Raw genomic sequence first — 56,198 nt, 5'->3', positions numbered from 1 at the left:
CACGGTTCTCGGCACGATCGCGCGCAACAGGTCCGTTATCGTCGCCCCGACCGCGGCGGTGTTCGGCGACGCCGTCGTCCCGGCCCTCGAGGCACTGGCGGGCAACGGAATCGTCGCGCTCGGCTTCACCGGCTCCAACGCGATCAACTTCGCCAACGGCCTGGCGTTACGGAGTCCGGCCCTGCGCGCCGTCACCGAAGCCGAGATCGACCTGATGTGGAGAGCCATCGATGCCGCCGTGCGAGTTCTGTGAACCCCCGCACGACCTCTCGCGGCCGCGCCACGGCAGCTCCGGCGTCGGCCTACCGCGCCCCTCTGCTCGCCGCGCGTTCGATCGCGTCCATCGACTGCTGGAGCGCGAACGCCGGATTGAGTTCGAACGCTTCGGTGGCCTCCTCGTAGATCAGCACATGTCCCGCGGGAAAGAAGTAGGCCTCGCCGGCGGTCGCGACCTCATCCGGCAGATCCGTATTCGGGTAGGTGGCCCGAATCGTGCCGGCGAAAATGTATCCGTAGTGCGGACACTGGCACACGCCTCCCGGCAGACCCGCCGCTTTGTAGAGTTCGGTACAGTCACGCGCTCCCGCTGTGGTGGTGTATCCGACCTCCATATCGCCCCACTGCTCGGAGCGGAATCCCGCCCCGCAGGCGGGCCAGCGTCCACCGCCACCCGCAGGCAGCTCGTCCAGTTTCGAATGTGGCACGGCATCTCTCCATTTCGTGAAAATCAGACGTCCAGCGGGTCGCGGCCGTCGTGCTCGCCGATACCGTCTTCGTGCACCATCCAGTGCACGAATCGATGCAGCGGATACATGGCGTCGTGCGGGTTTCCTATCGTGCTCGGGCCGGCCTCCCCGAGCCGGACGATTCGCTGCGCGCCGTGGCCGGCGAGCCGGTCCCGGAACTGCGCCATCCGGTCGAAGGGATAGAACCCGACGGTCTGGGTCGCCACATTCACGTATCGGACGGCGTCGTCGAGCGAATCCACCCGGACCACGTTGGCGGTCTTGCCGGCCGGATGGAAGTCGACCGGCTCGTCGGAGCGGATCACCACACCGGTGCCGTCGGTTCTGCCCCAGACCCGGAATTCGTCGTCGAGCATCGCCAGGGTTTCGACCTGCTCCCGGAGTTCCATATCGAGTGGACGCACATCACCCGAGGCGGTGGCTTTCTCCGATATCCGGGTATACAGCCGCGCACAGAACCGGTCCGCGTCATCCTGATCTGCTTCGAGGAAGACGAAACGGCTCGCGACACAGGCATCCTGATTCAGCACCATGATGTCGTCGGCGGCCAGACCGACGGCACGATCGAGAGTCTCATCGGAGTCGAATGCCTGCCGGCCCACCATCGAGATCGAGGTCTTCGGGTCGAAGGACACCAGCTGCAATCCCGGGCCCAGGTACTTGATCACGTTGTCGATGGCGTCGCCACCGCCCCAGGCAACGATCTTGTCGAAATATTGCGGACGGAAGAGCACTCGCTCCACAGTCTCGTCACCGCCCCGCCAATACACGGCCGACATCGACTTCACCACCGGATGGGTGGGGTCGATATCGGCGAGCGTCCGCAGAATGGCGACGGTCGTGAAGGGATCGCTCGACGACATCTTGAACAGATTGACCGCCTTGACCAGCGCACCCTGCGCGATGGATTTCACCGCGACGCCGGGAGAGTTTCCCGGCAACACGTGGAGCAGCCGTGGCGCGAAGGCCCGCACATAACTCTTCCGGCCGGTGAAGTCCTGCTTCGGGATCCACTCGTCCAGGGCCCGGGGATCGGGAAAATTCTGTTCGACGACGGTACGCAACAGTTTCTCGTCGAGGTATGCGGCCGCGCCCGCCACCTGCGACGCCAGCACCGCCCGTGGCAGCACATGGGTGGCCGACATCCGGTCGATACAGTCCTCGACGAACGGGTTACGGGGATCCCGGATCCGCCGGCCGGCCTCGGCCAGGAAATCGATGATCTCCCGCAGCGGCACATTCAGCAGCGGCGGCACCTCACCGCGTGGGAACACCGCCCGGTCCAGGTCGATATCGGGAGTCGTGAACGCGACACCCAGGTCGCGGGAGCGGTGGGTGTTCCCGGCGCCTGCGACGAGCTCGCCCCGGAAGAAGAAAGGAGCGGAGAGGGCGGCGGGGTCGCGGAGTGTGCCGGTCATCAGGCGAGTCCTCGAACATAGGCGTCGACGGTTCCGGCACAACCGATCTTGTCGTCGCCGGCCAGATCCGCGTAGCGGACGATGGAATCCGCTACCGACGGACCCCGGTTTCCACAGGCGCACGGAGAGAAATCCATCGAGACCTTGTCGCCGGTGACGACCCCGCCCCAGCGTCCGTCGAGCGAGAGGTCGAAGAACGCGGCCCGGCCCTCGACCTCGCCGGTGGTCCGGGACAGCAGAGTTTCGCCCGCCTCGTCCAGGACGAAGGGCACCACCCACGGCGGCACATGATAGCGACCGCCGGTCCGGCACTTCGGCATTCCCGAATTCAGCTCTTGCATGGAATAGTTCTGGAACTCCCGGTTCGGCGGGATGTTGAATGTCTCGTGCACGAACTGCTGGTAGTTCGCCGGCAGCTGGGCCCGTTTGAGACCGCCGCCCACGTAGAGGCAGTTGTCGGGATGGAAATCGGCGGCCGCGAATCCGCGGTCCCGGACGAGCACGGCGACCTGGTGCAGGATATTCCACATACCCGCGATGTAGAGCTTCTCGTGGCGGTGTTCGATCATCGCCTCGGCGCCCGCGACCAGGGCCCGGTCCAGCGCTTCCTGCCGTTGCGCCGAAGTGCGTTCGAAATCGGCGATTTCCGCGGGCGTGGCGGTACCGTCGGCGATCCGCTTGCGCAGCACGACCTGTCCGGTGAGGGCGCCGACGGTGAGCGGCGGGATCGGCAGGGCGAATCGGTCCTTGTCCGGATCGCCATAAGCCTGCTGCTGCGCCGTGCCGATGATGAGGTTCTTGGGCACCGCCGCCGTCAATCCGAGGCCCATCATGCGCCGGTCCCGGGCGGGACGGACCCCCGATCCCCAGGCGAAGACGTTGACGGTATCCCGGCGCGACCAGGCCATATCCTGTTCCGACGCACGCAGCATGGCGGATTTGCCAGTGGTCCCGCTCGAGCAGGACACATAGTGCCCGGCCTCTTGCAGCCGCTCGATCCAGTGATCGATATCGGTGAGATCCGCCGTGTCGATCGGCCCGACCGGTACGGGTGCGAGTGTGCCGAGCCAGGTTCCCAGGCGGTCCCAGCGCTGCTCGATCAGGAATTTCTCCGGGTAGCTCTTGTACACCGAATGCGGGAACAGCAGCGAGATCGCGTCCTCGAATCGCCCGACCTCGGTGACGCCCGCCTCCCCGGCGCGGTGTTCCAGCAGTTTGATCCGGTGTTTGCGTTCCCGGAACCGTTCGTCGATCGCGGCCGTCTGCGTGGCGCGCAACTCGGCCGCGGAGTGATCGAACCGATCGGGATCATCGATGAGACCTGTCAGTCGCCCCAGTGCGGAACTCATGGGCGGCTCCCTTCGCGAAGCGTCTTCGCTTTCTAAATTAATAGCACCTCGTAGGTGCTATTAAGCTAGCACCCGGCGACCACTCCCGGGACGGAATACGGTGAACTCGACAGTTGTGAACTCGACCCACGCAGACTCCGGACGCCCGCGGGGCGCCGGCCGCCCGACCGCGGCACAGGCGCAGGCACGCCGGCAGGAGTTGCTGGACACCGCCCTGGACCTGTTCCTGGAGCACGGCTACGAGCACACCACCGTCGAGATGATCGCCACCCGGGTACATATGGCCAAACGAACGGTGTACGGCCTCTACACCGACAAGGCCGCCCTGTTCCTCGCAGCCGTGCGGCGGGCGATCGAGGCGCAGGCCGTCCCCCGCGATGTCCTCGAAGGCCTCGACACCGGCGACCTCGCGCAGACCCTCACCGCCGTCGCACGACTGCGGATCGACCAGGCCATGACACCCAGCGGGCTCCGGTTGCACCGGATCCTCAATATCGAGGGCCTGCGTTTCCCGGAGATCTTCACCCTCAGCAACACCCTGCGCGCGGGGCCGGTCATCGAGTTCGTCGCCGAGGTCATGGACCGTGCCGTGGCGGCCGGGCAGATCGCCGCGACCGATACCGATCTCGCCGCGCGCGCGTTCATGAGCATGGTTGTCGGCGCGCAGGTCCGCAGTATCGAGTCGGGCCGGATCCCGAGCAGCGACAAGATCGATCAACGGGTCGGGTTCATGGTGCGCCTACTGCTCGACGGGTTGCGGCCGCGGTGAAAGCGTGGCCGGTGCGATTGCCCGGAACCGCGATGCGCACGTGTCGTCACCTCGGGCACGCGCTATCGCGCACACAGTCGCTCGGAGCGCTCCCACAGTTCGGCGGCCCGGCCGGGCGAGATCGCGTAGGGTTCCACATCCGCCCTGACCGCACAGTCCGCGTAGTAGATCCCGGCGGGGCCGGCCGGTTCCGGGCGGACGGCGGCCCACACCTGGGTCGCCGCGCCCTGTTGCGGAGTCAGCACCTCCCGGGCCGGTGCGGGCGACCCGGAACGCGCGGACGACGTCGCCGAGGCCATATCCGGAACGTGCCGGAACAACGCCGTGGCGACCCGTCCGGGGTGGACCGCGCAGGCGTGGACACCCTCGCCGCCCAGCCGCCGGTTCAGTTCGACGGCGTGCAGGATATTGGCGGTCTTGGAGGCCCCGTAGGCGCGGAATTTGTCGTACTCGCGGCGCTCCCACTGCATATCGTCGAAATCGACATCGGCGATCCGGTGCGCCTCGGAGGAGAGGTTCACGACCCTGGCGCCCTGCGCCGCGCACAACCGCGGGACGAGTAGCCGGGTGAGTTCGAAATGACCGAGATGATTGGTGCCGAACTGCCATTCGAAACCCTGCGCCGTGCGGGCGAAGGGGGTGAACATCACCCCGGCATTGTTCATGAGTACATGCACGGCGGGGGCGATCTCGGCGATCCGGTCCGCCGCGTCGCGGATCGCGGGCAACGAGGTCAGGTCCAGGGCGACGACCGACAGTCGCGCCCCGGGCATCTCGTCGCGGATCGCGGCGGCCGTCTCGTCGAGCGCATCCGGCCGCCGGGCGGCCAATACGAGGTGGGCGCCGGTGCGGGCGAGGCCGCGGGCGGATTCCCGGCCGAGACCCGATGACGCGCCGGTGATCACGCAGACCCGATCGGTCAGGTCGACTCCGGCCACGATATCGAGGACCGTGGGACGCGGGGTACCGAGTTCTGCCCGGCCGGCGCGAGGCGAGATCGTCATCACTGCTCCGGATTCGATGGTGCGGAAGAGATGACCGGCCGTCAGAATCGGCCGGCTACCCGAATAAGTATACTCAGCGGAATACTTTCCGCGCGGTATTCGGTAGGTTGAACACATGTCGACGACAAGGCGTGGCCGCCCCACCCGGGCCGAGGCGAAAGCCCTCGATCACACCGTGCGCGAGGCCGCTGTCGCGACCTTCCTGGAATTCGGGTACGACGGGGCGACCATGGAGGCCATCGCCCGGGCCGCCGGCATCACGAAACGCTCGCTCTACGCCCGTTACCCGGACAAGCGCGCGGTCTTCGCCGAGGTGATCCCCTGGGCGCTGTCGAAGTACGAGGCTCTCGACGGGGCCGCGATGCTCGAGGACGACGACCTCGAGGCGACGCTGCTCGAGATGGGCCGGGCGGCCCTCGAACGGACCGTCGATCCACAGAATTCCCGCTTGCGGCGGATCGCGATGAACGAGTCGGCCCGGTTTCCCGAGTTCGCGGTGACCGCGGATTCGATGATGTGGTCGGGTCGGCAGCGTGCCGTGGTGGCGGTGCTGCGGCGCGCCGTCACCCGGGGCACGGCCCGGATCGACGATATCGAACTGGCGGCCGAACATTTCCTCGCCATGGTGGAGCTGATCCCCGGCAGACTCGCGGATTTCGGTGTCTTCCGGACCCGGCAGGAAGAGGAGCGGCATCTCCGGCACGCCGTGGCCCTCTTCCTGCACGGCGTCTCGCCACGCTGAACAACTCTCTCGCCGGCGCCGGTCGCGCCGGATCACGACCTCTCCTCGGGAGATTTCGCCGAAACGGCCACCACGACCCGCCTCCACCCTTATCGTAAGTACACGGAAACGGATACTTAACTCGGCAGCGTGTTGTACCGCTTCGCCGACCCTGGGCACCCGTGGTTCGGACGGCCATCGGAGAGAGGGTTATGACCACATCGGACTTTTCGTCGTCGCCACGATTCCGGGCAAGGAGAGACCTCACGGAGATCACCTCGGCCCGCCGCCGCGCGCGCGGCGGGCCGCGCCTGCGGCTCGCCGTCCTCGGTACGAGCATCGACGACGCGGTGAACGCGGCGGGTGGGCTCATCTTCGACCGGGTGATGGCGGGCTGGTCGGTCACCGTACTGACCGGCGACCTCACCGATCCACGACCCGCCACGATCCTGGGCGCGGACGCACTGCCCCTGGAACAGGCCTTGTCCCGCGGACCGTACGGGCCCCGGCCACATGCCTTGGCGATTTCGGCGGTACTGGTCACCGCCCACCCGGACCTGCGCGGCGGAGTGCGCGAGTGTCTCGATTCCGCCGGCACCGAGATCTCGATCTGGGGCGAGCCGAGTTCGGGGGAATTCGGCGACCGGACCGAATCCACCACCTACCGGCTCAGCCTCGCCGCCCGGGCCTTCAAACGCCAGGCCCTCCGGGCCGCGGGCGCACGGACCGGCATCGTGCCGGCCACCGAGAACTTCCGCACCGGAACACGGGCGTGGCGCGCGCCGCACCGGGATGCCACGGCCGTGGCGTACCTCGCGCCCACGCACGCCGGTCTCGCGAGGTAGGTCCCCCTGTCAACACCTACAGCGCGGCGGCGGTATCGAACTGCCGTTCGGCGGATTCCGGAAATCCGGTTACGGAAGAGAGAAAAGCGTCGAGGCGCACGACGCGGCAACGGCCACGAAAACCGTGGTGGTGAAGCTGTGACAGCAGCACAGGCGCCCGAGCACCGAATGGGCCGGTACGAACTCGGCGCATCGAACAGCGAGGAGAGACTCCCATGACAGAAACCATCGCACTGAGCCCCGAAATAGGCGCCGAACTGGTCGATTTCGACGACCTCCTGAGTCCCGACACCGTCGCCCGCATCCGCGAGGCGGTCAGATGGCGCGGAGTGCTGCTGATCCGGGGTGCGAACCTGGACGACGCGGCCCAGCTCGCTCTGAGCCGGACTCTCGGTACCGTCCTGGCTCCGGGCGGCAAGGAGATCTTCACCGTCTCGCTGGACCCCGCCAAGAACCCCACCGCCGATTACCTCCGCGGGACCTTCGGCTGGCATATCGACGACACCACCAGCCGGGTACCGGCCAAGGCCACCATGCTCACCGCCCGCCATGTGGCGATGGTGGGCGGCGGAACGGAATTCGCCAGCACCTACGCGGCCTACGAGAACCTTCCGGAGCACGAACGCAAACGCTATGCGGACCTCCGGGTGGTCCACAGTCTCGAGGCCACGCAGCGAGCCGTGAATCCCGATCCCACCGAACAGCAGCTCGCCCGCTGGCGGCGGATGCCTCCACACGAGAGCGCGCTGGTGTGGCAGCGCCGCGACGGCCGGCGGTCGCTGGTCCTGGGCACCACCGCGGACCATATCGTCGGCATGGACCCGGACCGGAGCCGCGAACTGCTCGACGAACTCATGGCCTGGTCCACCCAGGAGCGGTTCCGCTACACCCACGAATGGTCGGTCGGTGACCTGGTGATCTGGGACAACACCGGCATGCTGCATCGCGCGCTGCCCTACGATCCCGCCTCCGAACGCACCATGCATCGCACCACGATCGCCGGCGACGAGCCGTGGCTGTGAATACCGGCGGAGCCGGCCGAGAGGAGAACCGATGAACGCGGACACCTACGAGTTGGGGCGGCGAATCCGGACCCGGGTGCTGGGGGCGGACCATGTCCGCAACGCGGCCGGCGACGATTTCGCCGAACCGCTGCAAGATCTCGTCACCGAGTACTGCTGGGGCGCGGTGTGGGGTCGTGAGGGCCTGACGCCGGCAACGCGTTCGATGCTCACTGTCGCGATGCTCGCGGTGCTCAACCGCCCGCACGAATTACGCACCCATATCAGGGCGGCGCTCGGCAACGGTGTCACCCGCGCGGAGATCCGTGAGGTCCTGCTCCAGGTCGCGGTGTACGCCGGTGTACCGGCCGCCGTCGACGGCTTCCGGATCGCCCGCGAGGTTCTCGCCGAATCGGACGACGAGTAGGCGGGCAACGTGGATATCGGATTCATCGGTTTGGGCAACATGGGATTCCCGATGGCCGCGCGCCTCCTGGAGGCCGGCCACCGGGTCGTGGTGTTCGACACCGGCGCCGCGGCCCTGAACAGGGCGGTGGCGCTGGGCGCCCGGGCCGCCCGCTCCCCCAGAGAGGTGGCCGACCGCGCCGAGACGGTGCTGGCCAGCCTCCCCTCGTTGGCGGCCTCGCGGGAAGTCGCCACCGGACCCGACGGCGTCGTGCACGGTACGCGGATACGGTTGTTCATCGAACTGTCCACCATCGGCGCGCAACTGGCCGGGCAGCTGGCGACCTCCCTCGCCGAACGCGGTATCGCCCTACTGGACTGTCCGGTCAGCGGCGGGGTCGCCGGCGCCCGTAACGGCACCCTCGCCATGATGGCCGCCGGCCCCGCCGCGGAGTTCGCCCGGGCCACACCGGTTCTCGAGACCCTCGGCCGCCCGTTCCCGGTAGGCGCCGAACCGGGCGCGGGCCAGACGATGAAACTGGTCAACAACCTGATGGCCGCGGCCACCCTCGCCGCGACCGCCGAGGTGATGGTCATGGGCGTCAAAGCGGGCCTGGATCCCACCGTCATGATCGACGTACTCAACGCGGGGTCGGGCGCGACCCACGCCAGTCGCGACAAGTTCCCGCGCGCCGTGCTCCCCCGCACCTTCGATTTCGGTTTCAGCACGGGTCTCATGTCCAAAGATATCCACCTCTACCTGCAGGAGGCCGCTGCTATCGGCGCTCCGGCCGGGCTCGCGGGCGCGGTGGCGCGCCTCTGGGAGGCCACCCTGGCCGACCAGGGGCCCGACTCGGACTTCACCGCGATCGTCAAACCGATCGAGACCGCAGCCGGCGTGATCGTCGACGGGCGCACCGGCCGCCGGCCGTAGCCCGGCAACCGACCCACCGAATCCCGCACAGACGAACAGCTTTACTTCCCCGGTGTCCGGCGAACGGTATTTCTCCGGTCCGGACGATTCCGCCACCAAAACGAGAATCAGGTTCTACGCTTATGTAGATTCCAATTCTACCTACGCGGAGGTGCGCGATGGACAGCGACGCGTTCAGCGGAGTCCGCGTGGTAGAGCTTGCTCAATGGGTCTTCGTCCCGGTCGCGGGCGCGCTGCTCGCCGACTGGGGCGCCGACGTCATCCGGGTCGAACGCCCCGACGGCGACCCGTACCGCAACCTCGCCACGCAAGGTATCGGCACCGACAGCGGCGGCGTGAATCTCTCGGTGGCCCTGGCCAATCGGGGCAAACGCTCGGTGTCACTCGATCTGCGGACCGCCCGGGGACGGGAACTGCTCGACGAACTCCTGGCCACCGCCGATGTCTTCCTGACCAATTTCCGGCCCGCGGCGCTACACCGGCTGGGTCTGGACGCCGAGGAACTCACCCGCCGATTCCCCCGGCTCGTCTACGCCCGTGGCCACGGGTACGGAGTGCGGGGGCCGGAAGCCGATAAACCGGGCTACGACTCCTCGGCCTTCTGGGCGCAGGGCGGACCCGCCCATACCCTGACTCCGCTCGACCGCGAGTATCCGATCGGTCAGCGCGGCGCGATGGGTGATCGCAACGGCGCCATGGCGCTCGGGTTCGCGATGGCCGCCGCGCTGCTGCGCCGGCACCGGACCGGACGCGGGTCGGTGGTCGATGTCTCGTTGCTGGCGACGGCGATGTGGATGCTCTCCTCCGATGTGCTCGCGGCCGCGGCGGGTAGGCCGCCGGTTCCGGTGGCCGGTCGTAGCGGGTCGGCCAATCCGCTCGTCGGGGCCTATCGCACCGCGGACGGCCGCCATATCCAACTGGTCTTCCTGCAGGCCGACCGGTACTGGGCACCGTTCTGCGAGTTGGTGCAGCGCCCCGATCTGCGCGACGATCCGCGCTTCGCGGATATGGCTTCGCGCGCCGCGCACCGGGACGCGTGCGTGGCCGCGTTGGACGCGGAATTCGCCCGCCGGACATTCGACGAGTGGAAACAACTGCTGTCCCGGCTGGACGCGCCGTGGGCACCGGTGCAATCGGTCGCGGAACTACTCGACGACCCCCAGGTCCTGGCCAACGATTACCTCGGCGTCGTCGAGACCGACGCCGGCGGAACGTATCGGCTCCCGACCGGTCCCGTCCAATTCGATCTCCGGCCCCCGGTGCTGCGACGGGCGCCGGAGCACGGCGAGCACACCGAGACCGTGCTCCTGGAACTCGGCTACTCCTGGGCCGATATCGCGGAGTTCAAGGACGCCGGGGTGCTCCCGTGACCACCGCGCGCCCGGTCCCGGTTCCCGACGCTTCCTCGGCTCCGTATTGGGCCGCGGCGGCCCGGCATATGCTCGCGCTCGCCCGCTGTAGCCGCTGCGGCCGCTTCGAACTGCCACCCGGCCATATCTGCTCGCACTGCGGGAGCACCGATCCCGCGTTCCGCTTCGAACCCGTCGAGGGGTCGGGGATCGTACGGTCCTGGACGGTGGTCCGGCGGGCCTCGCTACTCGGTTTCACCGATCAGGTGCCGTACTTGCTCGTCGATGTCGAACTCGACGTACAACCCGGGCTGCGGATGATCGGGCGACTCCTCGATGGGCCGGATACCGTGCTACGCCACGGTGTTCCGGTGTACCTCGCGTTCGAGGACATCTCGGAGGACACCGCGATCCCGGCCTTCACGGTGGTCCCCGGGAGTTCGTCGTGACCGGGCGGTTCCGCGGGCGCGGGCGGGTCGCGCTGGCCGGATACGCACACAGCGATATCCGCCGCCACCACGATCGGCCGCTCGGGACACTCGCGGTCGAGGTCGCGCGGGCGGCGGTGGCCGACGCCGGACTGCGGCCGGACCAGATCGACGGATTCGTCACCTCGGCCCTGTTCCCGACCGCCGGCGCTCACGCCGTGACCGACGGCGTGAGTACGGTATCGGCGGACTGGCTGGCCGCCCGGATGGGTGGCACACCACGCTATGTCGCCGGGTTCGGCGGTATCGGTCAGATGCCCGGCGCGGTGGCGCTGGCCGTCAACGCGATCGTGTCCGGGGCCGCCGATCACGTCGTCCTCCATCGCGCCCTGCACAACCCGGCCGGTGGGTACCACGACAATCCCATGACGGCGGCGGCCGGCCCACGGCAGTGGACGGCACCGCAGGGTTTCGCCGGGCCGCTGCCGATGATCGCCCTGCCCTGTACCGAGTACTTCGAGCGGTACCGCGCCGATCCCGCCGCCTTGGCGGACGTCGTGGTGGAAGCGCGGAAGAACGGCGCGCGCATCCCCTGGTCGTACTGGTCGGGGAAACCACTGACGCCCGCCGAGTACCTGGCGGCGCCGATGGTCAGTGATCCGGTCCGGCGCCTGGATTGTGACCTTCCGGTGGACGGTGTGGCCGCGTTCGTCCTCACCTCCGCCGAGCGCGCCCGGGATCTCCCCCACCGGCCGGTGTACGTGGCCGGCTTCGCGCAGAGCCCGCCGCCGAGGCACCGGGCCGGACTGCACTGGCCGCTGGACGACATCATGGCCGGTGGCGAGGTCACGACCCGGCGCCTCTGGGAGGCAACGGGTTTGCGCCCGGAGGAGGTCGACCTACCCCAGCTCTACGACGGATTCTCGCCGTTGGTGTACTTCTGGCTGGAAGCCCTGGGCTTCTGCCCTCGTGGCGAGGCGCATCGTTTCGTCCGCGACGGCGGTATCGACAGCGATATCCCCGGCCGGTTACCGGCGCTCTCGGGTGGCGGAGCGCTGGGTAACGGACGGATGCACGGCGTTCCGCAGATGCTCGAGTGCTATCTCCAGCTGTCCGGCCGCGCCGGGGAACGCGGCCGCCCCGGAGTATCCGTCGGACTCGCCTGCCAATCCTCCCCGCATTACGGCGGCGTCGTCGCCTATACCTCCGAGCCCGGATAACGCAACCAGACCCATGCCGCCTCGCGGCAGCTAGGAGACCGAGTACATGTCACGTGTTCTCGCAGATCACCGCTCGTATATCGCCGGCGACCGGGTGACCGGACCGGATCGGATCGCCGTGGAGAACCCGGCCGACGAGTCGCGGGTGGCCGATATCCCGGCGACCCCGCTCCCCGAGATCGAACGCGCGATAGCGGCGGCGCGATCCACCTTCGACAGCGGTACCTGGGCCGACCTTCCGGTCGCGGAACGAGCCGCCGTGGTCCGGGCCCTGCTCACGTACCTCGAATCGCAACGGGAGACCCTGGTCGCGACCATGGTCGCCGAGGCCGGACAGCCCACGACCTTCGCCGAACGCTCACAGTTCCACTCGGGCCTGGCGATGGCCCGCGGCATGGTCGACCTGTTCCTGGCCATGTCCCACGAGGAGACCAACCCGGTCCCGGTCGACGAATTGACCCACGGGCGAGTGGCGCTCAGCATCCGCCGGTACGAACCGGTCGGCGTGGTCGCGGCGATCACCCCGTACAACGCGGCGTTCATGATGGCCCTGCAGAAGCTCGTCCCCGCGCTCCTGGCGGGCAATTCGGTGATCCTGCGACCCAGTCCGCTGACACCGATATCGTCGCTGATCTTCGGGGCCGCCGCCGAAGCGGCGGGGTTACCCCGCGGGGTGCTCAGCGTCGTCGTCGAATCCGGTAGCGCCGGAGCCGAACTGCTGAGCACGCACCCCGCGGTGGATATGGTGTCGTTCACGGGGTCGACAACGGTCGGCCGGATGATCGCGGCGCAGGCGGCGCCCACCGTGAAACGGGTCGGGCTCGAACTCGGCGGGAAATCGGCCCAGATCTATCTCGGCGACGCGGTGGGCAAAGTCGCGGCCGGTGCGGCCGCCGTGGTCGGGGGCACCGCCGGCCAGGCCTGCGTCGCCGCGACCCGGATGCTGGTACCCCGGGAACACAAGGACCAAGTGCTCGAGACGGTGTCCCGGGTGTACGCGGGCCTGGTGGTGGGCGCACCGGCCGATCCCGCGACCACACTCGGCCCGCTGATCAGCGCCGCGCAGCGGGAGCGCTGCGAACGGATCGTCGAACGGGCCGTCGACAAGGGCGCGAGTGTGGCCCAGGGCGGCGGACGGCCGGCGATACCGCGCGGCTACTACTTCGAGCCGACGGTGCTCGATATCCCCGACAACGGTAATCCGGCGGCCCAGGAGGAAATCTTCGGACCGGTCCTGTCGGTCCTGGGTTACCGGGATATCGACGACGCCGTCCGCATCGCCAACGACAGCCCCTACGGCCTGTCCGCGCAGGTATACGGCGCCGACCCGGCCGCCGCGACCGCGATCGCGCGGCGCCTGCGCACCGGCGCCGTGAATATCAACACCGCGCTGTTCAGCGCCTACGCCCCGAGCGGCGGTTACAAGCAGAGCGGCCTCGGCCGTGAACGCGGCCCGGACGGCATCCGGGCCTTTCAGGAAGTCAAACATCTGGTCATCGGCGAGTTGCGGTGACCGGGAGCACGATCCGAAGGAGTAGTCATGTCCGCTGATATCTCGCTCGATTGGCTGATCTCGGTCGACGACCATATTCTCGAACCTCCGAATCTGTGGCTGGATCGCGTGCCGCGCGCCGACCGTGACCGCGCGCCCCATATGGAATTCGACGACAACGGCGTGGACTGCTGGGTCTACGACGGCAAACGCTTCCCCAGCTCGGGACTCAGCGCGGTGGCAGGCAAGGAGAAGGAGGAGTTCAGCCCGAAACCGCTGTCCTACAGCGAGATGCGCCCCGGCTGCTACGATCCCCTCGCCCGGATCGAGGATATGGATCGCGCCGGCATTCTCGCCTCCCTCTGTTTCCCGACGATCACCCGTTTCTGCGGCCAGTTGTTCATGGAGGCCGGTGATCGCGATTTCGGCCTGGTCTGTTTGAAGGCCTACAACGACTGGGTGATCGAGGACTGGTGCGGCGCGGCGCCGGGCCGCTACATCCCCCTGGTGCTCATCCCGCTGTGGGATCCGCGACTGGCCGTGAAAGAGCTGGAACGCTGCGCCGCCAAGGGCGCCACCACATTCGCGTTCTCGGAGAACCCCGAACCACTGGGCCTGCCGACGATCCACGATCCCGGCGGCTACTGGGATCCGGTGATGGCGGCGGCCAATGATCTCGGGATGGTCGTCTCGATGCATGTCGGTTCCTCGTCGACGGTGCCGCGCATCGCGAAGGATTCGCCCTTCCTCGCGAATCTGGCGTGGGGTGCGACCCGGACTTCCGGCGCGATGCTGTCCTGGTTGTTCAGCGGGATGTTCCAGCGCTATCCCGATCTGAAGATCGCCCTGTCCGAGGGTGAGATCGGGTGGATCCCCTACTTCCTGGAGCGGGCCGAACAGGTCCTGGACAAACAGCGCCACTGGGTGAAGCAGGGCATGAACTGGGGCGATCACGCCGGTAGCCGCGGCGTCGATCTCGACAACCTCGATCTGCGCCGGACCTTCCGCGATCACGTTTTCGGCTGCTTCATCGAGGACACGCACGGTATCGCGAGTATCGCCGAGATCGGCGAGGACAACATCATGTGCGAAACCGACTACCCACATTCGGATTCCACCTGGCCGAACTGCCTCGACGCGGTCAAGAAACAGATCGGCCACCTCCCGGCACAGACCCAGTACAAGATCCTGCGCGGCAACGCCGAACGGCTCTACCGGTTCACCCCCGCCGAACCGCCGGCCCGGGCAGCCGGCTGATGCCGGGCTGGAGCATCCACGTCGACCGGGAGCGCTGCCTCGGCTGCGGGGTCTGCGTCAGTTACGCCCCGGACAGTTTCACGCAGGACAGCGACGGCCAAGCGCTCCTGGTCGCATCGCCGGCGGATTCGCTGGACCGGATCCGCACGGCCGTGGACAGCTGCCCCACCGGGGCATTGGAGCTGACGACCGGCGACGCGGTCGTCATCGAACGAGAAGGGTGAGCCACGTGCTGCTCGAAGGAAAAACCGCGGTGGTCACCGGCGCCGGGTCCGGTGTCGGCGCCGCGTCGGCACAGCGATTCGCCGCGGAAGGCGCCCGGGTGGTGTGCGCCGATATCCGCCTGGACCAGGCGAAGGACACCGTGGGCCGCATCGAGGCCGCCGGCGGGGTGGCCGTCGCGGTCGAAACGGATGTCACGCGGGAGCGCGATGTGGCCGAGATGATCGCCACCGCCGCCGGGCAGTTCGGCCGCGTGGATATCGTCTTCAACAATGTGGGGATTCCGACGCCGCGCCTGGGCGCCGCCCTCGAGGACCACACCTATCAGGATTTCCAGCGCCTGGTATCGGTGAATCTCGGTGGTGTCTTTCTCGGGTGCACCTACGCCGTACTGCAGTTCAAACGGCAGGGCGGTGGCGGCGTCATCCTCAATACCGGGTCGGTCGCGGGACTGGTCGCCTGGGGCGGCGCCGTGTACGCCGCGACCAAAGGCGCCGTGCACCAGCTCACCAAGGCCGTGGCGATCGAGGGTGCGCCGTTCGGGATCCGCGCCAACGCGCTCTGCCCGGCCGGTATGCCCTACACCGGGTTCATGGCCGCGGGTGGCCTGCCGGGAGACGACGCGACGGTCGAGAAAATGGCCGAGCGCACCGCCGCCAACCACCCGCTGGGCCGGCCGATCACCGCGCGGGACTGCGCGGAAGCGGCCGTATTCCTGGTATCCGACCGAGCCGCCAACGTCACGGGAGTGCTCTTCCCGGTCGACGGCGGCTATGTGGCGAGGTGACCGAATGAATTCCGCGCGCACACTGGACCGCGACCGCGTCCGCGAGTTGTTCGACCTGCGGGGCGCCTACCTCGCGCAGACCGGAGGCGGCTATCGCGACGATCCCTATCCGCGGTGGCATCGGCTGCGCGAGGAGGCCGAGGTCCACCCCGGCACGGTGCACGAACTGACCGGATATCCCGGCCCGGCCGTGTTCAGCGGGCTTCCGCACGCCGATCGCCCGCATTTCTCGGCATTCGGTTTCGCCGCCTGCGATACCGCCTACCGCAACCCGGAGCTGTTCGCCTCCTCGCCGGTACCGGTCGATCCGAACGACGGCCGGCTCGACGCCCTCAACAGCATGATCTCGATGAACGGCGCGCAGCACCGGCGCTATCGGTCCTTGGTGCAACCGTCCTTCGTGCCGGCGAAAGCCCAGTGGTGGATCCGCAACTGGATCGAACACACCGTGCATCAGCTGATCGACGGATTCGCCGCCGACGGCCGGGCGGAGCTGAATGTCGATTTCTGCGCCGCCATCCCGGTACTGACGATCACCGGCAGTTTCGGGGTCCCGATCGAGCAGGCGCTCGAGTTCCGCGCGGCGCTGGGCCGGCCCGAAATCGTGGTCGAGCTGATCCGGCCGATCCTGGCGCGGCGCCGCGCGGAACCCGGCGACGACCTCCTCGGTGTCCTGGTCGAGGCCGAACTGAAGACCGACGACGGCGTGACGCAACGACTCACCGATGCCGAGATCTACTCCTTCGTGGTGCTTTTGCTGGCCGCCGGATCCGGCACCACCTGGAAGCAGATGGGAATCACCCTGACCGCGCTGCTGCAACGGCCCGATGTCCTCGCGGCGGTCGCCGCGGACCGGGCACTGCTGCGGCCCGCCATCGATGAAGCCCTGCGCTGGACGCCCACCGACCCGATGTTCTCCCGCTATGTCACTCGGGATACCGAACTACAGGGTGTGCCGCTGCCCGCGGGGTCGGTCCTGCACCTGTGCCTGGGCGCGGCCAACCGCGACCCGGCCCGCTGGGACAACCCCGACGACTACGACATCTTCCGGCGCGTGCGACCGTCCTTCGCCTTCGGCGGCGGCGCCCACGCCTGCCTCGGTATGCATGTGGCGAAGGCGGAAATGATCACCGGGATCGGCGCCCTGCTCGACCGGCTGCCCGGCCTGCGGCTCGATCCGGCCGCCGAGCCGCCGCGGATCATCGGAATGTACGAACGCGGCGCCACCGAGATACCCGTCGTATTCGGCTGACACCCGGCCGCCCCGGAGAAGGACACAGCTCATGAACGAACCCGGTTACCGGCCGCCGGACCTCGGCCTGGTCGGCGCCGCCCATGTCGCGCGCTATCGGGAAACAGACGGCGAAGTCGGGTACGCGTGGAACGGCGCCCGGATACTCCTGCTCACGACCACCGGCCGCAGATCCGGCCGGGCCCGCACCTCGGCCCTGATCTTCGGGCGCGACGGTGCGGACTACCTGGTCGTGGCCTCGGCCGGCGGCTCCGCGCAGCATCCGGCGTGGTACCTGAACCTGCGGGCGAACCCGGCGGCGCAGATCCAGGTCAAGGCCGAGCGGCTGCGGGTGACCGCGTCTACGGCCACCCCGGAGCAGCGACCGCGCCTGTGGGAGATCGTCACGGAATACTGGCCGAATTACGACGTGTACCAGACCCGTACCAGCAGGGTTATCCCTCTCGTTGTGCTGAGGCCGTCGTGATAGGACTTCATTCGTGCCCACTCAGAAGAGGTCCACCCCGCCCGCCGACACCCCGGACGTCGCGCCGCCGCCGTGGGCCGATCGCGCCGCGGATCAGTCGCATTCGGTACGCCGGTCCCGGGCCCGCAGTATCGAACAGGCGAAAATGATCGTGGCGGCCGCCGAGCGGTTGATCGCGGAAAAAGGATCCGCTTTCACGACGCAGGAGCTGGCCAAGGAGGCGGGGATCGCCCTGCAGACCTTCTACCGGCACTTCCCCGGAAAAGACCATCTGCTGCTCGCCGTTCTCGAGGAAGTGATTTCCGCACGTGTCGCGGAAATGGCGGCCGCCGTGCGGGATGAACCGGACCCGGTGGCACGGCTACGTTTCTATATCGTCGCGGCGTTGCGATCACTGCGCAGCGACGACGGCGGTGTCGCGCGGAAGTTCATCACCGCCGAGCACTGGCGTCTCTACCAGATATTTCCCGAAGAAATGGCACAGGCCAACCGCCCGTTCGCCGATCTCATCGAACGGGACCTGCGGGAAGCCGCCGACGCGGGACTCCTGCACCCGAACGATCCGGCCGCCGACGCGTGGCTGGCGATGAATCTGGTGATGTCGGTGTTCCATCAGTTCGCCTTCGCGCCGCATGTGGACAGCGCGGCCGTCACCGAACAACTGTGGTCATTCTGTTCTACCGCCTTCGGCGGTCATCCACCCGATAAGTAACGGGGCACAAGCAATGAAGCAAGCGCCTGCCTTTCCCAAGGGCCGTGATCTCGACGCCACCGCCACCACCTTGTATTCGTGGCTGAAATCGCGACACGATATCACCGCCGTCGAAATAGACGATCCCGCCTACCCGCGCGGCGCGGGGGTTTCCAACGAAACGATTTTTCTCCGGGTGCGTACGGGGCGGGAGGTGCAACGTCTCGTCCTGCGGGTCGCCCCCGCCCCCGAACATCAGATGTTCCTCGACCCGAGGTTCCGGATCCAGTACGACATCCTCGTGGCCCTGCGGCAACTCGGCACGGTCCGCGTTCCGGAACCCCTGTGGCTGGAAACGGACACGTCGGTACTGGGACGGGAGTTCTACCTGATGCGCCGCGCGGACGGCCTGGTACCCGTGAGCATGCCGGTCTACAACGCGTCCGGGTTCCTCGTCGAAGCGACCCCGGCCCAGCGACGGACCCTCTGGGAGGACGCGATGGGTCAGCTGGCCGCGATCCACCGGGTCCCGGTCGGCGCCGTCTCGTTCGTCGACCGGCCCGAGCACGGCGAAACCGGTAATCGGCAACAGCTGTCCTACTGGCACGACTACGCCCGCTGGACACTGGCCGACGACTACCCCGACACCGTGCGCATGCTTCTGCGGTGGCTCACCGACAACCGGCCCGCCGACTCGGCTCCCGGGCTCTCGTGGGGCGACGCCCGCATCGGCAACATCATTTTCGGCGACGACTTCCGCGTCTCCGCTGTCATGGACTGGGAACAGGCGTCCATGGCCGGCCCGATCGCCGACCTCGCCTGGTGGCTGGTCTTCGACGACGCCCACAGCACCGGCCGCGGTGTCCCCCGCCTGGACGGGCTCGGCACCCGCGACGAAACGGTCGCACTCTGGCGGGAACTGACGGGGCTCCCCGCCGACAACCTGTTGTGGCACGAGGTATTCGCCTGTCTCAAGGCCGGACTGCTCAGCCTGCACACCCGGCGCATGCTGCGGCTACCGCCGGTCGCCGACGGACCGCGGTACTCGTTCCTGGTGCGCGCCTGCGAGTTGCTCGGGGCCGACCCGGGTGATGTCTCGTGAACGCCCCGGGCGGACCGGCGCCCTGTGACGAGGCGGTCGTGCTGTCACCGGGCTGGCTCGCCGCGGCGCTGAACCCGGGCCATCCCGATGCCGAACCGGCCGGGACCGCGGTGGTCGAACGAATCGAGACGGTGGCCACGAAACTGCGCTTCCGGGTGTCCTACGCCCACCCGACCGATGCCCCGCCCGCCCTGTGCGCCAAGGGATATTTCGGCTCGCAACGGCGACGCGTGAGCCGGGCGGAGGTCGATTTCTACCGGCGGGTCGCCTCCGGGATCCCCGTTCGCACACCGCCGTACGTGCACGCCGCCGTCGACGAGGACACCGGGCATCCGCTGATCCTCATGCACGACCTCGTCGAGACCGGGGCCCGGTTCCTCGATCCGCTCGTCGGCTACGACGCGGGCCGGGCCGCCCACACCCTGGATCAGCTCGCCGCCCTGCACGCCGCGACCTGGGAGACCGCCGAGTTCGGCGATCTCTTTCCGCCGCGGCTGATATCGCTGACCCGGCACTTGACCGAAGAACAACTGCAGTCGCTGATGGACGACGGCCGCGCACCCGGTATCCCTGCCCGGGTACGTCGTGCGGACCGGCTCACCGCGGCCATGGCCGCCCTGCGAACACTCGGCGCCGCGGAACCGCGGTGCCTCGTCCACGGTGATCTGCATACCGGCAATATCTACGAAATGCCCGACGGCAGCCCGGGACTCATCGACTGGCAGGTTGTTCAGTACGGCAATTGGGCCCTCGATGTCGCCTACCACCTCGCGACGGTTCTGCCGCCCGAGGAACTCGCTACCGCAGAGCGGGATCTGCTCGATCACTACCTGCACCGACTGGCCGCGCGAGGAGTCGAGCCACCCGGCCGGGACCACGCCTGGTGGCTCTACCGCGCGCATCTGCCGTACGGCTTCTTCCTGTGGTCGATGACCCGCGCCGTGGATCGCCCGATCGTCGAACACCTCACGAGCCGGCTCTCCGCCGCGGTGGCCCGGCACGCGAGCCTCGACCTGCTCGGGGTCTGATCCACGGGGAGCGGCGGGGTGCCGGCAACTCTCGGCATCCCCGCCGCTCCCGTACTCGCGGTGTCGCGGCGCTACGACCGGGGCGCGTCGGAACCGCGCCGACCGGGGCCCTCGGCCAGACTCTGCCGAATCTTGTACTTCTGCACCTTCCCGCTCGGCCCGCGCGGGAAATCGTCGACCACGTGGACCTCCTGCGGCCACTTCTGTTTCGCCAGCCCCGCTTCGGCGAAGTGCGCGCACAGATCGTCGAGCAGGGGCGGAGCCGTATCGGATTGCCACCGCAGCACCGCCGCCACATGTTCGCCCAGCCGGGCATCCGGCGCGGCGACCGCTACGGCCTCGAGCACACCCGGCACGGTGAGCAGCACTTCCTCCACCTCGAGCGCGCTGATGTTCTCCCCACCGCGGATGATCAGGTCGGTGGCACGATCGGCGATGGTGAGATACCCGTCGGCATCGAGTGTGCCGATATCGCCGGTGTGGTACCAGCCCTCGTCGTCGAACGCCGCCGCGGTGAGTTCCGCGTCGAGATAGCCGAGACACAGATCCGGCCCCCGGCTGAGAATTTCGCCGTCCGCGGTGAGCCGGAGTTCCACACCCGGCTGGGCGGTACCGTCGGTGTAGAGCCGCTTGGCGCGCGGGGCGTTCCAGCGGGAGGCGGTCATGGACGGGTGTTCGGTACTGCCGTAGGAGCGGTAGACGGTCAGGCCCAGCCCGGTCAGCCGCTCCGATACCGTCGTGGGGACCGGGGCCCCACCCATACCGAGATATTTCAGCCGCGCCAGATGTTCACGGGTGCAGTCCGGATGATCGATCAGGCTGGTCGCGTAGTAGGGCACACCGCCGCCGAGACTCACACCGTAGGCCGTCATCAGGTTCAGGATGCGGCCGGGATTCCAGACATCGGTGAGGTCGATCGAGACACCGTCGCGCACCGGGACCAGCAGCGCCGAGAGCATCCCGATGAAATGCCCGACGGGCGCGGCGTTGATCAGCGGCCCCAGATCGCCGGGGTAGCGCTGCGACATCAGCCGGGTCTCACACCCCAGCGTCTGATGACTGTGCACGACCCCCTTGGGCAACCGTGTCGTGCCCGAGGTGAACGCGATCACCGCCGGGCCGGCGGGATCCACCTCCGCCACCCCGGTGAAGGGGGCGTCGGCGAGCAGCGCGCCGAAGCTGCGCGCGGGATCGGCGCCACCGACGACTCCGACGATCGGCACACCCGAATACACCACGGGGTCGTACACCAGGTTCCCGAAGCGCTCGGCGGCGAAAAATGCCCTCGGCCGCACCGTTTCCACGATATGGCCGACCTCGCGCGGACCGTAGGTGTGCACGATCGGCACCACGATCGTGCCCAGCAGCGACGCCGCCCAGAACGCGGCCGCCGCCTCCATCCAGTTCGGCAACTGCAGTACGACGACATCCCCCGGTTCGACACCCCGGTTCCGCAGGCCCGCGGCCAGCCGGCGGGCGACGAGTTCGACCTCCCGGAAGGTTCCCGAGTACGGCCGGGATTCCGAATGAACACGAAAGGTGGTGTCCGGTGCGGCCGCCAGGCCCCGGGCCACCAGATCGCCCAGGCTGTCGCGCGTCCACCATCCCTCCGCTATGTACCGTCGGGCCAGATCCGGGGGAATTGTGCGCATGGTGAGCTCCAAACACCCGGCACGGATACGCCGCAATCGTCGGGCCGCGTTACCGGGTGGACAGGTTGTCGGAGGCCGGGACGAGCGCCCGGCCGCGAGCGCGATATTCGGCTCTACCACATAGTAGAATGTGATTCTACATCCGGGTCCGGTTTCACGCTTTCGACCGACTCCACCGCCACGCGACCCGGATTCGGCAGTACCGGCCCCACCGAGCGGGCACTCTCCGCGACTTCCAAGCACTTTCGCCGTTTCCCCACCCCGCCACCACTGAGTAGAATACGATTCTACCCAGAACGCGAACGCGAATCTAAGTGAGGAAATCGCATTCTCACAGCGGCCGCGTCGGCCCGCATCAGACCGAGTAATTCACCCCCTCCCAACCGGCCGGGGCGAACGGTCGCGCGCTCCGGAAAGGCGAGGTGGATCATGCTCTCCATCGTCAGACGTCTGGGCAGAGGATTGCTGGTGGTCCTGCTGGTCACCCTGGCGGTCGTGGTACTCCTCGGTTTCGCGCCGGGCTCGGTGGCGCAGGCCATCCTCGGCGACGCCGCCACCCCGGAAGCTGTCGCGGCCCTCAACAGCAAGCTCGGCCTCGACCAGCCGATCTGGAGCCGGTATCTGCACTGGGCCGGTAACGCCGCGCAGGGCGATCTGGGCACCTCACCGCTCACCGGCCAATCGGTGTCCACGGCGATAGTCGAGCGATTGCCGGTGACGTTCCAATTGGCCGGGATGGCACTGGTCATCGCGTTGGCCTGCGCGGTCCTGCTCGCGGTGGTGTCGGCGATGCGGCCGGGAAGCCCGGTCGACCGCGCGACCGCCGGAGTCTCCTCCGTCTTCCTCTCCGTGCCCGCGTTCGTCGCCGGCCCGGTTCTCATCTACGTCTTCGCCGTCGGCCTCGGCTGGCTTCCGGTGACGGGGTGGAGCCGCATCGAAGACGGCATCGGCGAGAACCTCCTGTCCGCGCTGCTACCCGCCCTGGCGATGGCGTTGATGGAGATCGCGGCATTCCATCGTCTCCTGCGAACGGACCTGATCACCACCCTGCGTGAGGATTTCATCGGCGCGGCCCGGGCCAAAGGCATGAACGACTGGTATCTGATGTTCCGGCACGCACTCCGGCCGTCGTCGTTCTCATTGATCACCCTGGCCGGCATCAATCTCGGCCGATTGATCGGAGGGACGGTGATCGTCGAAACCCTGTTCTCGCTACCGGGACTCGGCCAGTTGCTCGCGTCCTCGATCGTTTCCCGTGACCTCGTCATGGTGCAGGGCATCGTGGCCTTCCTGGCCGTCGTCTACGTCGTCATCAACATCACGGTCGATGCGAGTTATGAGCTGATCGACCCGCGGGTCCGGAAGGTGGCCACGGTATGACCCGAGCCGAAGTACAGATCGAGCGTGGGCAGAAGCTCGCGACATCCGAGAAGCCGCGGGTCCCCCGGGTACGGAAATCTCGCTCGATCCTGGTGTACCTGTCCTATATCTGGTTGATCGTGATGATCGCGGCGGCGATCCTCGCCGACCTCCTTCCGTTGACCCCGTATTCCATCCCCGTCGGCCCGCCACGGCAACCGCCGCACTTCGGATCACCGGATCTGCTGGCCGGCACCGACAATCTGGGACGATCGCTGCTGTCCCGCTGTATCCACGGCGCCCGGGTCTCGTTGCTGGTCGGCACGGTGGCGACCCTGATCGGGGCGGCGCTCGGATCGAGTATCGGAATGCTGGGCGGCTATTTCCAGAAGCGGACGGACTCGGTGGTCCGGCTGCTCAGCGATACCACACTCGCATTCCCACCCCTGATCCTGCTGATGGCGCTGACCGCTGTTCTCGCCCCGGGACTCGGCACCCTCCTGATCGGGCTGTCGCTGGTGATCGTCCCCTCGTTCATCAGGCTGGCCCGCGCGAACACACTCACCTGGACGGCACGGGAATTCGTACTCGCCGCCCGGAACCTGGGCGCCGGACACGGCCGGATCCTGGCCAAGGAAATCCTGCCCAATGTGGTGCCGCCGCTGCTGGCCTATCTCCCGATCATCATGGCCGCGCTCATCGTCGCCGAAGGATCGCTGAGTTTTCTCGGCCTCGGTATCCCGCCCCCGACGCCGAGCTGGGGCGGCATGATCTCCGACGGCAAGGACAGTCTCGCCTCCGCACCCCATATGGTTTTCGTTCCCGCCCTGGTCATCTTCTGCACCGTCTTCGCACTGAACCAGGCCGGCGACCACCTCCGTGGCCGATTCGATCGCGCCCTGCGGGACTGACCGCGATACCTGCTCCCGCACCCCCGCTCTTCCGTACAACGAGGTACCGAATGATGATCCGACGCGGCAGTCTGCTCGCCGCAGCCCTTCTCTGCCTGACCTCGCTGCTGACGGCGTGCGGTGGAACCGGCACCGAACGAACGGCCGGCGATATCTCGGTACCGGGCGGTACCGCACACATCATCCAGATCAGCGAACCACGCACCCTCGACCCGGTGGCCCTGGGAAACCAGTGGGTGATCAACGCGGCCCTCGGCAACGCCCTGTTCGGGACGTTGATGGTCAACGATCCGGACAGCGGCACCATCGAATACACGATGGCTACGGGATTCGCCACCCGCGACGGCGGCGCCACGTTCGAGCTGACGTTGCGGCCGGGACTCCGGTTCTCCGACGGAAACCCGCTCGACGCGGCGGCCGTGAAATTCAACTGGGACCGCTTCCAGGATCCGGCCAACGGGTCGACCTACCGCGAGGACGCGGCGGCGATCGCGTCGACCGAGGTCGTGAACCCGACCACGCTGCGCGCGATCATGCGTGATCCCACACCCTATTTCCCCTACACCCTCGTCGAGAGTTCGATGAACTGGATCGCCTCCCCCGAGGCCCTGCGGGCCGGACGCGCGTCCTTCGACAGCAACCCGGTCGGCGCGGGCCCGTTCACCCTCGACCGGTGGTCCCGGCAGGATGTGATCGAACTGGCGAAGAACCCGGATTACTGGGACGCGCCCAAGCCGTACCTCGACCGTATCGAGCTGCGTACCTCCGGCGACTCCGTCCAGGGCTACAACACGCTGATCAGTGAGGGCGCCGATGTGGTCATCAGCTCCAACTGGGGAAGTATCGAAAAACTGAGGAATCAAGGCTTTCCCACCGCGGTATCTCCCCTGCACGGCGGGCAGCACCTGTCGATGAATATGCGGCGCGCGCCGTTCGACGATATCCGAGCGCGGCGGGCCGTGGCCGCCGCAGTCGACGTGAACGCGCTCAACCTGACCATCTACAACGGAAGCGGGGAATTGCCGACCACGCTGTTCCGCGAATCCTCTCCGTTCCACACACCGGATCTCCCGTTGCACACCCACGATCCGGCAACGGCGCAACGGCTGTTCGACGAGCTGGCGGCCGAGGGCACACCCGTATCGTTCACCTTCACGACCACCCAGCAGACGGAGAACCGGCTGCTGGCGGAGAGTGTGCAAGCGCAGCTCAGCGCGTTCGACAATGTCGACGTCGAGGTGAAGGTCATCGATATCATCGACCTGATCGAACTGCGCTATACACACGATTTCGACATGATGACCGGCGGCGCCTTCTTCGACGATCCCGAACCGCGGCTGCGAACGGCCTTCCACGGGAGTTCGAGCCGCAATACCGCGGGCATCGACGACGACGCCCTGAACGAGGCACTGGACGCCGGCCGGCGGGCGATCGACCCGCACCAGCGCGTCGCCGCCTACCGGACCGTCCAGGAGCGCCTGATCGCACTGATGCCCGCCGTCTTCTACATACGCACCGTCGCGGGAGCAGCCACCGGAAAGAACGTCGGCGGCCTCACCATGTACGGCTCCGGCTCGGTCCGGCCCGAGGAACTGTGGATCGTCGAATAACGGCTCGGATCACGAGGAGTAGCTGAGATCATGAACGCCGAACCGAATCTGCGGGTGCGGAATCTGCATACCTATATCGGTACCGAACGCGGCGCCGTGCGAGCCGTGGACGATGTGTCCTTCGACGTGGACCGCGCTCAGACGCTGGGCGTAGTGGGCGAATCGGGTTCCGGGAAGTCGGTGCTGGCCCGGGCGATCATGGGGCTGTTCCCGCCCCGGGCCGGATACTCCGGTGAGGTGATCTTCCGGGGCCGCGACATCCTCGCGCTGTCGAGAAAGGAGAAGCTCGACATCTGGGGGAAGCAGATCGCGATGGTCTTCCAGGACCCGGGCCGCTCGCTCAATCCGGTGGTGCGTATCGAACGCCAGCTCACCGAGGGTATGCGCAGGCATCTGGGACTCAGCCGTTCCGCGGCGAAGTATCGCGCCCTCGAGCTCCTCGGGGAGGTCGGGGTGCCCGATCCGGAACGCCGGCTGCGCAACTACCCGCACGAAATGTCGGGAGGTATGCGGCAGCGAGTGATGATCGCGACCGCGCTGGCCTGCGAGCCCGACCTGCTGATCGCCGATGAACCGACCACCGCCCTGGATGTGACGATCCAGCGGCAGATCCTCGACCTGCTGCGCCGCGTGCAGCGGGATCGAGGCATGTCGCTGATCTTGATCAGCCATGACCTCTCGGTCGTCGCCGGCCGCACCGACCGGGTCGCGGTCATGTACGCGGGTCGGCTGGCCGAAAGCGGGGACACCCGGCGGGTTTTCGCTGCCCCGCGGCATCGCTATACCCGCGCCCTGATGGAGGCCACGCCGGCGATGGACCGCCGGCGATTCGCACCGCTGCGACTGATCGAGGGCAACCTCCCGGATCCGACGGCACCGCCGCCGGGCTGCCGGTTCGCGCCCCGGTGCGATCGCGTCGCCGACGACTGCCGCGGGGCCCCGGGCCCCGCGTTCACCGAGATCGCCGCCGGCCATTTCGTGGCCTGCGCGTATCCGGCCTCCGAGCCCACAGCAGCCCTTTCCGAGTCCGGTGGTGATACCCGTGGCAGGTAGTGGAACCGCGCATCTGCGCGACGAGCCGGCGCTTCTGAGCGTGCGCGACCTGGTGGTCGAATACGACACCGCCGGCGGGACGGTACAGGCGGTGTCATCGGTCAGCTTCGACGTCCTTCCCGGCGAAACTCTCGGAATCGTCGGGGAATCCGGATGCGGCAAGTCGACCACCGGCCGGGCGGTCCTGCGGCTGGACAGGCCGGTCTCCGGCCGGATCGCTTTCGCCGGCGAACAGATCGACGAGGCCGGCGACCGCAGGATGCGTACGCTGCGGCGCGAGATGCAGATGATCTTCCAGGATCCGGTGGCCTCGCTGAACCCGCGCCGGACGGTACGCGACCTCGTGGTCGAGGGTTTGGCCGTCGCGGGCCGGTCCGCGGACGAACGCCGGTCGAAATCCGAGGAAGTCCTGGCGAAGGTCGGTATGGGCGATAAGCGGTTCGCCGGCGCGCTGCCCCGGCAATTGTCCGGCGGTCAGGCCCAGCGGATCGCGATCGCACGCGCGCTGGCGCTGCACCCCCGGCTGCTGATCTGCGACGAACCGGTATCCGCGCTGGATGTTTCCGTGCAGGCGCAGATCCTCAATCTCCTCTCCGAGCTCAAGGCCGACTACGACCTGACCGTTGTGTTCATCGGCCACGATCTCGGCGTGGTGCGGACGATCAGCGATAACGTCATGGTCATGTACCTCGGCAAGGTATGCGAGTTCGGCGATGCCGTCGAGGTATACGACAACCCGGCACACCCCTACACGCGGGCGCTACTCGATTCGGTTCCGCTCGCCGATCCCGACCGGGGTTTCGCGGGCCCCGCACTCGCCGGCGATATCCCCTCACCGCTCGCCCCGCCCCGGGGTTGCCGGTTCCGGACACGCTGCCCGCACGCCCGGCAGCGCTGCGCGGAGGAGGAACCCCTGGTGCGTGCGGTCCGGCCGGGTCAGTACGCCGCCTGCCACTTCCCAGCTGTCTGACCTCTGGCCCGCACCACGGGGCCGCAAGGGCGCCGACCGCATCCGACGCTCGTCATCGTGGCAGGAGATGGCGGATGAGGACGGCGAATATCGGCAACCCGGCCACGCGCGGGGCGGCGCTCAGCCCTGGGTTCTGCCGATCGTGCGGCCGATGCGGGCGTGGTCCGCCGCGTCCGCGTTGTCCGCCGTGAGCCGGTAGACCGCGCGTTCCAATGTCGGGAGAATATCGGTGATCTCGATGGCGCCGTCGACGTAGCGGCCGATGAGTCCGTAGCTCAGTCCGGTGAGCACCCGGCCGATATCGTCGAGATAGCCGGGGTCCGCGCCGGCCAGGACCGCGCCCGCCGCGGGGACGAGCGCGGCGATGCCCTGGGCTTCGAGGCGGTCGCCGGAGGGTCCGGTGCGCGCTTTGTGATAAGCCTCCAGCATTCTGGGGTTGCGTTCCCAGGGTTCGAAAACCTGCCGGAACAGGCGCATCAGCCCATCTCGTAAGGTTTCGTCCGGATCCACCGCGGCGAGCTCGGCATAGCTGACGCGAGCCATCCACTGTTCGAGAGCGGCGACGATCAACTCGTTGCGAGCCCCGAACATCTTGTAGATCGTGGCCAGCGATACCTGCGCACTCCGCGCCACCTCCTGGAGGTAGAGGCCGTCGTAGCCGACCCGTTCCAGCGAGTCCAGCACCACGGCAAGGATCCGCGATGAGGTTTCCGATTCACGCCCCGCGTCCCGGCCCATCCGGTTATAGTAATCCGATTACTCGAGTAATCGGATTACTCGACGATCTATAGCCACCACGCAGCACAGGATTCGAGCACACGATGGCGACATACGTACTGGTCCACGGCGGCGGACACGGCGGTTGGTGCTACCGGAAGGTGACCCGCCTACTGCGCGCGGCCGGCCACGAGGTCTACGCTCCCACCCTGTCCGGGCTGGCCGAGCGATCCCATCTACCGCTGGCCACCATCGGACTCGACACCCACATCCAGGACATCGCCTCCCTGCTGCACTACGAGGACCTGCACGACGTCATCCTGGTGGGTCACAGCTACGGAGGCATGGTCATCACCGGCGCCGCCGACCGTGCGCTCGACCGGGTCGGCCGCCTCGTCTACCTGGACGCGGCCAATCCGCTCGACGGCCAATCCCTGCGCGATATCGCCGGTCCCATCATCGAGGCGGCCCGCGACTTCGGCGAGATCGTCGACGGCACCGAACTGGTCCTGCTACCCGGCCCCGAAGCGGGCATGTTCTTCGGGGTCACCGATCCCGAGGCCCTGGACTGGATGGCGACCCGGCTGACCGGCCATCCGTGGCGATCCTTCGAGGACACACTCGATCTGCGCGACGCGGCCGGGGTCTATGCCCTGCCGCAGTACCACATCGTATGCACCTCGACCCTGGCCACCCGCGATCCCGAACTCGTCGCGAACGCGCGAGAAGCGGGCAGATTATGGGATATCGACACCGGACACGACCTGATGATCACCGAACCCGAAGCGGTCGCCGACCTCTTGCTGACCGTCGCGACCGCGTAACGGCGCGGCATCCGATCCGCCGCCCTCTTGACTTTCCTACCTGGAAAGTGAGATCTTACTTTCCAAGTAGGAAAGTGAGGCAACCATGGAAAACGTCGCTCCGGATCAAGCCCGCGCCGCACTGGACGCGGTCGAGCAGGCACGCCGCCGGGTGGCCCGGGAGATCGGGCTGCCCCGCGGATACTGGTGGGCGATGGCCGCCGGCTGGGTCGTGCTCGGCCTGATCGGGGACCTCGGGCCGCAATGGCTGATCATCACCGCGACCCTGCTCTTCGGCGCCGGCCACTCCTACGTCGCGTCGCGACTGCTCGACGGGCGTCGCCGTACCGACCGGGTCCAGGTCAGCGCGGCCGTGGCCGGACGCCGCACGCCGATCGTCGTGGTCGTCATGCTGTTCGCGCTCGTCGTCCTCACCATCGGTGTGGCGCTGGCCCTGGACGCGGACGGAAACCGTCATCCCGGAATCTGGGCGGGAGTGCTGGTGGCGGCGATCGTCGGTTTCGGCGGCCCGGAGATTCTGCGCGCTCTGAGGCTCTGGTTCCGCGCGTGACGCGGGCCCGTTTCGACGAACTCATCCACCCCAGCACCCGGCTCTCGCTGGTCGCGACACTCGCGGCCGCCGACTGGGCGGAGTTCGCCTTCCTGAAAGACCGGCTGGGGCTGTCGGATTCGGCCCTGTCCAAACAGCTCGCGACCCTCGAGGACGCGGGCTATGTCACCACCGAACGCCGCTTGGACGGCAGCCGCCGTAAGGTCCGCGCCCGCCTGACCGAACGTGGACGCGACGCCTTCACCGGCCATATCGCCGCCCTGCAAGAAATCGTCGCCGCCGCGACACCCCCGGACCCGACCACACAGACCTGATTCGAACCCCCGCACAATCCCGCATCCGCCGCCGGGCGGTTCGAATCGCCGTACACAAGGAGCTCGACATGCGACTCTTCCGCACCACCACACACGACCCCGAACAACCGGCCGAGCAGCAACCCGCCGACGAGCAGCCCCGCCGCGACCGCAAGGCCGAGCGCCGTCGGCGGCGTCGCCTCCTGGGCGGCGCGTATACCGGCGGTGGCAGCTGACGAACTCGCTACCTCCGGACCGACAGACAGACAGGAGAACCGGCATGACGAAGCCGTTCCGATTCGGGGTCGTCGCCCCGATCACCACCGATCTGCCGGCGTGGCGTGATCGCGTGCGCCAAATCGCCGACAGCGGCTACTCGACGCTGCTGGTGCCCGACTTCCCCCGGACGCAACCGGCGCCCGGACCCACACTTGCCACCGTCGCGGCGCTCACCGATCTGCGCGTGGGTACCTGGGTCTATGCCTCCCCGCTACGCCCGCCCTGGATGACGGCGTGGGAAGCGCATTCGCTGTCGCTGCTGACCGACGGCCGCTTCGAGATGGGCATCGGCACCGGCAGGCCGGGAATCGAGGACGAACTCCGCACCAGGGGACTGCCCGTCATCCCACCGATCGAGCGGCTGGCCGAAGTGCGTGAGACCGTCGAAACGCTGCGGGATCTCGACGGCCCCGACCGTCGCACACCGGTGGCGATGGCCGTACTCGGCCCGAAGGCCCGGGCGCTGGCGGCCGACGTCGCGGATACGGTCACCTTCGCGCTGGGGGCCCAGCCTCGGACCGAGGTGGCGCGGCTGGCGCGTGACTTCCGCGCCGCCGAGGACATCGAACTCGCGCTCGCGGTACCGGTTGTCGGCGATACGGTCGCGCCGCATATGGCTCCTCCCGATACCGATCCCGCCGCACTACGCGCCGCGGACGCGCTGACCGTACTTCCGGACGACCCGGCGGCCGCCGCCGAGGAGATCCAGCGACGACGGGAGGAGATCGGCTTCTCCTACTTCATCTTCGGTGCCGGATTCGCCGAACGGTTCGCTCCGGTCGTCGCCGAGCTCGCCGGGCGGTAGCCGGACGACGACGGCGTATCGGGTCGCCTCCCGCTCCACGCGTCCGGCGTCCCGATCACTCCCCCACCGTCCCCTTGTCGGTCTGCCGCCAGTCCCCCGTCCCGTCGGGATTGCGGTGGTATTCCCAAGCCGAGTAGTCGCCATCGTTCTCCACCACGCTGAGCCGGTCGGCGTAGCCGTCGAGGTCGGTATCGGTCCACACGCTCATCGAATCGGGACCGGTGGTGACGAAGGTGTCGAGTATGCCGTCGACGATGAGGTCCTGGGTGGGTGTTTCCATCTCCACCGGACCCAGTCCGTCAATGGCCGAGGACGCCTCGAAACCCGGCATGCCGATGCCGGGGAACTCTCCTGATGTAGGCATAGACTCTCCTGAACTCCACTGGTCGACCGTGGGAATGTTCCGGTCCATCTTTCCACCCCCGACAGTACAGCGCAGCCCCGCTCCCGACCGGGGCTGCCGGTGGCCGCGGGCGTGCGGGTTCACCGAGGTCGCCGCCGTACCGCCCGCATCGCGAGCCTCTCGCGACGCTGCCCCCGTCACCAACGGAACCCGCGGCCGGACAACATAATTCAGCAGCGCTCCAGCCGACCCCTGCAATAGACTCCCCGCCATGATGAAGCATCTGATCACTGGGGCGATGATCGCGGCCTTCACCTTCGGTGCGGCCGGATTCGCGGCGGCCGATACCACCGTTGCCTACTACCCCACCCACGGAGCATGTGTGGCGAATGGAGTGCACAAGTTCGGTTCCGAGGGGCTGGGCAAGACCTGGTTCTGCCGTCCGGCCGGCGACCAGTTCGAACTCTTCACCCGCTGACCCGCCGGAACGAAAGCCTCCGCCGCACGGGAGGCACCCGGGGCGGCCTCGTCAGAGGTCGGCATTGTGCAACGGCTCCGGATCCGGCAATTCGGAGGGGACGTCGTCGGGTAGGCCGGATTCGGCCCGGCGTGCCCGGCGCCGGTCGTTCAGGCGAGTGAACTGGACGGCCAGTTCGAACAACACCGTGAGCGCCAGCGCGAGCACCAGCATCGACAGCGGGTCCTGCGGGGTGACCACGGCCGCGAAGACGAAGAGCCCGAATATGATTCCACGTCGCCAGGCCCGGAGGCGCTCGTAGTCCAGCACGCCGATCAGGTTCAACCCGATGAACAGCAGCGGGGTCTCGAAACTCACCCCGAAGATCACCAGCAGCTGGATCATGAACCCGAAGTACTCGGCACCGTTGAGCGCGGTGATCTGCGCGTTGTCGCCGATGGCGAGCAGGAAGCCCAGGGCATGCGCCACCACCAGATAGGCCAGCACCGCACCGCAGGCGAACAGAACGCTGCCGACAGCGGTGAAGCCGACGGAATATCGACGTTCGGGTTTGCGCAGCGCCGGTGTGACGAACGACCACAGTTGATAGAGCCAGACAGGTGCGGCCAGCACGACACCGGCCGTGACGCCCACCTTCAGTCGTAGCACGAACTGCTCGAACGGTGCGGTGGCCAGCAGCCGGCAGGTACCGTCCGGTGTGATCGACGCCCGGACCTCCGGTGGTAGCGAACAATACGGCCCGCGCAGCGCATCGCCGAGGCTGGGCAGGCCGAACACCGAGTGGCCGTACCAGTAGAACCCCATCAGCGTGGTCACGGCCACTACTACCAGCGATTTCAGCAGCCGGCTCCGCAGTTCGCGCAAATGCTCGACCAGCGGCATCGTGCCGTCCGGATTCGACCGCCGCCGGCCGCGCCGGAACTCGGTGAATATTCCCATTTCCTCGCCTCAGGGGTGTCACGCTCGGAACTCATGTCACGGCCGGAAGTGTGTGGGTGCCGCCGATCCCTCGGCGACACCCACTACCGGCCGGGCCGGGGCTACCGCGCTCGCGCCGAGTCCTTCAGGAGCGGCATCGCCTCGGATGCCGGCGCGGACTCGACCGCGGGCAGGCGCCGCACCGTCGCGTCATCGGAATCGGTCTCCTGCGCATCCGGTTTCGAATGCATGTCCTGTACTTCGGTCTTGAAGATCCGCATCGACCGGCCCAGGCTGCGGGCGGCGTCCGGGAGTCGCTTGGCTCCGAAGAACAAGGCGAATACCAGGACAACTATCAGCCAGTGTGCGGGACTAATCGAACCCATGGCTGCCTCCAGTCACTATCGAGGGGGTGGTCCGGCCGGCCCGGCAAGGGGACCCGGGCCGGCCGGACCCGAACGGAGATGGAATGAATTACCGCTTGAAATCCAGCAGGTTGGGCAGTCCGGCCGCATACCTCTTGGCGTCGAGCTTCCGGGCCCCTTCGAACTCCTTGAGGGTCGGGTGCGGCAGAATCACTGCCTTCTCGGCATCCGAGCCGGCCGCGTCGAGGATGGCGTTCGCCGCGTGCCGTCCGCCCTCGCAGGCACCTTCCATCGTCGCGAGGTCGACCTCGGTCTTCAGATAGTCGCCGGCCAGGAACAGGTTGGGAACCTTGGTGGGTCCGGTGGGGCGATTCTCCCAGGAGCTCTTGGTGTTGATCATCAAGTAGTCCTCGTTGGTGCCCTTGCCCGAGGCCGGATCGTACCGGTATCCCGGATCGAGGAACCACGAGTGCAGCTGCCGGTCCGTCAGATCGGGGACCAACGGCTCGCCTTGGCTCGCCTTGGTGACCTGATGCCAGACCTCCTTGGCGATTTCCTCCGGGCTGCACTCCATGGCGGGCTTGCGCACGACCTGGCCCGGCACCTCCCAGTCCGAGATGCACAGCGACAGGCAGTCTTTGGCATTGCCGTCGCCGTAGGTTTCGGCGAAGTTGGTGGTCCAGAATTGGCCCTGCTGGATACCGGTGAGGCGCCAGGGCGAGTCGATCCAGCCGACATGGCCCCGGAAGAACCGGTGATCGGTATTCAAGTAGAACTGGATACCGTTCATCCAGTCCACCTCGAGCTTCTTGATCCGCTCCAGATCCGGATCCAGCGCCATGATCTCCGGGCTCAGGTACTGCGGCACCTGCTCCGGGGCGAAGGCGAGCACGAACCAGTCGGCCTCGATATCGGTGTCACCGGATTCGGTGGTCGCCTTCGCTGCCCGGATCTTCCCGTCGGCGACTTCCAGCGATTTGATTTCGGTACCCATCTGGAACTTGACGCCCTGGCTCTCCAGATAGGCCAACCACGGGTTGAACCACCGCTCGTTGGTCGGCCCGTTCAGGACCTGGTCGGGGAACCGGCCGTCGGTGCGGTGCAGGATGGCGGCCAGGAATCCCTCGGCCTGGTTGCAGATCGTCCGGGCGCTGGCCTTCTCTTCCTTGGCCGCCACCAGGGCACGGGTGACGGTGGAGATGAGCAGGTTGTAGGTGGGGTTCGAGCCGTCCATCAGGACGAAGTCCTTGAAGGAGGTGTGCTCCCACTGCCCGAGCCGGCGCTCGTCACTACTGGTGAAGAAGACCAGCAGCGACCGGAGCAGAACGACGAGATCGGGGATCGGCAGTTTCGGCAGCCAGATCATTCCGCCGAGCAGTGTCCGGATGATCTTCTCCGGGTTCGCCGCGAGCCCGATCGCGTCGAAATCCAGCGCGAAGGGAATGGTGATGTCGGGAGCCGACTGCGCACCGGTCGCGGTGAGCGCCTCGACGAGATTGTCCTGCACCCCGCGTGCGTTGCCCTCGAAGGGGATCCGGCTCATCGTATCGGGGATGGCCTGGTAGTAGCCGGGGAAGAATCGGAAGCCGTGCTCGCCCGGCAGCGGTTTGCGGCCGCCGGCCACCGGCAGTGGCGTGTCGATGCTGCGGGCTTTACCACCCCAGGCACGTCGTTCGTACACGGTGACTTCGAAACCGCGCTCGATCAGTTCGTGCGCAGTGGTCAGGCCGGCGATGCCACCGCCGAGAACAGCGACTTTCTTCTGGGCGGGAGCAGCGTGGGCGTTGGTGATTCCCACCAGCCCGCTGCTTGCCGCTGCGGCGGCCGCCGCGGCGACCGAGCCGGCCGCAGCACCTTTCACGAAACTACGGCGAGAGACTTCGGATTCGGCCATTGGATCACGTCCTTTGCGGCATCAGGCTTCCGATCAGGTGGGCAACAATGTATCCATGTTCGATACATCGGGTCAACGAAAGTCTTTGCTATTGATGCGATGTCACAGAGGGAAACACCGGTCTACAGGAATCGCCGACGAACGGCTGTGCCGGCGGAGTTTCTCGCCCGGCGGCCCCGATCGGTGCCTGTTCCAATATTTCGACACCGCCGAGCGAGAAAAGGCATCCGTCGTGCACGACGGCGCCCGGCCGGAACGCTACCGGCACCACCCGTCGCCATAAACGATTTTTCGCACGCCCCGGAGAATCACCTATCCGGCACCCCGGACGACTGGGGCGATTTCACAAACACCCGCGGCGGCGACCACCGCACAGACAAAAGCGACGGCGGGCCGGGAACTTCCTCCCGAACCCGCCGTCGCCTCGACAGCTGCCACCGGCCCGAACCTACGATTCGCGACCACGGGCAACCGCCCGGTGCCGATCGGCCACGCCTACCTCACCCCGGCAGGCACCACACACCACCGGAAATACTGGACAACGCGCAGGACAGCGCCGACGAACCGGCGCTTACCGCACTGGATCCCAGGTCGATCGGGCTGGATCCACCACCCGGAAGAGCGGGTGCTTCGGCGATCTGCGCGGGCTCCAGCGGTATACCCGTATTCGCCTGCGCCGGCACCGCGCCGAATGCCAGGCCACCGAGCATCATCACTCCGGCCGCACCCACTTTTGCAATAGCGTGCATAAATCATTCAACCTTTCGCGTGGCTGTCCGATAGGACGCCCGAAGCGTATCGCGCATTTGTTCGCGCCCGATATTGTTTGTGACGATATATAGATCGATCGATCTCTTCTTTGTATTTCGATTCACGCGTTGAAATCGGCGCACTTCGCAAGCGTCATGGCGACAGCCGATACCGTCGGCCGCGTGGGCCTTCCAGCAAATCGACCCGGTGTATTGAACAGAATTGACCTGGCAGAGGCGCCTGAACCCTGGATAGCATCGTGGCGTGACCGACGCCGAACAACCGATTACGCTGCCCGGCACGCTCGATGACGTCGATGCCGGATTTCTGACTCGCGCACTGTCCGTTCGTCATCCCGGCACCGACGTGTCGACCGCTGTCATCGCTGATCTGCGCCAGGGCTCGGCAAGCAGCGCGCGATTGCGGATCGAGTATCGGCAGAACCCACACGACCTGCCGTCGTCGATCGTCATGAAGGGTGACTTCATCGACCACGGGTTCACCTCGGCCGCGGCGTTCGCCGGAGAGGCGCTCTATTTCCGGCACATCGCCGAGAGCCTGGACGATGCCGTCCGCCAACCACGCGCCTATTTCGCCGGTACAGACGACCGAGGTCAGGCGATCGTCCTGCTGGAAGATCTCACCGGACGCGATGTCGTCTTCGGGGATTGCGAATCCCCGCTCGACGTCGACACGGTCGCCGACGGCGTACGCCAGCTGGCGGCGATGCAGGGCCGCTACTGGAACGGGCGGGGACTGGAAACACACAGCGCCGTCACCGATATCGCGACGGTGGCGAACCTGATGCTGTTCTTGGTCCAGCCGAACCACTTCGACGACTACATCCACCGCGATCGCGCCGGCTTCCTGTCCGCACCGCTCCGTGATCGAAGCAGGATCGAGCATGCACTCCGGGCGATGTTCGACTCCGACCGCCGGCTACCGAAGGCATTCGTCCACGGAGACGCCCACCTGGGCAACACGTTTCGGGAGCGGTCCGGCCGGCTCGGGTTCTGCGACTTCCAGGCGATGGGCCTGGGCCCCTATATCTGGGACTTCACCTATTTCGTGACCGGCGCCCTGAACCCCGCCGACCGGCAGGCGTCCGAGCGGGACCTGCTCGCCGTCTACTTGGGCGAATTGCGGAGTCACGGGGTCGGCGAGGCGCCCGACGCGGAGACCGCGTTCACGGCACATCGCAGGCATATGATGCACGGATACCTCAACATCCTCACCCCCGTCGAGATGCAGCCGGACCGCTTCGCCGTAGCCATGGGCCGCCGCTTCGCCGAAGCCATGGACGACCTCGACACCCTCGCGAGCTTCGAATGACCGCGACCTGACGCCGCGGGATATGAACTGGTCGTACGACTTGATATCCGAGCTCGGCATACTCGCCCGGCATTCGAGACGGGTGATCCGGAAACCCTCGATGAACTGCTCGTAACTGTGTTACCGTCGCACCTTGACGTGCTGACCGACCGCACGTGGCAACGCTACGAGACGGGTTCCACGGCCCTCGACGACGCGCCCGATCGCGCTTCGGCCGCCGGATAGCGACACAGTCTCCGCTCAGCGACATATCCGGTCGGCGCGGATGGTTGGTTTGTGCGGCGCATCCGCATATGCCTGACGGAGGTTTCGATACGTGTCGAGCGACGACCGCACGGATTTCGCCCAACACTGGCATGCGGCGCTATCGGCCACGGCAGACGTGCCACCGCCGGAGCGGATAGCGGTCGATCTCGTGAACCGGGTGGTCGAAGATCTCCGCACTGTCCCTTTCGACCCGGCAGCGGGCTCCGGACTCGGCTCCGCCCTCGCCGAGCACGGATTCGTACACCCTCGGGTGCCGATCGTCACCGCGCCCGTGGTGTGGTCCCTGGCCGAATTCCACGGCACTCCGTCACCCGCCCAGGTGGCGGCCTACACCGCGGCCCTCGGGCAGGGTCACGCGGAAAGCATCCACAGTTCACGAAGCGACGACCGCGCGGCCCGTCTGAGAATTCTCTTCGACAACTCGGCGGCGGCCATGGCCATCGGCGACACCGACGGTCATATCCTCGACGCCAACAGGAGCCTCGCGGATATGATCGGCGTCCCCGCCGAATCGCTGGCAGGAATCTCGGTCTACGACTTCGCCCACCCGGACGACCACGACAATATCCGCACCCTGCTCTACGAGAAGCTCATACCCACCGGCAAGGGAACGGTCTCGCTCAAACAGCGGCTCGTTCGCGCCGACGGGACGATCGGCTGGATGAACCTCGGCATCACGTTCGCCAAGGGCGCCGCCACCGGCGAACCCGACTACCTGATCGCGATCGGCGCGGACGTCACCGACCAGTACCAGCATCAACTCGAGCTGCACCATCAGGCCCGGCACGATCCCCTGACCGGTCTCCCCAACCGACGACATCTGATGGAAGCGATCAACCACTGCTGCAGTAACGCCGACGAAGGCGAGCTCGTCGGTCTCTGCTTCGTCGATCTCGACCATTTCAAGCAGATCAACGACCGGTTCGGTCACAACGCGGGCGATAAGGTCCTGACCACGGTCGCCGCACGCCTGCGCGCCGCGGATCCATTCACCGGCGACCACCTCGTCGCACGCCTGGGAGGCGACGAGTTCGTTGTCCTGATCACCCCACCCACCACCACCGACCGGGTCACCGATATTTCTCGCCGGCTGGCCGCGGCGTTCCGGGAACCCGTGGTCATCGAAGGCCGCAGCATCCGGATCACCGCGGGCATCGGCGCCATCACCAACCGCATCGCCCGGACCGGCGCGGAGTCCCTGCTGGCGGCCGCCGATGCCGGTCTGTACTACGCGAAGAACAATCGCGCGACGTCGGGCGCCACCCTCCACACCGTGCCGAGTGATCGCGTTCATACCATCGGCGTTCCCGCCGAAACACTCTTCGCCAGCTGTGTGAACGGCTCGACTACCGAGAGCGACGACTCCGATGCGCCGAGACCGGAGGCGTCGTTCGAGATGACCGGTCAGCACGAAAGCCTCCAGCGAAGCTTTTTCGCGAGCGAAACAGTGTTCGCCAGAGCCCGCGCCGTTCGGCTGCGCGACGGCAGGTTCGATACCCGGACTCCGAAACCGAAATAGATAGGACGGCAACGGTCGCGTGCTGTCGACGGTGGGCGGTGTAGGTGATCGGGTTGTGCACGGCGGGACCGTGCGGCGGTTGTCAGCGAAGCCGCTCGACGAGCCGGGTCAGCAAGGGCCGCTGGCCGGTGACCAGCTTGTCGTGCGCGGTGGTCGGATCGAACCATTCGACTCGATCGATCTCGGGGAAAGCGCGGTACTCGTCCGACCGCGGCGGCCATTCCATCTCGAATGTTCCCGGCACCACCCGGGCCGGATCGAGCTCGCCCTCGACCGCCCACACCGTCAGCTGCTTCTTGCGCTGCCCGCTGCCGTACTGCACGTCACCCAGCGCGATCCACTCCTGGCCGGGGACCGGCAGTCCCAGCTCCTCGTGGAATTCGCGGGCCGCGGCGGCGCGGGCGTCCTCGGTCTCCGGCTCGTACTCGCCCTTGGGAATCGACCAGGCCCCCGAATCCTTACGCGCCCACAGGGGCCCGCCCATATGTCCCAGCAGCACACGCACTTCGGGTTCACGGCGAAACAGCAGTACTCCGGCGCTGTATTTCTTGGCATGCAGTCTGCCGGAATGTATCCCGGCGACAGGGACCGCCGGGCCGGAAACCGGCTCGGTTCGAGCCGATCGGCAGCACACCGATCAGCGCGCCGCCGCGGGCCGTTTCAGCGCCGCGAGCAGTTTCGCGCGGTCCTCGGACGAACCGGTCCACTTCTCGTCGTCCTCGACGAGATCGACCAGGGCGCGGAACACCACATCGAGCAGACCCGGGAACCGCGCCTGCAGATCCGCGTAGCGCAGGCGCACCACCCTGGTGCGTCCGGTGACCGTCGTCCGGGTGATACCCGCTTCGCGCAGGACCCGGTAGTGATGCGAGAGCGTGGATTTGTGCAACTCGATGTGCCGGCCGAGTTCGCCACAGTTCTCGCCCTCGTCGGCGGCCAGACAGGCCACCAGTTGTAGCCGGATCGGGTCGGACAGCGCGTGCATGACCGATGCCAATTCGAGGCCGGCGGTATCCGGGTGCGACAACTCGGCGGGCACCAACGCCTCCCTCCAGCTCTTGACAGTTTGATAATCATACAACAATGATTGTTCGAAACTCTTCAAACAATCAGGAGGCGGCATGTCCGGCGAAGCAGAAACCCCCGTCACGGTGCTGGGGCTGGGACTGATGGGTTCGGCGATCGCGAATACCTTGCTGACGGCCGGACATCCGACGGCTGTGTGGAACCGCACCGGGGCGAAGGCCGATGCGCTGGTCGAACTCGGCGCCGTCCGGGCGCCGTCGGCGGCCGCGGCCGTCACCCACGCTCCCGTGGTCATCGTCTCGCTGCTCGACGACGACGCGGTGGGCGCGGCCTTGCGCGACGCGGGTCCGCGGTTGCGCGGACGGGTGCTGGTGAACCTCACCTCCTCGACTCCCGAGCAGTCGAGAAGGCGCGCCGAGTGGGCCGGCCGCCACGGCGCCGAGTATGTGGACGGTGCCGTCATGGCGGTGCCGCAGGGCATCGGCACCCCGGACGCGCTGCTGCTGTACTCGGGTTCCGAAAGCGGTTACCGCGCAGCGGAACCCGCTTTGAGCACCCTCGCCGAAAACGGGACCTACCTGGGCGCGGACCATGGGCGCGCGGCCGCGTTCGACGCCTCACTGGTGTCGGTGTTCTGGCTCTCCTATTTCGGGGTGGCCCTGGGCATCGCACTCGCCGAGGCCGAAGGGATACCGGGCAGCGAACTCGTCCCGTTCACACCCGCGGTGGTCTCGCTGCTGCCGGATCTGGCGGCACAAACCGCCGCGCAGGTCGAAGCCGGGCACTATCCCGGCGACGACACATCCATATCCTCGGCCTACACCGCGTTCACCACACTCCGCGAGGTGATCGCGCGCCACGGCATCGATACCGGCGTACTCGACGCGACGGGGCAGGTCTTCCAGAGCGCGCTGGCGGCGGGCCACGGCGCCGACGGGCTCGCCCGACTCGTCCCGGTACTCGCCGGGGGACGCTGAGGCTCACACCGACCTCGCTACGATGGCGCAGGCGGACCGCGCACATCGATACGGCGTGTTCGGACTTTCGAAGAATGATGAGACCCACACCCGATGACGATCCCGCGTCACTCACCACCGGGGCAGGACACTACGGTGGCGACCCTCTACGGCAGACAGCGGGAACGCGAGGCGCTGGCGGCCCTGATGGAGCGGGCACAAGCGGGCAACGGTGGATTCGCCGTGGTCCACGGGGAACCGGGAATCGGTAAGAGCGCGCTTCTGGACGATGCCGCCCGCGCTGCCGCGGATATGCGCGTATTACATGTGACGTGCGTCGAATGGGAATCCGACCTCGGCTACGCGACGCTGCACCACCTGCTGAAACCCGCGCTCGAGCTGCTCGATCGGCTGCCCGGACCCCAGGCCGCCGCACTCCGGGTGGTGTTCGGGCTGGCCGATGGACATACCCCGGATCGATTCCTCGTCGGCTTGGCGGCGCTGTCGCTGCTGTCGGAGCTGGCCGAGCACAACCCACTGCTCTGTATCGTGGACGACGCGCACTGGGCCGCCGACGCGTCGATCACTGTCCTCGAGTTCGTGGCACGGCGGCTGGACACCGAGCCGATCGCGCTGGTGCTGGCAGCACGCGCCCACGAAGGGCACCGCATCGAGCTGCCGGGCGCCGTGGACCTGCCGTTGACCGGCCTGGACCGATCGTCGGCGCGTCAGCTGCTCGAACAGGTCGGTACGCGTTTGACACCGTCGCAGCGCGACGTCGTATTGGACGCCACCGCGGGCAATCCGCTCGCGATCCGCGAACTCCCGGCCACGGTTGTCGGCGCGCGTGTGCCGCCGCGGCCCCTGCCGCTCGTCGAGGAGTTACAGCGAGCGTTCCTGCGTCGGGTTCGCCGTCACAGCGAACCACTCCAGCGGCTGATGTTGCTGATCGCCGCGGACGGCCACCTCGGGTGGGACGTATTGCGCCGGGCAGCGTCCGCATTCGACGCCGGCCTCGAATCCGCCCTCGACGAGCTCGGCGACCTCGACGACCTCGTCACCGTGGAGGGACCGGCGGTGGTCTTCCGGCACCCACTGATTCGCTCCGCTGTCTACCACGGAGCCACGGTGACCGACCGGCGAAACGCTCATCGGGCGCTGGCAGCCGCCGTGGACGACGAGGACGAACTTCGTGCGTGGCATCTGGGACAGGCGGCCCACGGTCGTGACGAGGATGTCGCGCAGAAGCTCGAGCACGCGGCGCGCCGCGCCGCCCGATCGAGTCCGGCCACCACCGCGGCTCTGCTCGCCCGGGCAATGGAAGTGGGTGCGCCCGGGTTGCCTCGGGCCCGGCGCAGGCTCGAATCCGCGGAAGCATGGTGGCACGGCGGGGATTTCGACCGGGCCAAGACGATGCTGGAGGGTATCGAACCGGACAGTTCATTCGGTCCGCTCCGCTTCCGGACGACCGTGCTGCGGGCGTCGCTGGAACTGCACATCGGTCGCCCCGCCGACGCCTTGGCGATGCTGCGCCCGCTCCTTCCCAGTGCGCTGGAGGCGGGCCCGCACCAGTCGATTCCGCTGCTGATGCGATTCTGGGAAGCCGGTTTCGCCGCCAACGCGGCGGATGCGTGGGCAGAGTTGTCGAGCGTGGTCGAGCAGCTCGCCCTTACCGGAACCGGCGTATGGGAGCTGCTCGGCCGGCTCCTGCGCGGCACCTGCCGAACTCTGCAGGGGAAGGAACCCGGTTTGGAGCCCGGTGATCTGGAGGCGGCAGAGCACCTGACAGATCCGGGTCCGGCCACCTGGGCCGCCGGGATGATCTGGGAACTCGGTGACCGGAAACGCGGGCGGCATCTGAGCAGGGGCGCGATGCGGCACGCACGGCGCCTCGGGACGCCGGTGTCCCTGTCCTGGGCGTTGTGGCGGGTGGTCTTCGACGACTCGGCAAGCGGGCGTTTCCGTTCCGCGGAGGCATTCGCGGAGGAAGGCCGCCGGCTGACGGAGGAAACCGGCCAGCGGAACGCGAACATCGCGTTCCGCGGCGCCCAGGTCATGCTGGCGGCGCTGCGCGGCGACGACGAGCCGGTCCGAACACTCGCCGAGCACGTCATGACCGACGCGCTCGCCCAGGGCATGATCAGCATCGTCGTCCTGGTCCAGCGCGCGCTCGGCCTGCTCGAACTCTCGGCCGGCAGGCCCGAACAGGCTCTGCTGCACTTGCGGCCGCCGGTCGGCGGCTCCTACCTGAGCGTCACCGTGGTGAACGTGCCCGACCTGGTCGAGGCGGCGGTACAGTCGGGTCGCGCCGGCCTGGCCGCCGAGCCACTGGCACTGTTCACTCGATGGGCGCAGGTAGCGGACACCCCGGAGCTGAACGCATCGGCCGCCAGATGCCGCGCACTGCTCGCCCCGCCCGGATGCGCGGCAGCCGATTTCCGCCGCGCACTGGAACTCCACGAACACACGGACCAGCCGTTCGAAACGGCCCGAACCCAACTGCTCTTCGGCCGGCATCTGCGCCGCGACCGGCGGAAGTTCGAGGCCCGTGCACCGCTGAACGCCGCCCTGGAAACCTTCCAGACGCTCGGCGCCGGTCTCTGGGCAGACCGAGCCCGCGACGAACTGCGCGCCACGGGAGTGCGCATACAACCTCGCGCTGCCACCGGTGCCGTGAAACTCACACCGCAGGAAGCACGGATCGCCGAAGCCGTCGCCGACGGTTACACGAACCGGGACATCGCGGCACAGATGTTCCTCAGTACCCGGACGATCGACTACCACTTACGAAAGATGTATCAGAAGGCCGGGGTCAACTCCCGTGCCGAACTCACCCGGATCCTGCTCACCGATCAGGGCCACGGGGGCGGGAACCGAGCCACCGACCAGCGCTGAGTGCCCGCGGCATCGGTCGCTTTCTCGGTTCGGCGAGTCCCGCGGTGCGCCTGCACTGCGGGACCGCTGTCACATCCCTACTCGGGTGCTTCTTGGAGTGCGCGGACTTCGATACGTGATCCCAGTGCGGCCGACGCCTGTTCGGCCCAGACGAGGGCGGCGGATTCGTTGTCGGCGTCGATGATCCAGAAGCCACCGACGTACTCGGCGGCCTCGACGAAGGGCGCCCGGGTGTGCGACGGGAGGTCCCCGGTGGCATCGACGGTGATCGCGGTCGACGGCGGGTGCAGCCCGCCGGCGGCGACCAGCGCCTCGGCGGCGACGAGGTCGCTGTTGAATTTCTCGACAGCTGCCATCATCGCTTCCAGTTCGGCGGGGTCCATGTCCTGTATCGAGTCCATGGTCGGTTCCTCGGCACTGTCATGCGGCAGGGTCAGGAAATACTGCGGCACTGTGATTCTCCTTCGTAGCGGATCGATCATGTCGTACGGAGGCGCGATATCCTCGCTTCGCCGCCGGCGATGTCTCAGTCTGCCCGACCGGCGGATGAGTCGATATCGGTGATATTGCCGGTCATTGTGCTGACGCGCTGACCGGAGTCCCACCACATAGGCGCCCCGAACGAATGCCGGCGGGTCGCAAGGCAGTGTCGCTGATCGACAGCACGTTTCTGGAAGCGGCTACTCACCTGTGCCCGCCATGCTTGCCACAGCAGCAGGCGCAACGGGCCGGCCACAGGTGCGGCCCTCTCATCGGGCCTCTCGATCGTCGGGACCGAAATTTGCGATGCGTGCTCCTGCACCGACCGAAAGGGACCCGTGATGAATGTTGTCGCCGAACTCGGAAACTCTCGGATCGTGCGCTTGCCGCAGGGCACCATTCGAATCTTCGAACGCGGGCAGGGCGAGCCTGTGGTATTCGTTCACGGCCTGTTCGCCAACGCGGCGGCATGGCGGAAAGTCGTTCCACACTTGTCCGGGTCGTACCGGTGCATCACAGTCGACTGGCCTTTCGGAGGGCACCGGATTCCGATGGCTCCCGATGCGGATCTGACCCCACTGGGTATCGCCCACACGATCGCGGATGTCATCGAGACGCTCGATCTCGGAGGGGTGACTCTGATCGGCAATGATGGCGGCGGAATGCTCTCCCAGCTCGTCGTGGCCTACCGGCCCGAACGAATCGCCAGGCTGGTTCTGACACCGTGCGATGCCTATGAGAACTTCCCTCCACCGCTTTTCCGCTATATGTGCTCGATGGCGCGCATACCGGGTGCGGCCGCATTCACAGGTCGAGTCCTGCGGCGCACAACGATTCGGCACATGTATGCGCGCTCGCGGCTCGGATTCGGTGAACTGACGCACAACCCGATCAGTGGCGAGTTGATCGATCACTACCTGCACGGAATTACCCATGATCGCGGGGTCCTTCGAGACAGTCTCGAATTCCTGCGCGCGGTGGACAACAAGTACACCATCGATGCTGCCGCCCGTTTCGGGTCGGCCGGACTCCCGGTTCTCGTCGCATGGGCCGAAGAGGACCGATTCTTCCCGTTCGAGCATGCGGAACGGCTCGCCACAGACTTTCCGAACGCCCGCCTCGAATCGATCCGGAACTCGCTGACCTGGGTTGCCGAGGACCAACCCGCTCACACCGCCGTGCTGATCGACCGGTTCATCGGCGCGACCCCGCTCCGCGCCGAAAGCTCACGCTGACGGCCACCCCGGCCCCGGCCGCCGACAGGTTCCGTAGCAGTGTTCACCTGACCATTTGCACTCAACCCGGGTTGAGAACCCAAAGTAACCCCGACTTGATTCCGGCGATTCGGGAGTTGCTGTGCGCGAGAGACCTTTCACCCTTCTCGAGGCGGCCGCCGCCTTGCGGTCGGGTGCCGCGTCCAGCTCCGGTCTGCTGGAGGCCGCGATCGCCACCGCGGACCGAGAGAGCCGCCGTTCCGAGACGGGTTCAGACCGCCTCGACCCGGAATACGGCGATACGCTCGGCGCTGGCGGCCACATCATGCGGCGCCGCGCTCGGCGACAGGCCATTGTCGGCGTACCGTTTGCCGACGCTGGCAGGGCTCTCCTCGACCAGCCGGTGCAGCACCGGACGGCGGGCCTCGACCGGCAGTTCCACCAGCCGCGCGGGTATCGAGCGACGGCCGCGCGTCAGAGTCACCCGATCGGCCGCACGGGCATTGGCCACCCACGCGGCCTTCGGGAAGGCCTGCACGATATAGCGCTGACCCGCCACTGCCACCACCGCGATCGCGAACGTACGCATTCGGCCGGTCCGCCTTCCGGCGACGGTCAGCAATTGCATGGGCCCGAACACGATACCGATTCGCTGCAACCCGATGATCACGAAATTCACGGCATTGACCAAGCGCCGCTTGCGTTGCCGGTTCGACATGAACCGCCACCTCCATAGAGAGTAAGTGCTTACTCACCAAATAGTGAGTGAGCACTTGCTACTCTGTCAAGCATGATCATTGAGGAGGCGGACCCGGATGGGCGCTGAGATGGCAGGAGCGTCGCCCCGGGCACAGTTGACCCGGATCCGGATCCTGGATGCCGCCTCCGCGGTGATGAGTGACCGCGGACTGGCCAACGCGACCACCAAGGAGATCGCCCGCGCCGCGGGATTTTCCGAGGCCACGTTGTACAAACACTTCCAGGACAAGGAGGACCTGTTCCTCACCGTCATGCGGGAACGGCTGCCCAGCGAGTTCGTCGGCCGGCTCGCCGGCCTCACCGGCCGCGCCGGAACGAGCACAGTGCGGGCCCTGCTCCGCGAGGTCGCCACCGACGCGGTGCCGTTCTACCGTGACCTCGCGCCGATGCTGGGTGCGGCGTTCGCGCAGCCGGTCCTCCTGGCCCGCCATCAGCAGATGCTGAGCGCCTCGGGCCTGGGTCCGCACCTCGCGCTCGCCGCACTCGCGGAGTACCTGGGCGCCGAGCAGCGGCTGGGCAGGCTCGCCGAGCGAGCACAACCCCGGATGCTCGCCGCGCTGCTGCTCGGCGCCTGCTTTCAGCGCGCCTTCCTGATCGAGTTCGAGGGCGAACACCTCGCCGACCAACCGGCCGACGAGTTCGCCCGCGACCTGGTCGACACTCTCCTACCGGAGTGATCGGTCCTACGCGTCCACTACCGAACCTCTGACATGTGGTCCGCGTTCCCGTCGTCGGCCGTGCGTGAGCGGGTCGGGAGAAGAAGCCACCCCGCGGTCGCGGCAACTGCCGCGACACCGCCGGCCACCAGGGAGGCCGTGTGGAAGCCGTCCAGAAAGGCGGACTTCACCAGATCGATGAGCTGGATACCGGTGGGGCCGGGAATCGTCCGCGCCGCATGGACACCGGACAACATCGAATTCGTCGCGGCGGCCCGCGCCGCCTCGGGCGGTCGCACGGCGTCCAGGCCCTCGGCCACCTTGCCCGAGTACACGGAGGCAAGCACCGAACCGAGTACCGCGACACCCAGTGTTCCTCCGAGTTCGCGACTCGTATCGTTGACTGCCGACCCCGCACCGACCTGCCCGGTCGACAACTCGTTGAGCACGGCGAAGGTTGCGGGACCCGAGACGAGCGCCACCCCGAGCGCCAGTGTCACCATTACCGGAACGATGACGCCCCAGTACGACGTGTCCATGTCGTAACGGATGGTCAGCCAGAAGGCCGCGGCCATCACCAGCGACCCGATCGCGGCCGCCCGGCCGGCTCCGATCTTCGAACCCAGCCACATACTCGGCCCGGCGAATACCGCCATCGCGATCGCGAACGGCAGGGTGCGGATACCTGTTTCGAACGGCAGATATTCTTTGACGCCCTGAAAATATTGCGTCATGAGGAATACAAACCCCATCAGGGCGAACATGCCGAAAGTCAGCATCATTGCCGCCGTGGCGAAATGACGGTCGCGGAACAGTCGTACATCGAACAACGGCGAGGAGAACCGGTTCTCCCACACCACGTATGCGCCGATCACCACTGAACCGATCACCAGCCCGGTGATAGTACGAGGCGAGAGCCAACCGTGGTTCGGCGCCTCGATCACGCTGTAGACGAACACCGAGATACCGATCATCGACAGCACCATGCCACCGAAATCGAACGGGCCGACCTGCGGATTCCGACTCTGCGGGACCAGAACCGCCACGCCGATGAGAGCGACGGCGCCGGCGGGCACGTTGATCCAGAAGATCGACCCCCACGAGTAGTGGTCGAGCAGCCAGCCGCCGATTACCGGGCCGATCGCGGCGGCGACTCCGGCCACCGCGGCCCAGAACGCGACCGCGATCGCCCGTTCCCGCAGGTCGTCGAACAGGATCACCACGATCGCCAAGGTGGCCGGGAACACCAGAGCGGCGAACAGGCCGAGGCCGGCCCGTGCGGCGATCAGCTGTCCGAGGTCGTTCGATATCGCCGCGAGTGCCGACAGCGCCGCGAAACCCATAATTCCGATGATGAGTATCGTCTTGCGCCCGAAGCGGTCGCCCAGATAGCCGCCGGTGAGGAGCAGTCCGGCGAAAACCAGCGTGTAGATATCCACAACCATCTGTAATCCGGACGTGTCCGCGCCCAAATCGGTGGCAATCGTCGGCAATGCGACATTCACAATGGTGTTGTCCACGAAGACCAGCAGTTCGGCGAAACACAATGCCGCCATACCGAGCCATCGAATCGCTGGAGAATTCACCTGCAGTGCCCTTCTCGTCCCTGCCGGACGGCGCCGGGTCACCACCGGCAACCCCGCCCCACCTGCGCACCCGCGCGGCTTCCGGCCCGTGCCACGCCACTGTATGAACCGTCGGGGTGCGACCGAAATGCTCATCCGGGACAGAACCGTGATAGTTTCGGGCCGGTGGAGCGGCCATCGTGGGACTTCCGGCGAAACATCATCGGAATCCGTCACATGGTGCGGGTCGGCACCGATCACGGCGTCACGGAACTCCGGCTGCTCGCCTCGACCGGCCTGCAACCTGCCGATCTCGATGCCGACGATCTGGAGGTCGAAGCGATCCAAGAACTGGCGGTCGCACGTAACCTGGTGCAGACCGTCGGCGACGGACCAGGACTCGGCACCGAGGTGGCGAAGCGCTTCTCATTGGCGAACTTCGGCCTGCTGGGCTTCGCGATGATCAGCAGTCCCACCGCCGGCGAAGCCCTTCGGATCGCACTGCAAACACTGCGGATCGGCAACCGGTTCGTCGATATCACCGCCGGGCTCGGCCGGGCGACAGGACGGATCGAATTCCGGCACGACACTCTGCCCGCCGACGTCCGCGCCTTCCTGCTCGAACGCGATATCGTAATCATCTTCGGTGTCATCGTGCTGCGCTGCCTCGGCCGCCGGCTGACGGACCGCCTCGACGACACACGCCTCGAGCTGGCATTGCCCGCCCACAGCGCGACCGCCATGAGCGACGGTATGGCTCAGATGCTCTCCGATGTCTCACACAACCCGGTCCGGCGATTCCCGATCGCCGCCGACCGGCCGAACACCGTCCTGACGTTCCCGGTCGATCTTCTCGCCGAACCGATGTCGATGCCCGACCCGGCTACCGCCGCGCTGTGTGAGAAGCACTGCCTCGACCTGCTACAACAGCGAAGAGAACACGGTCGGCTCGCCACCAGGATTCGCGCGATGCTGCTCCAGCAGATCGGCACCACGCTCACGGCGGAGGAGATCGCGGCGCGGCTGAACATGGACCGTCGTACTCTGCACCGGAGGCTCGCCGGCGAGGGGACCAGCTTCCGAGCCCTCAACGAGGAAGTCCGCTCCGCGCTCGCGATCGATATGCTCGGTGTCCTCGGACTCACTGTGCAGGAGACGGCGATCCGCCTCGGCTACTCCGGTCCCGCGGCCTTCAGCAGGTCGTTCACCCGGTGGACGGGCCACCCGCCGAGTACCTACCGCCGGTGAGCGTTCGGTACACGGCGGCAGCTGTGTCAGGGCGTAGCACCCGGGACCCTCTCGTCCGGTCCTCCGGACCGAACCGTGAACGTTCCACTGGATGCGGTGATCACAGAGACTACGAACGGCCGGGCCCGTAGGAAGGGACAGGTCTCCCGTGTGCCGCGCGGACTTTTCAGGCGGCAGGATGGCCGTCCCACGAGACGAGCTTCCAGCCCTTCTTCGGGCTGCCCTTCACGACCACCCGGCCGGTGTTGTGCAGCGGATCGGACTGCAGCTTGCTCATATCAGGATTGGAGACGGACATGAGTGTCCAGAACATGATGGCACCGCCATGGGAAAAAATCGCAGCACGCTTGCTGCGGCGGTCCTGGATATCCTGGATGGACTCGTCCATACGCTTCTTGAACTCGTGGCCGTTTATCGAGCCGGGGATCCGGGCATCCAGATTGCCCTGCAGCCACTGGATCGGCGCGGCCAGGTAGCCCTCACGCGCGTCCTGCTCCGGCGTGCCCTCGTAGATGCCGGCCTCGATCTCGTGCAGTCCCCCCTCGACGACCGTGGGACGACCGCACAGCCGCGAGGTCGGCTCCGCGGTCTGCTGGGTCCGGACCATCGTCGACGCGTAGATGCCGTCGAATTTGCAATCGGCCAGCAGCCGGGATACCGCAGCGGCTTGCGTCCACCCCTTCTGGGTCAGGCCGGGTCCGGGGACAGACGTGTCGATCAGACCGGAATTGTTGCCGGCCGATTCGCCGTGGCGGACAAAGGTGAGAAACATTTCACCGGTGTGCGGCGCCGCGGCCGCGCTACCCGCTCCAGCTGCCATGAGCGCCACCGCCGCGATGATCGCTGCGATCATCGCGAACAGGCGAGACTTCATCAGGTTCATAGGGACTTCCTCGTGGATATGGGTCGGGCCGAACTGGAACGTTCCAGTGGCTCGAATCACACTAAGATCGCCCCGGCGAGGCCCCGGGACCGTTTCCCGGTGGACGGGAACCTTCGGACCCGACCACAAGCGATCCACCCCTCGCAGTACGCGTACTGTTCGATCTGCTCGATACATCGAAGTGGAGGTTCCCGTGGCTGGTGGTCTCGTCGCCCTGCTGGACGACGTCGCGGCGATCGCGAAGGTGGCCGCGGCGTCCATCGACGACATCGGTGCCGCGGCAGGCAAGGCGGGTGTCAAGGCCGCGGGTGTGGTGGTCGACGACACCGCGGTCACCCCCCGCTACGTGCACGGGTTCTCCCCCAAGCGCGAACTGCCGATCATCCGCAAGATCGCCATCGGGTCGATCCGCAACAAGCTCCTGATCATCCTGCCGGTGGCGATGATATTGAGCCAGTTCCTGCCGCAGGCGCTGCCGTACCTGCTCATCGCCGGCGGCCTGTTCCTCTGCTACGAGGGTGCGGAGAAGGTGTACGAGGCGCTCACCGGCGGTCACCACGACGACGGCGAGGCACCCACGGCATCGAGCGGACCCGAACACGAGAAGACGATGGTGAGCGGCGCGATCCGCACCGACCTCATCCTCTCCGCCGAGATCATGGTGATCGCCCTCTCGTCGGTCGAGGACGAACCGTTCGTCACCCGGCTGCTGGTGCTGATCGTCGTCGCGTTCCTCATCACCGCCCTGGTCTACGGAGTCGTCGCGGTGATCGTGAAAATGGACGACGTCGGGCTCGCACTCGCCGAGCGCGACTCGCCGTTCGGTCAGCGGGTCGGACGCGGACTCGTCGCCGCGATGCCGAAGGTGATGTCCGTTCTCACCGTCGTCGGGATCGCCGCGATGCTGTGGGTCGGCGGCCATATCCTCCTCGTCAACGTCGGCGAAGCCGGATTCCACTGGCCCGCCGACCGTCTCCACGACCTCGAACACTGGGCCGGAGAACTCGTCCACGGCGGGTTCGGAAGTGTCCTGTCCTGGACCGGAGGGACGGTTGCCTCCGCACTCGTCGGGCTCGTCGTCGGCGCCCTCGTCGTGCTGATCATGCACTTCGTTCCGAAGCGGAAGCCGAAGGAAGCCGCCGCGCACTGACCCGCGCAGACCCCCACCCGCGGTCCGCACCCGAGGCAGCCCGACCGCGCCTGGCGCCGACCGACAAAGGCAGTGTCGCGAGGCGGAAGGCACGGCGTCGGATAGATCACCGGGTCAAGGGGTGGCCTGCCGGACCGTCATGCGTTTGATGCCGTGGATGAGCGCGCTGTGCCCGTACTCGGGTTTGCCGAGTTCGACCGGCGGAACCTTGGTGATCAGCTCCCGGAACAGATGCTTCAATTCCATACGGGCCAGCCAGGCGCCGAGGCAGTGGTGCGGGCCGCCGCCACCGAATCCGGCGTGGTGATTGGGTTCCCGGGTGATATCGAACGCGTGCGGATTGTCGAACGCCGACTCGTCGCGGTTGGCGGAACTGTAGAACATCACGACCTTCTCACCCGCCGCGATCGGGGTTCCCGCGATTTCGGTGTCGCGGGTCGCTCGGCGGGCGAAATGCACCACCACGCTGCTCCAGCGGATGAATTCCTCGATCGCGGCGTTCATCCGCCCGTCGAGATCCGCACGCAGCCACTCGATTTGGCCCGGATTCTCCACCAGCGCCTTGAACGCATGGGAGGTGGTCTGCTTGGTGGTGTCGTTGCCGGCGGCGGAGATCAGCACCATGAACGCGCCGATATCCTCATCGCTGAGGCGATGCCCGTCGAACTCGGCGTCGATCATCGCGCTCATCAGGTCATTGCGCGGGTCCGCGCGGCGCTGCCGGGCCAGGTCGGTGCCGGCGGAATGCAGGATGCCGATCTGCCGGTAGAAGAACTCCGCGCGCTCCTCGAGACTCGTGTACTCGAGGTCGGTGGTCCCGAACAGGGCTTCGGTCGCGAACGCGACCGCCTCGCGGTCGGCCTCCGGGATGCCGATCATCTGCGAAATGGTCTGCATGGGCAGTTTCCGGGACACCGCATCGACGAAATCGAGGGTCCGGCCGGTCCGCAGCTCGGCGGCGAAATCGTCGACGATCCGCGTGGCATTCGCGCGGACCTGCTCTTCCACCCGCTGGATCTGGCGCGGAGTGAACGCCGAGCTGATCAATTTCCGGTAGCGGGTGTGCCGGGGCGCGTCCAGGGCGATGAAGAATTTGGTGCTGTATTCGACATCGGGCGGCATATACCCCAGGGTCGTGCCGTCTTCCGAGGAGAAGATCTCCGGGTTCCGGCTGACCTGCACGACATCCCGGTACCGGGTAACAGCCCAGAAACCCGGATCGGGATCGGCGAAGATCAGCGAATCCGGCGGGGCATGCCAGGTGAGCCCCTCGGCCGCGCGCAACCGGGCGAACGCCGCCTCCCGGCCGTCGAAGTCCTTCTCCCAGAAATCGTAACTGGAGATATCGACCTCATGATGGGGCCGAGTGGACGCCGCGCTGCCTGTCTGTGTCATGACCGCCTCCGAACCGGGTGTGTTCTCCCCATGGTGGCACCACTGGGCGTCGGGGTCTCGGAATCGACCTGGACACCGAACCCGGGCCTCCCAGCATCGCGGTGTTCTGCAGCAGCGTTCGAACCGCTCTGTCGTCGGGTTCGTCGCCCAAATAGACAATGACCGGCCGGCAACGATCCCAGCAGCTCGGTCGGCGCGATGAACGCAGTACAAGCGGAGACCGCTACGTCGATTCACACGCAGCGAGTGCCGGGGCAACCCAGGTGGTGAGGTAGTCGCGGAGCGCGGCGCCGGAACGGGGCGGCCGGCCTGGGTCGATGACGAAGGACTGGACGATGCGGAGCATATGCTCCACCAATTCGTCGAGGCGCGCACCGTCGATACCGGCCCGCCCCCAATCGACTGCCATACGTTCGAGCAGCGCGCGACCGAAGGACAGCGCGGTGTCGGAGGTGACGGTGGCCGAGAAGGTCCCGGCGCGACCAGGAGTCAACAACAGCCCGAGGTAGCGGTCCCGGGACAGTGACTCCAGGGTGTAGGCGATGCCCTCGACCACCGCCTGGGCGGGGTCGGTGATGTGGCGCAGGTGGCCGGCGAGAACGTCGAGGAAATGTCCTGTTTCCGCGAGGGCCGTGGCGGCGAGCAGGGCATCGGCGTTGGCGAAGTACCGGTACACGGTCTGGCGCGTGACACCGAGGTCGCGGGCGATCTCGGCCATGGTGAAATCCCCACCGCTTCGCTCGATCGCCGAGCGGGCAGCGGCCAGGATGCGGCCGACGGCTTCGTCGTCGTCGGCCGGAGCGGTGCCCGACCAGCCGTGCGTGCGCATCACTGCCCTTTCTCGCGGTCGTCCCAGCGAACCATAGCGCGCTGGTCCGGCCACAGCCGCGAGCTGTTCCGCGAAATTCTGACCATACATATTGGTCTATGTGTATGGTCAGGTTTCATGGCGATACAGACCGAACCCTCCGCCGGATCGACCGAAGAACTGACCCGCCGCGCGTTACGGCTGGTGCTCGACCACACCACCGATATGGCCGACGTGCCGCTGAAGGTGCCGCTGCACTACTACCGCGACCCGAAGATCACCGAGGTCGAGGAATCCCAGATCCTGCGGCGCACCCCACTGGCGATCGTGCCCAGCGCTCGCATTCCCGAAATCAACGACTACGTGGTGCGCAGCGTGCTCGGTGACTCGCTGCTGATCACCCGCGACCGCGACGGCATCGCACACGTACTGCTGAACTACTGCCGCCACCGCGGCGCCCAACCGGCCTGCGGATCGGGCAACGCCACCCGCTTCACCTGCCCTTACCACGCCTGGACCTACCGCAACACCGGCGAACTGGCCGGAATCCCCGGAAAAGAGGGCTTCACCGGAATGAACCGGGCCGACTACGGCCTGGTGGAACTACCCAGCCAGGAACGACACGGCTTCATCTGGGCGGTCCTCACCGCCGACGCCGCGATCGATATCGACGCCCACCTCGGCACGATGGGCCCGGAACTGGCGCAACTGGACTACGGCTCCTACGGCTACCACGACGACCGCGAATTCGTCTCCGAGGTCAGCTGGAAAGGCGCGCTGGAAGCCTTCGCCGAGAGCTACCACTTCCCATTCGTCCACGGCCAGAGCGTGATCGGCCAGAACACCGTCGCCAACACCTCCACCCACGACACCTTCGGCCGCCACCACCGGATGGGATTCCCGTTCAACTGGATCACCGCCCTGGACGCCGACCCCACCGGCTCCTGGGACCCGATCATGAACATGGGCGTCATCTACTGGATCTACCCGAACCTCATCCTGGCCAACAGCCCGGTGGGCGTCGAGATCCTGGACATGCTGCCCGCCGGCGCACCGACCCGCTGCACCGTCCGCCACAGCTGGATGGCCAAGGTCCCCGCCACCACCGACGAACAACGCGCCGTCTACGACGATATCTACAGCCAGGTCCACGCCGCGGTCCGCGACGAGGACTTCGCCATGCTGCCCCAATGCGGAGAAGGCGTACGCCGCGGCCAGCACGACCACATGATCATCGGCCGCAACGAAATCGGCGTTCAGCACATGATCACCACTTTCGCCACCGAACTCGGCATCGCCCTGGGCTGACCCGGCCACCACCGACACCGCCACCCGCCCCGGAGGAGAACCTGTGACCAGTACGCCGCCCGCCCGCCCGAGACAGCTCGACTCTCCGCTACTCCCGAAGGTCTTCAAATACGCGGGTAGAGCACAAGTATGGCTGCACCGGCGCACCGGCGGCCGCATGGGCGGCACCTGACGAATCGGCGCCCGGAATGCGGGGTCGGCCGTGGCCTTGGCACCGGCATGCTCAGGACCGGGCGTCTCGGGGCCCTTTTCCGTCCCGGATCCGGGTTGATGTACTCACGGGAGTCGGCGTCATGGGAGACCGCACCGACACCGATGCCGGTCGGACGGCGGGTTTGACCATGCCGCGACGGCATGGTGTTGGTTGGAGCCGTACCGAGATGACGTGAGGTTCCCCCGCTTCCTTGGAGGGCTCTGAGCATGGTCCGATAGGACCGGGAAGGAGCCCCGCGTGGCAGCACCGAAGAAATACCCGGACGA

The 56,198-nt window shown here is 67.2% G+C and carries 59 protein-coding genes (1 of these 59 running past the window's edge); 40 read left to right on the top strand and 19 right to left on the bottom strand.

The annotated features are described in order from the left end of the window. On the top strand, positions 1 to 253 hold the final stretch of the coding sequence (locus ACZ6SF_RS28825) for a DUF5995 family protein (protein WP_466066270.1). 590 nt of this gene lie to the left of the window's left edge; only the last 253 of its 843 coding nucleotides appear in the window; the start codon falls outside the window, past its left edge; its stop codon occupies positions 251 to 253. Between the two features lie 49 nt (positions 254 to 302). On the opposite strand, the gene ACZ6SF_RS28820 is transcribed toward ACZ6SF_RS28825, so the two are convergent. Genes ACZ6SF_RS28820 through ACZ6SF_RS28810 form a run of 3 tightly spaced genes read right to left on the bottom strand, consistent with a single transcriptional unit; the run spans position 303 to position 3,513 of the window. Continuing rightward, positions 303 to 704, bottom strand: a complete 402-nt coding sequence (locus ACZ6SF_RS28820) for a cupin domain-containing protein (protein ID WP_466066268.1) — start codon at positions 702 to 704, stop codon at positions 303 to 305. A gap of 23 nt (positions 705 to 727) precedes the next feature. After that, entirely contained in the window at positions 728 to 2,164 is a 1,437-nt protein-coding gene (locus ACZ6SF_RS28815; protein ID WP_466066266.1) for an acyl-CoA reductase, read from the bottom strand. Next, entirely contained in the window at positions 2,164 to 3,513 is a 1,350-nt protein-coding gene (locus ACZ6SF_RS28810) for a hypothetical protein (RefSeq protein ID WP_466066264.1), read from the bottom strand. Before ACZ6SF_RS28810 ends, ACZ6SF_RS28815 begins: the two co-directional genes overlap by 1 nt. 100 nt (positions 3,514 to 3,613) lie before the next feature. Between ACZ6SF_RS28810 and ACZ6SF_RS28805 the strand changes: the two genes are divergently transcribed. Beyond that, positions 3,614 to 4,282: a TetR/AcrR family transcriptional regulator gene (locus ACZ6SF_RS28805; protein WP_466066262.1), complete on the top strand. Its 669-nt coding sequence runs from the start codon at positions 3,614 to 3,616 to the stop codon at positions 4,280 to 4,282. Positions 4,283 to 4,344: 62 nt separating this feature from the next. Here the strand turns inward: ACZ6SF_RS28805 and ACZ6SF_RS28800 are convergent, their stop codons facing one another. Continuing rightward, positions 4,345 to 5,286, bottom strand: a complete 942-nt coding sequence (locus tag ACZ6SF_RS28800; RefSeq protein ID WP_466066260.1) for an SDR family NAD(P)-dependent oxidoreductase — start codon at positions 5,284 to 5,286, stop codon at positions 4,345 to 4,347. Between the two features lie 115 nt (positions 5,287 to 5,401). On the opposite strand from ACZ6SF_RS28800, the gene ACZ6SF_RS28795 reads away from it, so the two are divergent. The 17 genes from ACZ6SF_RS28795 (at position 5,402) to ACZ6SF_RS28715 (ending at position 20,486) form a co-directional block, all read left to right on the top strand. Further along, on the top strand, positions 5,402 to 6,028 hold the full coding sequence (locus ACZ6SF_RS28795) for a TetR/AcrR family transcriptional regulator (RefSeq protein ID WP_466066258.1): 627 nt from the start codon (positions 5,402 to 5,404) through the stop codon (positions 6,026 to 6,028). A 191-nt stretch (positions 6,029 to 6,219) separates the two neighbouring features. Beyond that, positions 6,220 to 6,852, top strand: a complete 633-nt coding sequence (locus tag ACZ6SF_RS28790; RefSeq protein ID WP_466066257.1) for a hypothetical protein — start codon at positions 6,220 to 6,222, stop codon at positions 6,850 to 6,852. A 215-nt stretch (positions 6,853 to 7,067) separates the two neighbouring features. Next, entirely contained in the window at positions 7,068 to 7,874 is an 807-nt protein-coding gene (locus tag ACZ6SF_RS28785) for a TauD/TfdA dioxygenase family protein (RefSeq protein ID WP_466066255.1), read from the top strand. A gap of 31 nt (positions 7,875 to 7,905) precedes the next feature. Then, positions 7,906 to 8,280, top strand: a complete 375-nt coding sequence (locus tag ACZ6SF_RS28780; protein ID WP_466066253.1) for a carboxymuconolactone decarboxylase family protein — start codon at positions 7,906 to 7,908, stop codon at positions 8,278 to 8,280. Between the two features lie 9 nt (positions 8,281 to 8,289). Further along, positions 8,290 to 9,192 (top strand): NAD(P)-dependent oxidoreductase, encoded by a 903-nt coding sequence (locus tag ACZ6SF_RS28775; protein ID WP_466066252.1) that lies wholly within the window; start codon positions 8,290 to 8,292, stop codon positions 9,190 to 9,192. Positions 9,193 to 9,380: 188 nt separating this feature from the next. Further along, complete coding sequence (locus ACZ6SF_RS28770; RefSeq protein WP_466066251.1) at positions 9,381 to 10,562, top strand: CaiB/BaiF CoA transferase family protein; 1,182 nt, start codon at positions 9,381 to 9,383, stop codon at positions 10,560 to 10,562. After that, positions 10,559 to 10,990 (top strand): Zn-ribbon domain-containing OB-fold protein, encoded by a 432-nt coding sequence (locus ACZ6SF_RS28765; RefSeq protein ID WP_466066250.1) that lies wholly within the window; start codon positions 10,559 to 10,561, stop codon positions 10,988 to 10,990. The genes ACZ6SF_RS28770 and ACZ6SF_RS28765 overlap by 4 nt, the downstream gene beginning before the upstream one ends. Continuing rightward, a complete protein-coding gene (locus tag ACZ6SF_RS28760; protein ID WP_466066248.1) occupies positions 10,987 to 12,189 on the top strand; it encodes a thiolase family protein in 1,203 nt (400 codons plus the stop codon). The genes ACZ6SF_RS28765 and ACZ6SF_RS28760 overlap by 4 nt, the downstream gene beginning before the upstream one ends. A gap of 46 nt (positions 12,190 to 12,235) precedes the next feature. After that, positions 12,236 to 13,702 (top strand): aldehyde dehydrogenase family protein, encoded by a 1,467-nt coding sequence (locus ACZ6SF_RS28755; RefSeq protein WP_466066247.1) that lies wholly within the window; start codon positions 12,236 to 12,238, stop codon positions 13,700 to 13,702. 27 nt (positions 13,703 to 13,729) lie between these two features. Further along, complete coding sequence (locus tag ACZ6SF_RS28750) at positions 13,730 to 14,938, top strand: amidohydrolase family protein (RefSeq protein WP_466066245.1); 1,209 nt, start codon at positions 13,730 to 13,732, stop codon at positions 14,936 to 14,938. Further along, on the top strand, positions 14,938 to 15,162 hold the full coding sequence (locus tag ACZ6SF_RS28745; protein WP_466066243.1) for a ferredoxin: 225 nt from the start codon (positions 14,938 to 14,940) through the stop codon (positions 15,160 to 15,162). The genes ACZ6SF_RS28750 and ACZ6SF_RS28745 overlap by 1 nt, the downstream gene beginning before the upstream one ends. Before the next feature lie 5 nt (positions 15,163 to 15,167). Then, positions 15,168 to 15,947: an SDR family NAD(P)-dependent oxidoreductase gene (locus ACZ6SF_RS28740; RefSeq protein WP_466066242.1), complete on the top strand. Its 780-nt coding sequence runs from the start codon at positions 15,168 to 15,170 to the stop codon at positions 15,945 to 15,947. Positions 15,948 to 15,951: 4 nt separating this feature from the next. Continuing rightward, on the top strand, positions 15,952 to 17,199 hold the full coding sequence (locus tag ACZ6SF_RS28735; protein WP_466066241.1) for a cytochrome P450: 1,248 nt from the start codon (positions 15,952 to 15,954) through the stop codon (positions 17,197 to 17,199). 31 nt (positions 17,200 to 17,230) lie between these two features. Next, positions 17,231 to 17,665: a nitroreductase family deazaflavin-dependent oxidoreductase gene (locus ACZ6SF_RS28730; RefSeq protein ID WP_466066239.1), complete on the top strand. Its 435-nt coding sequence runs from the start codon at positions 17,231 to 17,233 to the stop codon at positions 17,663 to 17,665. Positions 17,666 to 17,678: 13 nt separating this feature from the next. Next, the gene (locus ACZ6SF_RS28725) at positions 17,679 to 18,377 is read left to right on the top strand and encodes a TetR/AcrR family transcriptional regulator (RefSeq protein WP_466066238.1); all 699 of its coding nucleotides are present in this window, start codon (positions 17,679 to 17,681) and stop codon (positions 18,375 to 18,377) included. 13 nt (positions 18,378 to 18,390) lie between these two features. Continuing rightward, on the top strand, positions 18,391 to 19,458 hold the full coding sequence (locus ACZ6SF_RS28720) for a phosphotransferase family protein (RefSeq protein WP_466066236.1): 1,068 nt from the start codon (positions 18,391 to 18,393) through the stop codon (positions 19,456 to 19,458). Next, the gene (locus ACZ6SF_RS28715) at positions 19,455 to 20,486 is read left to right on the top strand and encodes a phosphotransferase (RefSeq protein ID WP_466066234.1); all 1,032 of its coding nucleotides are present in this window, start codon (positions 19,455 to 19,457) and stop codon (positions 20,484 to 20,486) included. Before ACZ6SF_RS28720 ends, ACZ6SF_RS28715 begins: the two co-directional genes overlap by 4 nt. 71 nt (positions 20,487 to 20,557) lie before the next feature. Here ACZ6SF_RS28715 and ACZ6SF_RS28710 read toward each other — a convergent pair whose 3' ends face one another. After that, a complete protein-coding gene (locus tag ACZ6SF_RS28710; RefSeq protein ID WP_466066232.1) occupies positions 20,558 to 22,138 on the bottom strand; it encodes an AMP-binding protein in 1,581 nt (526 codons plus the stop codon). Between the two features lie 429 nt (positions 22,139 to 22,567). Here ACZ6SF_RS28710 and ACZ6SF_RS28705 point away from each other — a divergent pair, with 429 nt between their 5' ends. The 5 genes from ACZ6SF_RS28705 to ACZ6SF_RS28685 are packed head-to-tail and all read left to right on the top strand — an operon-like array spanning position 22,568 to position 28,041. Next, the gene (locus tag ACZ6SF_RS28705; RefSeq protein ID WP_466066230.1) at positions 22,568 to 23,518 is read left to right on the top strand and encodes an ABC transporter permease; all 951 of its coding nucleotides are present in this window, start codon (positions 22,568 to 22,570) and stop codon (positions 23,516 to 23,518) included. Next, entirely contained in the window at positions 23,515 to 24,408 is an 894-nt protein-coding gene (locus ACZ6SF_RS28700) for an ABC transporter permease (protein WP_466066228.1), read from the top strand. The genes ACZ6SF_RS28705 and ACZ6SF_RS28700 overlap by 4 nt, the downstream gene beginning before the upstream one ends. Before the next feature lie 50 nt (positions 24,409 to 24,458). Then, positions 24,459 to 26,018: an ABC transporter substrate-binding protein gene (locus ACZ6SF_RS28695; RefSeq protein ID WP_466066226.1), complete on the top strand. Its 1,560-nt coding sequence runs from the start codon at positions 24,459 to 24,461 to the stop codon at positions 26,016 to 26,018. Between the two features lie 30 nt (positions 26,019 to 26,048). Then, positions 26,049 to 27,071: an ABC transporter ATP-binding protein gene (locus ACZ6SF_RS28690; protein ID WP_466066224.1), complete on the top strand. Its 1,023-nt coding sequence runs from the start codon at positions 26,049 to 26,051 to the stop codon at positions 27,069 to 27,071. Next, positions 27,061 to 28,041 (top strand): ABC transporter ATP-binding protein, encoded by a 981-nt coding sequence (locus tag ACZ6SF_RS28685; protein WP_466066222.1) that lies wholly within the window; start codon positions 27,061 to 27,063, stop codon positions 28,039 to 28,041. Before ACZ6SF_RS28690 ends, ACZ6SF_RS28685 begins: the two co-directional genes overlap by 11 nt. A gap of 120 nt (positions 28,042 to 28,161) precedes the next feature. Here the strand turns inward: ACZ6SF_RS28685 and ACZ6SF_RS28680 are convergent, their stop codons facing one another. Next, complete coding sequence (locus tag ACZ6SF_RS28680) at positions 28,162 to 28,779, bottom strand: TetR family transcriptional regulator (protein ID WP_466066220.1); 618 nt, start codon at positions 28,777 to 28,779, stop codon at positions 28,162 to 28,164. A gap of 83 nt (positions 28,780 to 28,862) precedes the next feature. On the opposite strand from ACZ6SF_RS28680, the gene ACZ6SF_RS28675 reads away from it, so the two are divergent. From ACZ6SF_RS28675 to ACZ6SF_RS28655, 5 genes are all read left to right on the top strand, one after another. Then, positions 28,863 to 29,582 carry an alpha/beta fold hydrolase gene (locus ACZ6SF_RS28675; protein WP_466066218.1) on the top strand — a complete coding sequence of 240 codons (720 nt, stop codon included), beginning with the start codon at positions 28,863 to 28,865 and terminating at the stop codon, positions 29,580 to 29,582. An 85-nt stretch (positions 29,583 to 29,667) separates the two neighbouring features. Beyond that, a complete protein-coding gene (locus ACZ6SF_RS28670; protein WP_466066216.1) occupies positions 29,668 to 30,132 on the top strand; it encodes a hypothetical protein in 465 nt (154 codons plus the stop codon). Continuing rightward, on the top strand, positions 30,129 to 30,446 hold the full coding sequence (locus ACZ6SF_RS28665) for a transcriptional regulator (protein WP_466066215.1): 318 nt from the start codon (positions 30,129 to 30,131) through the stop codon (positions 30,444 to 30,446). Before ACZ6SF_RS28670 ends, ACZ6SF_RS28665 begins: the two co-directional genes overlap by 4 nt. 68 nt (positions 30,447 to 30,514) lie before the next feature. Next, complete coding sequence (locus ACZ6SF_RS28660) at positions 30,515 to 30,661, top strand: hypothetical protein (protein WP_466066214.1); 147 nt, start codon at positions 30,515 to 30,517, stop codon at positions 30,659 to 30,661. Between the two features lie 44 nt (positions 30,662 to 30,705). Beyond that, complete coding sequence (locus ACZ6SF_RS28655) at positions 30,706 to 31,509, top strand: LLM class flavin-dependent oxidoreductase (protein ID WP_466066212.1); 804 nt, start codon at positions 30,706 to 30,708, stop codon at positions 31,507 to 31,509. A 55-nt stretch (positions 31,510 to 31,564) separates the two neighbouring features. Here the strand turns inward: ACZ6SF_RS28655 and ACZ6SF_RS28650 are convergent, their stop codons facing one another. Further along, positions 31,565 to 31,873 carry a DUF6802 family protein gene (locus tag ACZ6SF_RS28650; protein ID WP_466066211.1) on the bottom strand — a complete coding sequence of 103 codons (309 nt, stop codon included), beginning with the start codon at positions 31,871 to 31,873 and terminating at the stop codon, positions 31,565 to 31,567. Positions 31,874 to 32,123: 250 nt separating this feature from the next. On the opposite strand from ACZ6SF_RS28650, the gene ACZ6SF_RS28645 reads away from it, so the two are divergent. Continuing rightward, a complete protein-coding gene (locus tag ACZ6SF_RS28645) occupies positions 32,124 to 32,330 on the top strand; it encodes a hypothetical protein (protein ID WP_466066209.1) in 207 nt (68 codons plus the stop codon). A gap of 51 nt (positions 32,331 to 32,381) precedes the next feature. Here ACZ6SF_RS28645 and tatC read toward each other — a convergent pair whose 3' ends face one another. The 4 genes from tatC to ACZ6SF_RS28625 form a co-directional block, all read right to left on the bottom strand. Continuing rightward, entirely contained in the window at positions 32,382 to 33,269 is an 888-nt protein-coding gene (gene tatC / locus ACZ6SF_RS28640; RefSeq protein WP_466066208.1) for a twin-arginine translocase subunit TatC, read from the bottom strand. Positions 33,270 to 33,370: 101 nt separating this feature from the next. Continuing rightward, positions 33,371 to 33,634 carry a Sec-independent protein translocase subunit TatA gene (tatA, locus tag ACZ6SF_RS28635; protein WP_466066206.1) on the bottom strand — a complete coding sequence of 88 codons (264 nt, stop codon included), beginning with the start codon at positions 33,632 to 33,634 and terminating at the stop codon, positions 33,371 to 33,373. 88 nt (positions 33,635 to 33,722) lie between these two features. Beyond that, positions 33,723 to 35,507, bottom strand: a complete 1,785-nt coding sequence (locus tag ACZ6SF_RS28630; protein WP_466066204.1) for a hydroxysqualene dehydroxylase — start codon at positions 35,505 to 35,507, stop codon at positions 33,723 to 33,725. A gap of 500 nt (positions 35,508 to 36,007) precedes the next feature. Further along, complete coding sequence (locus ACZ6SF_RS28625) at positions 36,008 to 36,256, bottom strand: hypothetical protein (protein WP_466066202.1); 249 nt, start codon at positions 36,254 to 36,256, stop codon at positions 36,008 to 36,010. Between the two features lie 265 nt (positions 36,257 to 36,521). Here ACZ6SF_RS28625 and ACZ6SF_RS28620 point away from each other — a divergent pair, with 265 nt between their 5' ends. Together ACZ6SF_RS28620 and ACZ6SF_RS28615 are read left to right on the top strand one after the other, a co-directional pair. Continuing rightward, on the top strand, positions 36,522 to 37,589 hold the full coding sequence (locus ACZ6SF_RS28620) for a phosphotransferase (protein ID WP_466066200.1): 1,068 nt from the start codon (positions 36,522 to 36,524) through the stop codon (positions 37,587 to 37,589). Between the two features lie 316 nt (positions 37,590 to 37,905). Then, positions 37,906 to 39,375 carry a diguanylate cyclase domain-containing protein gene (locus ACZ6SF_RS28615; RefSeq protein ID WP_466066198.1) on the top strand — a complete coding sequence of 490 codons (1,470 nt, stop codon included), beginning with the start codon at positions 37,906 to 37,908 and terminating at the stop codon, positions 39,373 to 39,375. A gap of 82 nt (positions 39,376 to 39,457) precedes the next feature. Here the strand turns inward: ACZ6SF_RS28615 and ACZ6SF_RS28610 are convergent, their stop codons facing one another. After that, on the bottom strand, positions 39,458 to 39,934 hold the full coding sequence (locus tag ACZ6SF_RS28610; protein ID WP_466066546.1) for an NUDIX hydrolase: 477 nt from the start codon (positions 39,932 to 39,934) through the stop codon (positions 39,458 to 39,460). 78 nt (positions 39,935 to 40,012) lie between these two features. Next, positions 40,013 to 40,414, bottom strand: coding sequence for an ArsR/SmtB family transcription factor (locus tag ACZ6SF_RS28605; protein WP_466066196.1), 402 nt, complete (start codon positions 40,412 to 40,414; stop codon positions 40,013 to 40,015). A gap of 82 nt (positions 40,415 to 40,496) precedes the next feature. Here ACZ6SF_RS28605 and ACZ6SF_RS28600 point away from each other — a divergent pair, with 82 nt between their 5' ends. Together ACZ6SF_RS28600 and ACZ6SF_RS28595 are read left to right on the top strand one after the other, a co-directional pair. Continuing rightward, complete coding sequence (locus ACZ6SF_RS28600) at positions 40,497 to 41,378, top strand: NAD(P)-dependent oxidoreductase (protein ID WP_466066194.1); 882 nt, start codon at positions 40,497 to 40,499, stop codon at positions 41,376 to 41,378. Between the two features lie 93 nt (positions 41,379 to 41,471). Continuing rightward, positions 41,472 to 44,252, top strand: coding sequence for an AAA family ATPase (locus ACZ6SF_RS28595; RefSeq protein WP_466066192.1), 2,781 nt, complete (start codon positions 41,472 to 41,474; stop codon positions 44,250 to 44,252). A 77-nt stretch (positions 44,253 to 44,329) separates the two neighbouring features. Here ACZ6SF_RS28595 and ACZ6SF_RS28590 read toward each other — a convergent pair whose 3' ends face one another. After that, a complete protein-coding gene (locus ACZ6SF_RS28590) occupies positions 44,330 to 44,704 on the bottom strand; it encodes a YciI family protein (RefSeq protein WP_466066191.1) in 375 nt (124 codons plus the stop codon). A 369-nt stretch (positions 44,705 to 45,073) separates the two neighbouring features. Here ACZ6SF_RS28590 and ACZ6SF_RS28585 point away from each other — a divergent pair, with 369 nt between their 5' ends. Further along, positions 45,074 to 45,967 carry an alpha/beta fold hydrolase gene (locus ACZ6SF_RS28585; protein WP_466066190.1) on the top strand — a complete coding sequence of 298 codons (894 nt, stop codon included), beginning with the start codon at positions 45,074 to 45,076 and terminating at the stop codon, positions 45,965 to 45,967. Between the two features lie 250 nt (positions 45,968 to 46,217). Here ACZ6SF_RS28585 and ACZ6SF_RS28580 read toward each other — a convergent pair whose 3' ends face one another. Next, complete coding sequence (locus ACZ6SF_RS28580) at positions 46,218 to 46,664, bottom strand: nitroreductase/quinone reductase family protein (protein WP_466066188.1); 447 nt, start codon at positions 46,662 to 46,664, stop codon at positions 46,218 to 46,220. A 97-nt stretch (positions 46,665 to 46,761) separates the two neighbouring features. Here ACZ6SF_RS28580 and ACZ6SF_RS28575 point away from each other — a divergent pair, with 97 nt between their 5' ends. Beyond that, entirely contained in the window at positions 46,762 to 47,382 is a 621-nt protein-coding gene (locus ACZ6SF_RS28575) for a TetR/AcrR family transcriptional regulator (protein WP_466066186.1), read from the top strand. Between the two features lie 17 nt (positions 47,383 to 47,399). Here the strand turns inward: ACZ6SF_RS28575 and ACZ6SF_RS28570 are convergent, their stop codons facing one another. Continuing rightward, positions 47,400 to 48,947 (bottom strand): DHA2 family efflux MFS transporter permease subunit, encoded by a 1,548-nt coding sequence (locus ACZ6SF_RS28570; protein WP_466066184.1) that lies wholly within the window; start codon positions 48,945 to 48,947, stop codon positions 47,400 to 47,402. A gap of 165 nt (positions 48,948 to 49,112) precedes the next feature. Between ACZ6SF_RS28570 and ACZ6SF_RS28565 the strand changes: the two genes are divergently transcribed. After that, entirely contained in the window at positions 49,113 to 50,174 is a 1,062-nt protein-coding gene (locus ACZ6SF_RS28565; RefSeq protein WP_466066182.1) for an AraC family transcriptional regulator, read from the top strand. A gap of 166 nt (positions 50,175 to 50,340) precedes the next feature. Here the strand turns inward: ACZ6SF_RS28565 and ACZ6SF_RS28560 are convergent, their stop codons facing one another. Further along, positions 50,341 to 51,057, bottom strand: coding sequence for a histidine phosphatase family protein (locus ACZ6SF_RS28560; RefSeq protein WP_466066180.1), 717 nt, complete (start codon positions 51,055 to 51,057; stop codon positions 50,341 to 50,343). A gap of 193 nt (positions 51,058 to 51,250) precedes the next feature. Between ACZ6SF_RS28560 and ACZ6SF_RS28555 the strand changes: the two genes are divergently transcribed. Continuing rightward, the gene (locus tag ACZ6SF_RS28555; RefSeq protein ID WP_466066178.1) at positions 51,251 to 52,207 is read left to right on the top strand and encodes a DUF808 domain-containing protein; all 957 of its coding nucleotides are present in this window, start codon (positions 51,251 to 51,253) and stop codon (positions 52,205 to 52,207) included. Between the two features lie 114 nt (positions 52,208 to 52,321). On the opposite strand, the gene ACZ6SF_RS28550 is transcribed toward ACZ6SF_RS28555, so the two are convergent. Both ACZ6SF_RS28550 and ACZ6SF_RS28545 read right to left on the bottom strand, forming a co-directional pair. Then, entirely contained in the window at positions 52,322 to 53,602 is a 1,281-nt protein-coding gene (locus ACZ6SF_RS28550) for a cytochrome P450 (RefSeq protein WP_466066176.1), read from the bottom strand. A 223-nt stretch (positions 53,603 to 53,825) separates the two neighbouring features. Beyond that, complete coding sequence (locus tag ACZ6SF_RS28545; protein ID WP_466066544.1) at positions 53,826 to 54,431, bottom strand: TetR/AcrR family transcriptional regulator; 606 nt, start codon at positions 54,429 to 54,431, stop codon at positions 53,826 to 53,828. A 117-nt stretch (positions 54,432 to 54,548) separates the two neighbouring features. On the opposite strand from ACZ6SF_RS28545, the gene ACZ6SF_RS28540 reads away from it, so the two are divergent. Both ACZ6SF_RS28540 and ACZ6SF_RS28535 read left to right on the top strand, forming a co-directional pair. Next, complete coding sequence (locus tag ACZ6SF_RS28540) at positions 54,549 to 55,718, top strand: aromatic ring-hydroxylating oxygenase subunit alpha (RefSeq protein ID WP_466066174.1); 1,170 nt, start codon at positions 54,549 to 54,551, stop codon at positions 55,716 to 55,718. A 43-nt stretch (positions 55,719 to 55,761) separates the two neighbouring features. After that, positions 55,762 to 55,890 (top strand): hypothetical protein, encoded by a 129-nt coding sequence (locus tag ACZ6SF_RS28535; protein WP_466066172.1) that lies wholly within the window; start codon positions 55,762 to 55,764, stop codon positions 55,888 to 55,890. Positions 55,891 to 56,198 lie beyond the last annotated feature (308 nt).

The organism is Nocardia sp. NPDC049935 (assembly GCF_055586645.1).
This window is presented reverse-complemented; position numbering and strand designations above follow the sequence as displayed.

Excerpts from the sequence above, each read along its gene's own strand:
- ACZ6SF_RS28750 (WP_466066245.1), top strand. The coding sequence starts at position 13,730 with ATGTCCGCTGATATCTCGCTCGATTGGCTGATCTCGGTCGACGACCAT.
- ACZ6SF_RS28650 (WP_466066211.1), bottom strand. The coding sequence starts at position 31,873 with ATGCCTACATCAGGAGAGTTCCCCGGCATCGGCATGCCGGGTTTCGAG.
- ACZ6SF_RS28780 (WP_466066253.1), top strand. The coding sequence starts at position 7,906 with ATGAACGCGGACACCTACGAGTTGGGGCGGCGAATCCGGACCCGGGTG.
- ACZ6SF_RS28790 (WP_466066257.1), top strand. The coding sequence starts at position 6,220 with ATGACCACATCGGACTTTTCGTCGTCGCCACGATTCCGGGCAAGGAGA.
- ACZ6SF_RS28735 (WP_466066241.1), top strand. The coding sequence starts at position 15,952 with ATGAATTCCGCGCGCACACTGGACCGCGACCGCGTCCGCGAGTTGTTC.
- ACZ6SF_RS28785 (WP_466066255.1), top strand. The coding sequence starts at position 7,068 with ATGACAGAAACCATCGCACTGAGCCCCGAAATAGGCGCCGAACTGGTC.
- ACZ6SF_RS28745 (WP_466066243.1), top strand. The coding sequence starts at position 14,938 with ATGCCGGGCTGGAGCATCCACGTCGACCGGGAGCGCTGCCTCGGCTGC.
- ACZ6SF_RS28540 (WP_466066174.1), top strand. The coding sequence starts at position 54,549 with ATGGCGATACAGACCGAACCCTCCGCCGGATCGACCGAAGAACTGACC.
- ACZ6SF_RS28630 (WP_466066204.1), bottom strand. The coding sequence starts at position 35,507 with ATGGCCGAATCCGAAGTCTCTCGCCGTAGTTTCGTGAAAGGTGCTGCG.
- ACZ6SF_RS28690 (WP_466066224.1), top strand. The coding sequence starts at position 26,049 with ATGAACGCCGAACCGAATCTGCGGGTGCGGAATCTGCATACCTATATC.
- ACZ6SF_RS28670 (WP_466066216.1), top strand. The coding sequence starts at position 29,668 with ATGGAAAACGTCGCTCCGGATCAAGCCCGCGCCGCACTGGACGCGGTC.
- ACZ6SF_RS28595 (WP_466066192.1), top strand. The coding sequence starts at position 41,472 with ATGACGATCCCGCGTCACTCACCACCGGGGCAGGACACTACGGTGGCG.
- ACZ6SF_RS28800 (WP_466066260.1), bottom strand. The coding sequence starts at position 5,286 with ATGACGATCTCGCCTCGCGCCGGCCGGGCAGAACTCGGTACCCCGCGT.
- ACZ6SF_RS28730 (WP_466066239.1), top strand. The coding sequence starts at position 17,231 with ATGAACGAACCCGGTTACCGGCCGCCGGACCTCGGCCTGGTCGGCGCC.
- ACZ6SF_RS28575 (WP_466066186.1), top strand. The coding sequence starts at position 46,762 with ATGGGCGCTGAGATGGCAGGAGCGTCGCCCCGGGCACAGTTGACCCGG.
- ACZ6SF_RS28755 (WP_466066247.1), top strand. The coding sequence starts at position 12,236 with ATGTCACGTGTTCTCGCAGATCACCGCTCGTATATCGCCGGCGACCGG.
- ACZ6SF_RS28645 (WP_466066209.1), top strand. The coding sequence starts at position 32,124 with ATGATGAAGCATCTGATCACTGGGGCGATGATCGCGGCCTTCACCTTC.
- tatA (WP_466066206.1), bottom strand. The coding sequence starts at position 33,634 with ATGGGTTCGATTAGTCCCGCACACTGGCTGATAGTTGTCCTGGTATTC.
- ACZ6SF_RS28545 (WP_466066544.1), bottom strand. The coding sequence starts at position 54,431 with ATGCGCACGCACGGCTGGTCGGGCACCGCTCCGGCCGACGACGACGAA.
- ACZ6SF_RS28600 (WP_466066194.1), top strand. The coding sequence starts at position 40,497 with ATGTCCGGCGAAGCAGAAACCCCCGTCACGGTGCTGGGGCTGGGACTG.
- ACZ6SF_RS28585 (WP_466066190.1), top strand. The coding sequence starts at position 45,074 with ATGAATGTTGTCGCCGAACTCGGAAACTCTCGGATCGTGCGCTTGCCG.
- ACZ6SF_RS28550 (WP_466066176.1), bottom strand. The coding sequence starts at position 53,602 with ATGACACAGACAGGCAGCGCGGCGTCCACTCGGCCCCATCATGAGGTC.
- ACZ6SF_RS28695 (WP_466066226.1), top strand. The coding sequence starts at position 24,459 with ATGATGATCCGACGCGGCAGTCTGCTCGCCGCAGCCCTTCTCTGCCTG.
- ACZ6SF_RS28560 (WP_466066180.1), bottom strand. The coding sequence starts at position 51,057 with ATGAACCTGATGAAGTCTCGCCTGTTCGCGATGATCGCAGCGATCATC.
- ACZ6SF_RS28705 (WP_466066230.1), top strand. The coding sequence starts at position 22,568 with ATGCTCTCCATCGTCAGACGTCTGGGCAGAGGATTGCTGGTGGTCCTG.
- ACZ6SF_RS28675 (WP_466066218.1), top strand. The coding sequence starts at position 28,863 with ATGGCGACATACGTACTGGTCCACGGCGGCGGACACGGCGGTTGGTGC.
- ACZ6SF_RS28810 (WP_466066264.1), bottom strand. The coding sequence starts at position 3,513 with ATGAGTTCCGCACTGGGGCGACTGACAGGTCTCATCGATGATCCCGAT.
- ACZ6SF_RS28815 (WP_466066266.1), bottom strand. The coding sequence starts at position 2,164 with ATGACCGGCACACTCCGCGACCCCGCCGCCCTCTCCGCTCCTTTCTTC.
- ACZ6SF_RS28710 (WP_466066232.1), bottom strand. The coding sequence starts at position 22,138 with ATGCGCACAATTCCCCCGGATCTGGCCCGACGGTACATAGCGGAGGGA.
- ACZ6SF_RS28700 (WP_466066228.1), top strand. The coding sequence starts at position 23,515 with ATGACCCGAGCCGAAGTACAGATCGAGCGTGGGCAGAAGCTCGCGACA.
- ACZ6SF_RS28655 (WP_466066212.1), top strand. The coding sequence starts at position 30,706 with ATGACGAAGCCGTTCCGATTCGGGGTCGTCGCCCCGATCACCACCGAT.
- ACZ6SF_RS28580 (WP_466066188.1), bottom strand. The coding sequence starts at position 46,664 with ATGTCGAACCGGCAACGCAAGCGGCGCTTGGTCAATGCCGTGAATTTC.
- ACZ6SF_RS28720 (WP_466066236.1), top strand. The coding sequence starts at position 18,391 with ATGAAGCAAGCGCCTGCCTTTCCCAAGGGCCGTGATCTCGACGCCACC.
- ACZ6SF_RS28795 (WP_466066258.1), top strand. The coding sequence starts at position 5,402 with ATGTCGACGACAAGGCGTGGCCGCCCCACCCGGGCCGAGGCGAAAGCC.
- ACZ6SF_RS28660 (WP_466066214.1), top strand. The coding sequence starts at position 30,515 with ATGCGACTCTTCCGCACCACCACACACGACCCCGAACAACCGGCCGAG.
- ACZ6SF_RS28680 (WP_466066220.1), bottom strand. The coding sequence starts at position 28,779 with ATGGGCCGGGACGCGGGGCGTGAATCGGAAACCTCATCGCGGATCCTT.
- tatC (WP_466066208.1), bottom strand. The coding sequence starts at position 33,269 with ATGGGAATATTCACCGAGTTCCGGCGCGGCCGGCGGCGGTCGAATCCG.
- ACZ6SF_RS28625 (WP_466066202.1), bottom strand. The coding sequence starts at position 36,256 with ATGCACGCTATTGCAAAAGTGGGTGCGGCCGGAGTGATGATGCTCGGT.